The following is a 57671-nucleotide window of genomic DNA, read 5'->3' on the forward strand; positions in this document are numbered from 1 at the left end:
TCCCGATCCCTCGACACTCCCGGACGATCTCGACGAGCGCGGCCGATGGATGGAAGACACCATGGCCGCAAGCCGTGCCTGGCGCGTATCGCAGGCGGTAGGCGAATGGCATTCCACGATGCACGGCCTGATCGCACGTGAGGCTTTCGAGGAAGCCCTGCCCGACCTCGAACCCGTGATTGCCCGCTTCCAGACGGGCGGGCCGGCCACGCTCGAACCTGCCGCTCATGACGAGGCGCCGCCGTTCTACTGGCAAGGGGTGAACTTCCACCGCACCGCAGGCGGATGGGAAGACCATCCGTTGCAAGGTTACATCCATGGCGAAATCGTCCACCGCCGACTGGTCGAGGCGATGTACCCCGGCGGCATCTTCCTCCAGCGACGCGCGATCGCGGCGATGCCTCCGCGCGACAACTATGCGCGCATCCTCGACATGGGTGCGTCCACCGGACACTTCACCGCAGCGCTTCAGGAAACCTACCCGGCGGCACGGATCACCGGCGTGGATCTGTCCCTGCGTACACTCGAACATGCGCAGCGGGTGGCCAATGCCCGCGGCTGGGCGTGGCGACTCCATCAGCGCCCGGCGGAGCGCACCGGCTTCGCCGACGGCGCGTTCGATCTCGTTGCTTCCTACATTCTGCTCCACGAACTCCCGGCCAAGGTGATCCGCGCCGTCTTCGCCGAAGCGTTCCGCGTCCTGGAGCCCGGTGGCGACATGATCATGAGCGACGTCACCCGCTATGCCGACATGGATCGGCTCGGCGTATGGCGTACCGACAGCGGCGCCCGCTACGGCGGCGAGCCGTACTGGCGCGAATCCGCCAGCCTCGACCTTGCCGAAGTCGCCCGTGAGGCAGGCTTCGTCGATGTCAACGCCGCCGGCCTTGGCCCGCGCGCCTATCCTCACGTTGTCCAGGGCCGCAAGCCGCTATGATCGACGCCGACCCGAAGAGCTACAACCACCCCAGGCGCAGCACGCTCACCGAAGCGGACAGCGGGCACCTTGCCGCCGGGCTGATCGCGCTCACGCGCGAGGTATGGGTGCTGGCCGATCGCATGGCCGTGACCGAGGAGGTGCTCGCCCGACGCGGTATCGATATTCGCGCCGAGATCGACGCTTTCCAGCCGGACGCGGAATTCCAGGCGAGGCTCAACCGGATGGGAGAACGCCTTGTCGCTCAGGTCGTCAACGCCGTGGGCGGCATCGGCAACGACTGAGGCCAGGCCCGATCCATGACCGACAGTACGCTGGCCGCCGCCTCGCGGGGCCGCGCCCTTTTCACGATCACGCTGGTCAACTTCGTCTCGCTGGCGGGGTTCGGGCTGATGTTCCCGGTCTTTGCCGTCTACGGACGTCAGATCGGTGCGAGCGGTATCGAGATCGCGGGCACCGTCGCCGCCTTCTCCTTCGGCGGATTCCTGTCCAGCCCGATATGGGGCCGCCTATCCGACCGATACGGACGCCGCAATGTCATGTTCGCGGGGCTGGCGATCGGGGCACTGGTCTATGTCCTGCACATCTATGCGACCACGCCCGCCACGCTTCTGGTGGTGCGCTTCGTCAGCGGGCTGACCAACGGGTGCTTCTCGATCACCTTCGCCGTCGCATCGGACATATCGACGCGGCAGACGCGCACCCGCGACATGGGCATCGTCAGCTCCGGCTTCTCGCTGGGGTTCATCTTCGGCCCTGCGATCGGTGGGTTCGCATCAAGCATCACCGGGCAGGAGCACGCCTTCGTGTTCGTATCGCTGGTCGGCGCAGCAATGGGCCTGCTGGCGGCTGCGGTGACGTGGTTTCTCCTGCCGGAAACCGGGACGAGGCACGATCCCGTAACTGCATCCCAAGCGATCGGCAGCCTGACGCTGCTGCGCCTTCCCGCCTTCGCCACGCTGACGTTCATATCGTTTCTGGCGTCGGCGGCCTTCTCCAAGCTGGAGGCGATCCTCGGGCTGTTCGCCGACGACGTGCTGGGGTTCGATCCCTTGCGCATCGGCCTCATGTTCGGCGGCATGGGGATCGTCACCACCATCACCCAGCTGGCAGTGACCGGCCCGGCTTCGCGGCGACTCGGCGATCGGGGAACGATGCTGGTGGCACTCGGGACGATCGGCGTAGGAATGCTGGTGCTTGGCTGCGCGCACGAGGTGACCGTGGCCGGGATCGGGCTGACCTTCACTTCGCTCGGCTTCGGACTGCTCAATCCGGCGCTGTCCGGCTTGACCTCGCTCGCCACGCCTGCCAGCGCACAGGGGATGGGGCTGGGCCTCGTACAGGCGGCCAATTCGCTTGGAAGAGTGTTCGGGCCACTGATGGCGGGGCCGCTCTACGACCTGCTGGGGCCGCCCGCTCCGCTGCTGTGGGGCGCCGCGATGTTCGCTGGCACACTCGTCGCGGCCTGCCTGTTTCCGGTCGTCGCCACACAGGATCCGGCCGGGTAGGTCACCCTCGATCGAGGCTGCAATTTCAGCAGGTGAACAGCCCGCGAAACGCCGTTCGACTTCGTCCGCCATCGCCCGCCTAATCGGCGCCTGATCGATGGAGAAGCGAATGAGCGATGCGGCAGAACTTGTACTGGAGGTAACGCCGCCGCCCGTCGTGACCGAGCTTCCCCCACCTCGGAGCGACACCGGGCCGGTTCAGCTCAGCCGCGCCGACCTTGTCGCCTATGGCCTTGCTGCTTTCGGGCCAGGCCTGCTGCTCAATCCGATGACGCTCTATGTCCCGCAGATCTACGCCAAGGAGTTCGGCATCAGCCTCGCCGCGCTCGGCACGGCGCTGGTGGTGCTGCGCATCGTCAACGCCTTTACCGACCAGGTCATCGGCTATGTCTCCGACCGCACGCGCACTCGCTGGGGTGCGCGCAAGCCGGCGATCGCGGTCGGCGCGGCGCTGGTGCTGGTCGCGGCGTTCTTCCTGCTGCGCCCGCCGCCGATGGCCGGCCTTGCCTACCTCGTCGGATGGAAGATCCTCTACGACTTCGCCTATACCCTGGGGGACATTAACTACACATCGTGGGGCGCGGAGCTTTCCAGCAACTACGATACCCGCTCGCGCATCACGGGGATGCGGGGGCTGGTAAGCCAGATCGGCAACCTCTGCAACGACGCCCTGCCGATCATCCTGGCCTGGGCCGGACTGGTGGCGACATCGGCCTACTCGATCCCGGTGCTGGGATACTTCTTCGTCGTCGCGGTGATCGTCATTCCGCTGACCACCGCCATCAGCCTCGCACGGGCACCGCAGGGCACCGCACCGCCGGTCGAGCGCCCGGCCTTCTGGACCTTCCTGCACAGCGTTCGCGGCAATCGGCCGCTCTGGCTATACCTTGCCGCGTTCTGCCTCGGCGGGATGGGGCTCGGCACGCTGCAGATCATGTTCACGTTCTATGACGGCTACCTGCGGCTGGGCTCATGGTATCCCTACCTCATGACGGTCTTCGCGATCACGATGGCGGGCACGACGCCGCTGTGGTCGTGGATGGCCCGGCGCATCGGCAAGCATCGCGCCTACGTGGTGTCGGTCGTGATCGTCAGCCTGGCGACACAGGGCTACTGGTTCCTCGATCCCGACACGCTGACGCAGGAGTTCATCGTTTCGGTCAGCATGGTGATCGTGTTCTTCATCGGCATGGGGGCGAGCGCCGTCATGGTCCTGTCGCCGGCGATCCTGGCCGACGTGGTGGACTATGGCCGCCTGCGCACGCGCGAACAACGCACCGGCAGCTACTATGCGTTCTACATGCTGACCAGCAAGATCGCGACGGCCATCGGCGCAGGGATGGCCTTCCTGCTGCTGAGCGCATTCGGCTACGACGCCTCGGCCGGTGCGGTGAACACGGGGACCACCGCTTTCGGCATACTGTTCACGGTCGCGGTGGTGCCCGCGATCCTCAAGGTCGGCGGCGGCCTCATCATCTGGAACTTCCCGATCGATCGGCGCCGCCACGCGATCATCGAACGCCGCCTTCTCCAGCGCGCTGGGCGCTGTGCCTGATCATTTCGAACCAAAGGAATTTGCGCGATGGCGAACGTCTATCTTGATGAAACCAATGTCGACGATCTCGGCCGCATGGTCACGACCCTGCTGTCCGAAATGTGGGTCATGCGTGACCGCATGCTGGTGATGGAGGAACTGCTGTCCCGCCAGGGCATCCTCGACAGCGCTACCATCGACGCCTTCGACTGGCCGCCGGAACAGGCGGACCGGGTCGAGGCCCTGCGCGACCAGATGGTCGGCTCGGTCCTGGGAGCGCCGCTGGGCGCGCGCGAGCGCCACGTTGACCAGATGCTGGCCCGGGCCGGATACGCCCGCCCCGGCTGAGTACCACGCAAGAAAAAGGGGGCGGACCGTTCGCAGGTCCGCCCCCTTTTTTACATGCCCTGCCAACGCCTCAAGGCTTAACGGCGCGCGTCACCCAGGGATAGCCGTGATCGCCCAGCGCATAGCCTTCGACATCCACGAAGCCGATCTCCCGCAGTTCGTCTTCCCAGTTGGCCAGGCAGGTCTCGCGGAAATAGGGTTCCTCGCGGTGGTCGTTGTCCCACTCCAGCAGGACTGCGTCGAAGATGTCCACCCCCCGGAACGGTGGGGGGTCGGAGATCACGATCTCGCCGCCGGAACGCAGCACGCGGAACACCTCGCGAAACATCTCGCGATTGACCCCGACGGGCGCCTCATGATGCAGCGCATAGCTGAAGACGCCGTCGATGCTGCCGTCAGCCTCGCCCGTGTCACGCGCGTCGCGCTGGCGCAGCGTCACCTTCATCCCCATGCGCTCGGCGATCCTGAACCCTTCTTCCAGTGTCTGCCCGTTAAGGTCGCAGCCGATCAGTTCGGCCTCGGGGAAGACGCGGTGGATCGCCATCAGCGTGAAGACCCCGCCGCAGCCGATCTCGAGAATGCGCTTGAGGTCGCCCTGCCGAAACTGGCGCACCACATCGACCCGCTGCGCGCCGATGTTGGAACTCGGAGGCACCGCCGCAAAGCCGCCATAACGAAACACCCGCCCGATCCCGCCGCCCTTCGCGCCGAGATCGTAGTCCTCGGCGCCATGGGGGGAGAGATGGTAATGGACGCCCTCGTAGTAGGCGGGCAACGGCGCATCGCCGTCAAGTTCGAGCGTGCCGCCCGCACCCGCGACCGGAGCGGAATCCTGCATAACGTGAAAATCGCGCATCTCCTCGACGGAGACGACGTTACGGCTCATCATCTCCTCGGCGACGTAGCGCTGGACGAACCGCTCCATGCGATGCACCGGGAGAGCGGACGCCACCCTGATCGCGCTGTCGACGCGCGCGGCGACCTCGTCGGCGCCGATGCCTCCGCCCTCGTGCTCGCGGGCAAGTTGCGCGCCCTGCTCGGTGGCAAGGAAGTCTTCCCGCGCGACCGAGCGCAGGCTGGTGGAGGAATACTTCAGCATCGCCGCCAAGGCGTCGAGGCCAGCCCGGCTGCGCTGCGTGATGGTGCTGGAATTCAGGTTCGACGCGGTGTTCGTCGGCGTGGTCATCGCCCCGGCTCCGTCATTGGTGAAACAGGATCGGGCGATAGTATTGCGCCGTCCGGAACCCGTCGCTGCCGCCCGTTTCCGATTTTCATCAGGCGAGAGGCCACAGCCGCAGCGCCGTCGACATTTCGGCAGATGAAAAGGCCGTCGATCCCACGTTTCTTCGGATCGGAGCGTGCCCCATGATCCTGCCATTCCCATCAGAACGAGGTCCATAGTCCATGAAACGCACGATGATCGGGGTCATCCTTACCGCCGCTTTCACTCCGGCTACACTGCATGCCCAGAGCGCTGCAGAGATCGAGACCGCCCGCAACGAGATCTGGGCGTTGGAACGCTCGATCTACGCCGGTCGGGCCAAAGGCGACCTCAGCAGCTACGCCGACAATCTCGCCAAGGGCTACCTCGCATGGCCGCCGGTCTCGGCCAGACCACTGGGCATGACGACGCTCAAGGCGAGCGCGGCAGTGACGCATACCTCGCAGGAGAAGCTGGAGATGACGTTCGTGGACTTCTCGATGAACGGGAACACGGCGGTCATCTACTACAACACGCACCGCACGCGCCGGGCGGACGGCACGCCCTGCGATGACCACTTCGACACTACGCACACCTGGCTCCGCGAGGACGGCAAGTGGCACGTCTTTGCCGGAATGGCCCGGATCACGCCTGGATCGGCCGCTCCCTGAAGCCGTCCGCCGGTGCGTCGCGGCCGCGGATCAGGTCCGCGGCGCGCTCGGCAAGGGCGAGTACCGCCGCATTGGTCATGGCCTGAGGGATAGAGGGCATGATCGAGGCGTCAACGATCCGCAGTCCCTCGACGCCGCGCACCCGGCATTCAGGATCGGTCACCGCAAGATCGTCGCACCCCATGCGACAGGTCGAGACGGGGTGGAAGAACGGTGAAGCCGTGCGGCGTATGTGCTGCGCCAGCGCCTTGCGATCGCGCACATCGGGACCGGGGTGGATTTCCGCTGCCACCCATTCGCGCAGCGCCGGCTGGGAAAGGATGTCACGGCTGATCTCGAATGCATCGACCAGAGCCTCGACATCCTGCGCCTCGGCCAGATAGTTCGGATTGATCCGCAGTTCTCCTGCTTCGGCCAGCGTCAGCGAACCCACCGATCGCGGCGCCATCAGCGCGGGGACGAAGGAAAAACTATCCGGCGGCGGCGCGCCCAGCTCGGGGCTGAGGAACGGCACCGTCAGCCCCATAATCTGCAAGTCCGGCACCTCATCCATGAAGCGGCTGCCCGTGATCACCAGCGCTTCGCAATGGTTGAAGCGGGATGCCGGAACGGGCCGGCGTGCATGCAGGAGCAGCCCAGGCACCAGCGGGTGATCCTGCAGGTTGCGGCCAATTTCCGGGCTGTCAAGCACTACCGGGACGCCCCGAGCCGACAGCATCGCGGGATTGCCCAGGCCCGAGAGCATCAACAGGCGCGGTGTGTCGATCGCACCAGCGCTCAGGATCACCTCGCCAACCCGGCCGAGCGTGATCGCTCCGTCCGAAGTGCGCACCTCGACCCCGGTGCAGACCTGTCCGGCGAACACCAGCCGCCGCGCGGCCGCGCCGGTCGCGATGCACAGATTGGGGCGATCGCGAACAGGTTCCACGAAGGCCGTGGCGGCCGTGTCGCGGCAGCCGTCCCGGATGGTCAGCTGGGTCCAGACCGTGCCGTCGCAGCGCGCCGCGTTCCAGTCGGGATTGGCTTCATGACCAGCCGAAATGCCCGCCTCGTAAATGGCGATCGATAGGGGATTGCGCTTGCTCACATCACTAATGCGCAGCACGCTCAGCGGCCCGTCTTGTCCGCGATAGGCAGGATCGCCCGAGGACGCGGTTTCCAGCCGGCGAAAGTAGGGCAGCAGGCTCTTGCCGCTCCAGCCCGCGTCTCCCGTGGCCTGCGCCCACCGGTCGTAGGCCTGCAACGGTCCGCGCTGGAAGCCGAGGGCATTGATCAGCGTCGATCCGCCAAGCCCCTTTCCGCGCGGCTGCGCAACGCTCCGGCCTTGCAGGCCGGACTGCGGCGTCGAGGCGTAGTTCCAGTCACTAGCCCCACCTGCGAGACCGGGCCATGCGGGGGGCGACCTGATCGCGGGATCCATTGCGACCTCCCCGGCCTCCAGCAGCAAAACCCGGCGGCCGGCGTCCTCGGAAAGTCGCCGGGCCAGCACGCAACCCGCCGAGCCGCCGCCCACGATGACATGGTCCCAACTCGTAGCCGCAAGAAGGTCCGGATCAACCGGCTGACCGCCAATGGTGACGTGCATTCGTGGAAGCGCCATGATCCGTCTCATTCAAATGCGACACCGGCCCGAAGCCATTCCGCGCCGGTGTCGCCGATACTCAGAAGTTGAAGCGGCCGCGTAGGCCGAACTGGCGTTTGTCGGCAGCGAAGGCCGCCATCGACAGGCCGCCCGAAGGCAGCGCCTGCGTATCGCCGCCCGACTGCGCCGACTGGATGGAGCGGTTGTCGAACAGATTGGTGACGAAGAAAATGATCGAATAGCGATCGTTCTCCACGCCGGCGCGCAGATCGACATTGGCATAAGGCGCGTACCAGTAGCTGTTCGTGTTGTCCTGATAGCGACGGCTGCGATACTGGATGTCGCTCTCCAGCAGCAGGTCGAGATCGCCCGTCAGCGGCGCGCGATAGTTCAGGCTGCCCACCGCCGAGTGACGCGCCGAGGCTTCGAGCCGGTTGCCGTCGAGGTTGACGAAGCAGCCCTTGAGGTTGCCTTCGGTGCGGATGGTACAGCCGCCCGCCAGCGCGATCGTGATCGGGCTCGTCGAGGGCAAATCGTAATCGGTGTAGCGCGCATCAAGATAGGTATACCCGACCGAGAAGGTCAGGCCCGGCGCGATGACGCCCGCCAGTTCCACTTCGGCGCCGTCGATCCGCGCGCCGCCGACGTTCTGTACGAGGCTGACGTTGCCCTGCGGGTTGACGCTGAAGTCCACCGGCACCAGCGTCGATTCCTGCTTGTCCTTGTAGTCCATCCGGAAGATCGAGGCGTTGAACCGCAGCCGCCGGTTTAACAGGCTCGACTTGAAGCCGATCTCGTAGTTGTTGAGCTTTTCGGTGCCGAACGCCGCATCGTCCGGGTTCGGCGTCTGGACCTGCGACATGCCCGCCGGCTTGATCCCGCGCGAGAACGAGCCGTAGAACATGAGATCCGGATTGACCTTGTAGGTCAGTCCCACCTTTGGCGCGAAGTAGTTGGTCGAAGTGCTCGCCTCGAACACGCTGCCGGTCAGCGCGAAGGGATAAACCCCGTTCACCGCCGTCGTCGAGATGGCGATGCTGCGGGCGAAGAGATAGTCGTACTTCTCCTTGCCGTAGCGGCCTTCGGCAGAGATCGTCAGCTGATCGGTCAGGTCGTATTCGGCGAGGGCGTAGGCCGAATAGTGCTCGGTCGTGCGGCCCTGATCCTGCGCCGGACCATAGCCTCCCAGCAGCGCGAGGTTGGAATAGATGTTGACCGGCTGCCCGCCCGCACTGAACCCGGCGTTGGAGATGCTGCCCAGCTTCTGCTTCACGTCCTCCCACCAGTAGAGGCCGCCCACGGCCCAGCGGAAGCCGCTGCTGGTCTGGTCGCCGATGCGCACTTCCTGGCTGAACTGCTTGGTCAGCGTCGCGGCGTCGAAGAAGAAGAAGCCGGTCGCGATGCCGTCTTCGGGCACTTCGGCAAGCTGCGTCACGCCCGCCTGCGTATAGGACGTCAAGGGACGGCCGAAGAAGTCCGCATCCTGCCGCTGACGCGAACGCGAGCGGGTGAAACCGGTCCAGGTCGAGACCGTGATGTTGTCGCTCACCGCGAATTCGCCGCGCAGGCTGGAGAGGAACGTTTTGACATGCGTTCCGGGGAAGTCCTCGCCCGTCGCCGGATCGGCCGATAGCATGACGCGCCCGATGCCCTTGCCGATCTTGCCGCGCTGCGCGACGTAAGCGGTAGAACCGATCGTCGTCTGCGGTGCGCCGATGATGCCGACCTGCTGCCCCGCGACATCCGAAGGCAAGGCGATCGTCTCGCGCATGTCCACCTCGGGAGCGCCGCCGATGTAATACTGCGGGCGCACTTCGTAAGTGTCGTCGGAATAGCTTGCCCGGGCAACCAGCTTCACGTCGCTGGACGGCTGGAACTTGGCAGCCACCGCGCCGCCCTTGGATTCATAGCCGCCGATACGCTTGCCGGTGACGTCGTTGTCGTAGAACCCGTCGAAGTAGGAATAGGCCCCGTTGAAGCGGAACGACAGTGTATCCGTAGCCGGCAGGTTGATCGCGCCGCGCAGTTCGGCCTGGCTGTAGGTCGCGACTTCGCCGCTGACGTAGCCTTCGACCCGGTCGCTGGTCGGCTCCTTGCTGATGTAGTTGATCGCGCCGCCGAAGGCCACGCGGCCGTAAAGCGCCGATTGCGGCCCCTTCACCACCTCGATGCGCTCAAGATCGACCAGCTTCATGTTCGCCAGGTTGCCGCCGCCTGCCGACGCGATGGACTCCGAGGATATGTCGATCCCGTCGAGCAGGATGCCGACAGGCGGACGTCCGCGCGTGGCGGGGAGGCCGCGAATGTTCGGGCGCACGTCCTGCTGGACGAAACCCTTGTCCATGAAGATGCCGGGCGTCTGCTTCACGACATCGGCCATGTCGCGAATGCCCTTGTTCTCGATCGCGTCGGCGCCAAACGCCTGCACCGTCAACGGTACGGACTGCAGCGTCTCCTCGCGGCGGCGCGCGGTGACGGTGATCTCGGTCAGCTGGCCGCCCTCCTCTGCCCTTGGCGCAGAAGCGCTGTCCTGCGCAAGCGCAGTCCCGGCGTATGCATGAGCAAGGGCGATGACGCTCGCCGCGCGCATGATGGCGTACTTCTTCATGGATTCAGCCCCTTTGGATATGATTGTTCTGGACCGGAGTGTCGGTCGTCCCCGGCCAAGGCGCTTGCGCCGGCTGCGGAACACGAGGGCGAAGTTCGCCCGAGGGGCGCAAACCGCCAACTCGTTCGCATCGAGATATTCTTATCGTGGATACTTGCCGGGCAGATTTTGCGTCTCGGCATTCACCTGCCGAATATGACGAAACACCGGACCGCGTCGTACGCGGCCCGGTGTCGTCTTTTACGCTTGCCTAAAGTTCAGCTCAGCGGGCAGCCGTGCATCGGGCGGGACATGCTCGCCAGCACTTTCCACTCGCCATCGGTTTTCTGCCACACGTGGATATTGTCGTAAGTCTGGTCGACCACGGTGCCGTCAGGCATGCGCGTGCGGTGGTTCTGGTAGTAAATGATCGCGGTATCGCCCGAGAGGCTGAAGTCACGGAAGGTAGTCACGATCACTTCCTTGTCGCGCCCGCGCATCGCCTGCTTGCCCGCGCGCAGCTTGTCGATGCGGAATGGGGCGGGCGTCCCCGCCGTCCAGGCGAGGAAGTTGGGCGAGGCGTTGTCGACGTAGAAGTCCACCATGCCCTTGCTGCGGCCCTCGTAGATGGCCATTTCCTTCGCCCAGATGATGCGCTGGACTGCGGCGGCCTCGCTGGCCTTGCTGAAGCCGTGCGCGGCGAACAGCCCCGCCGATGCCGCCAGAACCCCCGTTGCGAGGGTCAGTTTACGATGGAAACGCATTGTCGATCCCCTGTCGAGAAAGGATTTCAGGCACCCGCGCGCGGTAGGCAAAGTAGCCCAGCAGGTAGAGCGCAGCCGCACAAGTCAGTGCGGGCAGGCAGATCTGCGTCAGGGCGAGCCCGAGCGCGTGGCCGTCCTCTGCTCCGCCACCCCGCACGGCGGCGACGAGATAGGGGCCGAGCGTCTGGCCGGTAATGGTGTTGAACAGGCCGAAAAGAGAGACGCAAATGCCCCGCATGTTGCCCGGCACCAGTTCCTGCACTCCGGTCACCATGCCGGTGCCGATCATCGGCATGAAGAAGCTCACGAGGCCCAGCGTCATGATCGCGGTCGCAGGCGTCGGCATGAAAACCATCAGCGTGGCCGGGAACAGCAGCGCCGAAACCGCGAAGAGATAGAGGAACTTGCCGCCGGGATGCCCCTTACGTGATACCGCATCGACGATCACTCCCGCCAGCAGCGCGCCAAGCGTGCCGAGCACCATGCCGACGGAGCCCTGCCACTGTCCGACCTCTGCCGGCTCCATCGCGAAACGGCGCATCAGGTACGTAGCGCCCCATGCGTTGATGCTGTAGGTCATCATGACAAGCATCGCGAAGCCGCCGTAGAACGGCACGAACACCGTCCAGTTGCGCCCGAGATAGCCCAGCACTTGCGGGAACGGCACCCTTGCGACGGCACTGGCGGAACCGCGCCGCACAGGCTCTCGAAAGGTGAGCAGCAGCAGGATCACCGGTATGCCCAGCAGTCCGGAGAACAGGAACGCGACACGCCATGCGCTCAGCCCGTCGAGCAGGCCGATCCATGCGAAGTGTCCCGCCGGAACCGCGCTGACGATCGCGCCCGTCAGCATGATCGACAGCCCGCCTGCAAAGGACTGCCCCAGCAGATAGATGCTGATGGGCTTGCCACGCTGCTCGGGCGGGAACATGTCCCCGATCATCGAGACCGCACAAGGCGCCAGCGCCGCCTCGCCCAGCCCCACCAGCAGGCGCGCGGTGAACAATTCTCCGAACGATCCTGCCAGGCCGCCAAGGAAAGTCGCCGCGCTCCATACCGCGATGCCCACGATCAACAGTCGCCGCCGCGAGAACCGGTCCGCCATCAGCCCCAGAGGAATGCCCGCGACCGCATAGAACAACCCGAATGCCAGCCCCAGCAGCAGGCTGATCTGCACGTCCGAGATGCCAAGGTCACGCCGCACCGGATCGACCACCAGCGTCAGGATGCCCCGGTCGATCACCGAAACGATCGACGCCGCGAACATCGTCACGACGACCCACCAGGCCGTGAACCGGCTCGGATAGGCTTCTTCGGCGGCCTGCATGTTCATGCCGGCAGAATGCGAAGCGAGGTGTCGGTTGAAGACAGGCCCTCCGCCCCGTCGGCGCGCACGACCATCATGTCCTCGACATGGGAAGTGCCGTAGCCGATCTCGTGATAAGGCATGTCCATGGTGAACACGGTCCCTTCCTCGAACACCATGACGTCTTCGAAGTAGGCGGGATCATGCTCATGGCCCACCGGCCATGGCTGGTCGGTGTGCTCCAGCCCGACCGGGTGCGCGCCGCCCAACCCGCGCTCGAAACCGTGCTGGCGCAGCACGTCGCGGATGATCTCCGAGCCGCGCGCATAGGTCATGCCCGGACGCACTTCGGCATAGAACACTGCAAGCGCGGCGCTATTCGCCTCGGCCCGACGCGCCACTTCATCGGGCGGCGTACCGACGACGATCGTGCGACCGACATCGCCTTTGTAGCCCAGGTATTCGCCGACACTGTCGATCTTCGTCGGCTCGTCCTTCTCGACCACGCCGGAGTTTAGCCCGCGCTGGTTGACGATCAGCCACAGCGACTTGCCGCCCAGTTCCCCCCACTTGCGCTGGTGACCGAAGTCGATCTCCTGCAGCGGCTGGCCGACATGCATGGTCGCGATCGCCGCATCCAGCGCCGCCTCGTTGCGGATCGCCGCCTGGCGCAGGATCGCGATCTCGGGCTCTGACTTCACCATGCGGATCTCTCGGAAGATGTTGAGCGCATCGACGGCCTTGCCAAGGAAGTCCGCCCCCAGCACGCCGGGAACGCGCATGTCGTCGAAGCCCAGCGTCCCGCGCGTCAGCCCGGCCTTGGTCAGCGCATTCGCCAGAGACCCGCCCGCCGACGCGCCGGTCCTGCCCTCGTATTCGGCATATAGCGCCATCAGCAGCCGATCGCGGTCGGTCATGCTGTCATCGCGGATGGCTCTGGCCCAGGGGCTCGGCAGCGGTTCGGGAATGGCTCGCCCTCCCGCATCGGTGCCGATAGGATAGCTGAACACCTCGATATTGGGCATCCAGGTCGGGCGATAGTCGAGGTGGTAGACCATCGATCCGTTCAAGATCAGCGATGCCGGAGCCTCGCGATTGCGCGGCAATACCGCAAAACTCGAATAATGGCGCCCCATCATCGCCGAGATGCCGAGATGGCTGGAGAGATAGTAGATATTGCTGGGCAGCGCCGCGACGAGGCCGTCGAGCCCGTACTTGTCCATGATTCTGTCCGCCCGGTCGCGATGCACCAGCATCTCCCCTTGGCGGGTGTGCTCGATCAGCCTGGGCGCCAGCCATTTTGCCAGCGTTCGTTCACACAGGTCCGCACCATCAATCATCACCTAAACTCCTGACGGGCAGGCACGCGGGTTGAATGGCGCGTCGCCCATTGCCTTCGTCCGGGATGATCGACGCAGGGCGCAGGCGGGTCACGAAGAACCGAACGACTTATTCGTTAGCCGAAAATCAGGGGACAAGTCCTTGCATGAAAAGGCTTATCACGGCGCGAAGGCCAGACCGGACCGGTGGCAATATGCCATCAACCGCCGAATATCCGACTGGCGACCAGATTTGAATTCGTCATGAGCAATTTCAAAAAACTGTCGTGTCATCGCTCACGGACAGTCACGCCATACCGTCGGCATGAGGGCTATAGCCGGTCGGATGGGCCTGATAAAGGGTCAAGGCAGATGATGGAAAGCGGCGTTCCCATTCGCTCCGTAAGCCGGACACTGGGTGTACTTCGAACAATCAACGAGTTCGGCAGCGTTTCCATGTCGGAAATCGCGCGCCACGAGAATCTGCCCTACCCCACTGCGTTCCGCATCATGCAGACCCTGCTTCACGAGGGCATGATCGAGCGGGAGGACCGCAGCAAGCGCTACCGCCCCACTGCGCTGGTACAGTCTCTTGCCAGCGGCTACGAAGGCCAGAAACTGCGCACCGCTGCGCAGCCGCTGATGAGCGACCTGACGCGCGAGATCGGCTGGCCGGTGTTCCTTTCGGAGCGCGTCGGACGCCGCTTCGTGATACGCGCATCGACCCATCACGAAACCACGCTGACGTTCTTCAACTGGAAGCCCGGCTGCACTTTCCCGGTGCTCGGCAGCGTCACCGGCATGGCCTGGCTGGCCTACCAGTCCGAGAACTGTGCGCATGACCTGCTGCGCGGAGAGATGGACCCCGATACCCGCAACGACATGTTCGACGTCGAGGAACTTCTCCGCTCGCTGGAGCAGGTCCGCACCAAAGGCTATGCATGGCGCCCCTCGGTCTACGAGAGGAACGGAAAAACCGCCTCGCTGGCGATACCGATCATGCGCGACGGCAGCGTGGAGAACGTGCTCACCATGACCTATTTCGCTTCGGCCATGAAGGAGAGCGTCGCGATCGGGCGTTATCTCGACATGCTGCGCAGTTCTGCCGAGACGATCGCCGCGACCGCGCCGCTGCACTGACCTCCCGGCAATGGCGGTGTCTCAAACCGGGCGCAGGGCCGCCAGATCGCGCGCCACGCGGCGCAGTGCCGGCAAGTAGCGCGAGCGCAGGTCCGCCATCGAAACCCGGTCCGCCTGGGTGCCGATGTTGACCGCCGCGATCACGCGACCATCGACGATCACCGGCACGGCGATCGAGCGTAGCCCGCGTTCCAGTTCCTGATCGATGATCGCGTAGCCTTCCTGTGCAACGTGATCGAGTATTTCGAGAAGCACGGCAGGCTCGGTCGCGGTCAGGTCCGTGCGTGCGAACAGTTCGGTGCGGCGCAGGTAAGCCTGCTGCGCGGGACGATCGAGCCCCGCCAGGATCACGCGCCCCATCGAGGTGCAGTACAGCGGCAGGCGACTGCCCACCCGCAGCGCGATCGACATGATCCGCGACACCTCGGCACGGGCTACGTAGTAGACTTCGTCCTCCTCTATCACGCCCAGTGAGCAGGATTCGTGCAAATCGTCGCGCAACTGGTCCAGCAGCGGCTGCGCCCGCATCGCCAGGCTGCTTGACGAAAGATACGCGAAACCGAGCGCCAGCACCTTGGGCCGCAGCTCGTAGAGCGTCCCGTCCTGCACCGCATATCCCAGCCTGACGAGCGTATGCAGGCAGCGCTTTACCGCCGGGCGACTCAGCCCCGTCAAGCGCGCCGCCTGTGCGATCGTCATCGACCGTTCGCTGTCCGCAAAACAGCGCAGAACCGCCAGTCCCCGCGCCAGCGAGGTCATGAATTCGGGATCGCCCTTCGCGTCCAGTTGGCCGAAATCCTGCATCATAACACCTAAACAACCGATTACCGGACAATATCACGTTTACCGATTGACGCAACCTGCATGGAGGCAGACACGCAGGACCAACGTTCAACATAAAGCCTTTGGAGAGTCGGATGATCGACAAGGCCATCGACGGCGCCGCTGCGGCCGTCGCGGATATTCATGACGGCGCATCGGTGATGATCGGCGGTTTCGGCACCGCCGGTATGCCCGACGAACTGATCGACGCGCTGATCGCGCGCGGGGTGGGCGACCTCACCATCATCAACAACAACGCCGGAAACGGCGAGCATGGCGTCGCCGCGCTGATCCGTGAAGGGCGGGTGCGCAAGATCGTCTGCTCGTTCCCGCGCCAGTCGGATTCGCACCATTTCGATGCCGCCTACCGCGCCGGAAAGATCGAGCTGGAGCTGGTTCCGCAAGGCAATCTGGCCGCGCGCATCCAGGCTGCGGGCTCTGGCCTCGGCGCGATCTTCACGCCCACCGGCTACGGCACGCTGCTGGCCGAAGGCAAGGAAGTGCGCGAGATCGACGGCAAGAACTACGTTCTGGAATACCCGATCCAGGCCGACTTCGCGCTGATCAAGGCGCACAAGGGCGACCGCTGGGGCAACCTCGTGTTCCGCAAGACCGCGCGCAATTTCGGGCCGATCATGGCGATGGCGGCAAAGACCACCATCGCGCAGGTTTCGCAGATCGTGCCGCTGGGCGACATCGACCCCGAAGTGGTGGTGACGCCGGGCATCTTCGTGCAGCGCGTGGTTGAGATCGCACCTGCGCATGTCGCCGTAGCTGCCTGAAAGGAGAGGATAATATGAACCGCCTCAACCGCGACCAGATGGCCGCCCGCGTCGCCCGCGACATTCCCGAGGGCGCTTACGTCAACCTCGGCATCGGCCTGCCCACCAAGGTCGCCAACTACCTTCCTGCGGAGCGCGAGATCTTCCTGCAGAGCGAGAACGGGCTGCTCGGAATGGGGCCTGCGCCCGCACCCGGTGAGGAAGACTGGGAGCTGATAAATGCTGGAAAACAAGCAGTTACCCTGCTCACTGGCGGCTGCTTCTTCCACCACGCCGACAGCTTCGCGATGATGCGCGGCGGCCATCTGGACATCTGCGTGCTCGGCGCTTTCCAGGTTTCGGTGCACGGCGACCTCGCCAACTGGCACACCGGCGAGCCCGATGCGATCCCGGCAGTCGGCGGAGCGATGGACCTTGCCATCGGTGCCAAGCAAACCTTTGTGATGATGGAACTTCTGACCAAGCAGGGCGAGAGCAAGCTGGTGCAGAACTGCACCTATCCGCTGACCGGCCTTGGCTGCGCGTCGCGGGTCTACACCGACCTTGCGGTGTTCGACCTCGGCCCCTCCGGCGCGCGCGTGGTGGAGATGGTCGAGGGCCTCGAGATCGGGGAACTGCGCCGGATCACCGGCCTCGCCCTGACTTTCGCCAAGGACGCCGAGCCCGCCTGAGCGGACGGCACACAGCGGCACCCAACGGCACCTACAAGGGTGCAAAGGACCACCACACGATGACCGAAGCCTTCATCTGCGACGCCATACGCACCCCCATCGGCCGCTACGCGGGCGGCCTCTCGAAGATCCGCGCCGATGACCTTGGGGCCGTGCCGATGCGCGCGCTGATCGCGCGCAACCCGTCGCTCGACCCGGCGGCGATCGAGGAGGTGTTCTACGGCTGCGCCAACCAGTCGGGCGAAGACAACCGCAACGTCGCGCGCATGAGCCTGCTGCTGGCGGGCCTGCCGCATACCGTGCCCGGCGTCACCCTCAATCGCCTGTGCGCATCGGGCCTCGAAGCCGTGGGCACGGCGGCGCGGGCGATCCGTAATGACGAGATGGCACTCGCCATCGCGGGCGGCGTCGAGAGCATGACGCGCGCGCCCTTCGTCATGGGCAAGTCCGACGGCGCCTTCGGCCGCGCGCAGACACTGGAGGACACGACGATGGGCTGGCGCTTCGTCAACCCGGCGCTCGATGCGCTCTACGGGACCGAGACGATGCCGCGCACCGGCGAGAACGTCGCCGGGGACTTCGGCGTCAGCCGCGCCGATCAGGACGCCTTCGCCCTGCGCAGCCAGCAGCGCGCCGCCGCTGCGCAAGCGAGCGGGTTCTTCACCGAGGAGATCGTCCCCGTCACCGTGCCGGGGAAGAAGCGCGGCGAGACGCTGGAAGTGTCGATCGACGAACACCCCCGGGCCGACACCACCATCGAGACGCTGGGCAAGCTCAAGCCCCTGTTCGGCCCCGAAGGCACCGTGACGGCGGGCAACGCCTCAGGCATCAACGACGGCGCTGCGGCGATGTTCGTCGCCAGCGAGGCGGCGGCCAAGGCCCATGGCCTGACGCCCCGCGCGCGCATCCTCGGCATGGCTTCGATCGGCGTCGAACCGCGCGTCATGGGCATCGGCCCGCTGCCCGCGACGCTCAAGCTGATAGAGCGCCTTGGCCTGACCATCGGCGACTTCGACGCGATCGAGCTCAACGAAGCCTTCGCCAGCCAGGGCCTTGCCGTGATGCGCGGGCTCGGCCTGCCGGACGATGCGCCGCATGTGAACCCAAACGGCGGCGCCATCGCGCTCGGCCATCCGCTCGGCATGTCGGGCGCGCGCATCGCGATGACGCTGGTGCATCAGTTGGAGAAGACCGGCGGCAGGCGCGGCATCGCCACCCTGTGCATCGGCGTCGGCATGGGCCTGGCCCTCGCCGTCGAGCGAGTCTGAAGCCGCCCGGACCCCGGCGGTCTGACGGCAGCTGCCGTCAGACCGTCAGGATCAACGCATCGTCGCTGCGCGGGGGCGAGCCGTCATAGGACGCCAGCGGTTCGAAATGCTCATCCATCAGTTCCAGCGCGGAAAGGCCCGCCAGCTTGAACTGACCAAGACCGGGTTCCTCGTCGCTGCGGCGGGCCTTTCCGGGATTCATGGCGCTGACGACGAGGTCGCCATGCCGCTCGAACAGCATGTGCGGCGCGAGCGTGATCGTATTGCCGTTGTAGCGCGCAGTCACGAACCGTCGCGTCGCGATGGCTTCCATCAGGGTGAGACGTGGATCATTCATCCCAACCACAGATCGCACGGGCCGCGCGCAATGGCAAAGCAAGGTTGCGCGGTAAAGATCACGAGGCGGCCTTCTTCGATTGCGCCTTACAGAAACTCGTCGGCCGCGTCGTGGCTGTCTCCGCCGCTGGTCGTGGCGGGCGCCGGCTTTTCCTTGGGAAGCGCGATCGCGGGCGCCTCTGCGAAAGGCTTCACGCCGAACGCGGGATAGATCTCGGACGGGAAGTAGATCGTCCCGTCCTTCACCACCATGGCGATGCGGTGCAGTTCGGTGAGGTCCGCCAGCGGATTGCCGGGCAGCAGCAGGAAGTCCGCCCGCTTGCCCCGCACGATCGAGCCGAGTTCCTGATCGTTGCCCATGTAGCGCTCCGGCCCGAGGGTGCCGATGCGCAGCACGTCGGCGGCGGGAATGCCCGCCTCTCCGTAGATCTCCAGTTCGCGGTGGACCGACAGGCCGGTGCCGTCGTCTGTGCCCGGCAGCAGCGTGACGCCCCGGTCGTGCAGGCGCTTTACCACGCGCTTCACCGCATCGAAGGCGCCCAGATAGGCGGCATCGTCGCCCGGCTCGCTCAGCGGCGCGATGGCCTGGCGGCGGCGGCGCTGCAGGCCGATCGGCAGGTGATCGATATAGCTCGCCACCGCCGGAGCGGGCTTGCCGTCGCGGCTGAGCATCAGCAGTTCCAGCGTCACCGCCGTTGGATCGAGCGCGATGTGCTTCGCCACCATCGTGTCCAGCGTCGTCTTCACGCGCGGGGTATCGAGGTCCAGCCCCGCCGTGCGCCGCATTGCCGTGAGGCGCAGCGGGGTGCGGGTGTCCTCCTTGATGTCGAGCACCCAGCCCAGCATCAGCTGGTTGACGTGGGTGATCTCGTCATAGCCCGCGGCGATCATCGCATCGGCATTGGTGAAGGCGGGGATGTGCCCGGTCAGCCCCATGCCCAGCCGCTTCGCCTCCTTCGCGATGGCGGGCACCCATGCCGGGTTCATGCTGTTGTAGATCTTGATCTGCCAGTAGCCGCGCGCGGCGTACCAGCGCACCGCGTCGAGCGCCGCCGCCTCGCTGTCCACGACGATGCCGTGGCGCGCCGAATACGGGCTGCGGCCTTCGAGGAAGCCGTTGGCGGTGATGCGCGGCCCGGCCACTTCGCCCTTGCCGATGCGGTCGATCAGGCCGGGCAGGAAGTCGTTGTGGTTGCCCATGTCGCGCACCGAGGTGACCCCGGCGGCGATGTAGAGCATCGCCGATTCCAGCCCGATATGCGCGTGCATGTCGTGCAGGCCCGCCAGCAGCGTGCCGCCCTTGCCGTCGATCAGCGCCTCGCCCGGCGTCGCCGGTTCGTCGAGCGGCTGGATGCCGGTGATGCGGCCCTGCGCGAAGACCACCGAAACCGGATCGCCCAGCGTGCCGCTGACAGGATCGAACACCCGCACGTTGCGGATGCGCACCGGCGCGTCGATGGTATGGGCGAAGCGCTTCTGCAGGGCGGCATAGCGCGCGGCGGTCAGCCGGGTGCCGAGTTCGTTGAGCGCGGGCACTTCGCCCTCATGCCCCTCACGCACGGTGGCGCCGCCGCTGTCCAGAGTGGCGAAAAGTTCGCCCTTGCCGTCGAGCAGGATCATCTCGGGCGAAAGGTCGATGCCGCTGATCGAATAGGCCTGATACCGGGCCTTGCCGATCGTCGCCGGGCCGAGCTTCTCGATGGCGAGTTCGCCGCCGGGGAAGGCCGCCATGCGCCCGTCCGCGTCCTTGAGCAGCGCGCGGGCGTAAAGCCCCAGCGCCCAGGGGCTGGCGTTCTGTCCGACATAGAGCGCGGGGCCGCTGGCGACCGCCTGCTTCTCGCCCATCGAGTCTGTCCAGCGCACCGTGCTGCCTTCGCGCGCGAAGCGTTCGTGGACGTCGCCGCCGAACGTTGCCTTGCCGTCCAGTTCCCAGCGCGTCGGCAGTCCGTCGCGGCCGAGTTCGACGGTTTCTCGCATGGTCGGGCCGCGGCCGTTGTTCTTGACGTCGTACTTGATGGCGACGCGGTTGCCCTGCACGTCGGCATCGACGAACCCCACTTTCTCGCCGTTGGAGACGACGCTGTAGCGCAGATGCTCGGCGTGGGCGGGAACCGTGACCAGCAAGGTCGAGACAAACAGCGCGGCGCGCAGGGGCATGCGGAACATCAGGTGAGCGAACTCCGGTAGAGGTGAGCGGCGGCGGCAAGATCCTGCACCGCATGGCCGAGCGACTTGTAGACGGTGATGTCCCATTCGGAGCGGCGCCCCTCCACGCGGCCGAGCAGCACTTCGCCGATCTCCGCGACGATGTGGGCGTCGTCGATCAGGCCCTTCTCCCGCGCGACGATGAATTCGGCCGCCGCATCGAGCGCGGAAGCGCGGCTGTCCGCCACGTAGCGGCTGTTGACGACGAGCGCGCTGTCGACCTCGACCGGACCGGGACCGCTGGAGCCGACGAGGTTCACATGGACGCCGGGCTTCAGCCACTCGCCCTTCAGCACCGGCTCGGAAGCAGTGGTCAGGGTGCAGATGACGTCCGCCTCGCCCGCCGCCGTGGGCAGGTCGGTCACGGCCTCTGCCCTTAGGTGGGCGTACTGCGCCGCCAGCGCCTCGGCCTTGTCCTGCGAGCGGCCCCAGATCAGCACCCGCTCGAAATCGCGTACCAGCGGCAGGGCCTTGAGATGCGTGTGCGCCTGCCCGCCGGTGCCGACGATCAGCAGCGTGCGCGCATCGGCCCGCGCCAGCGCGTCGGTCGCCACGGCAGTCGCGGCGGCGGTGCGGATATGCGTGATCTCCTCGGCATCGGCCACGCAGACCGGGCGGCCTTCCTCGGGCTCGAACAGCACGACCAGACCCCGGTGACGCCGGAGGCCCGGCGAACGCGGATCGGCGAAGACGCTGATCGTCTTGGTGCCGAACATGTCGCGCTCGCCAAGCGCTCCGGGCATCTGGGCGAAGGTGCGACCCGGGCCGAGCGACAGCATCGTGCGCAGCAGCTGGCGCGTCACGCCCGAAGACAGCGCCTTCATCGCCTCGCGCACGACACGGATGCAATCAGGGTAGGACAGCTTCTCGCGCACCGCCTCGCTGTCGAAGATCGTCAGCTCGTCGCGTTTCATCGGTGCCGTCCTTTCAATTCCCTGTGCGCACACGCTAGCCGCCGTTCCAGCGTAATGCTTGCCCGACTTCGCGCATTTGCCTAGGCTCGATGGCAATTCAATGCATCGATTACAGGGATGGCGCATAATCATGGCGGAAGCACTCGACCGGCTCGACCTCAAGATCCTCGACCGGCTGCAGATCGACGCCTCGGAATCGTCGAGCGAGATCGCCGAGCGCGTCGGCCTGTCGCAGTCGCCCTGCTGGCGGCGCATCCAGCGGCTGAAGGAGGAAGGCTACATCAAGGCGCAGGTCGCCGTGCTGGACCGCGAGAAGTTCGGCGAAAGCATGTACATCTTCGCCCAGCTCAAGATGGGCCGCCTCAGCGACGAGGCGCGCGAAAGCTTCATCCGCGCGGTCGAGGACATCCCCGAGATCACTGAAGCTTATACCCTGTTCGGCGAGATGGACGTGATGCTCAAGGTGCTGGCGCCGAGCATGGCGTGGTATCAGAACTTCACCTTCCGCCGCCTGCTGCGCCTGCCGGGGGTCGAGGACATCCGCTCCACCGCGACGCTGTCGGAGATGAAGTGCACGCACCGCCTGCCGCTGCCATCGGCGTCGTGACCGGCCTCCACGCATAAATGATGCTTGGTGAGGCGATCGGGCTGCCATCTACGCGAAACCTTTGCCGCCGCGCGCCGATAGACTGACCGGCAGGAGGAGCTCACCATGCCCGATCGCCGTATCGCCTTTTCCCTGCTGACCGCGCTGGCCTGTGCGCCTGCCGCCGAGGCCGCGAGCGAACCCGCGTTGCGCGTCACGCTCGCGCCCGCCAAGCCCGACGACGAGCAGCACGTGCCCTATGTCGACGTGACGGTGGTGGCCGAGGGCATGTCCCGCGCCGAGGGCGCACCGTTGCTGCGCCTGCCGCTCGTCGCCAACACCGTGGTCACCAGTGCCGCCGCGATCACCGGCCTGACCGTGCGCGACCGGCGCGGCACGCTGACGCCGAGGATCGAGGACGTCGAGGAGGACAGTTCCAACCGTACCCGCCTGTGGCGCGCGCCGCGCGGCATAGAAGGCGCGGTGACCGTGCATTACCGCGTGCAGATCGACGCCGCCGCACCGCCGCTCGCGCTGCCGCAGTACGAGATGCGCACCGAACTGGGCGGCTTCTCCGCAGCGGGCAACGCCTTCCTGATCCTGCCTGATGACGAGACGCCTCGCCGTGCGAGTGTGACGTGGAACTTCGTCGCCTACGGCCCGAACGGCAAGGGCGTCTCCAGCCTCGGCGTCGGCAACGCGGCGGCGCGCGAGGCGATGCCGGCGTCCGAACTGGCGCACATGTACTACATGGGCGGCCGCCCCGGCGTGTTCCCGCCCGCGAAGGACGGCTTCTACGCCGCGTGGCAGGGCGCCCCGCCCTTCCCGATGGCGCCGCTGATGACATGGGCGGGGAACCTGCACCGCCATTACGGCGCGTTCTTCGGATACACCCCGCCCAGCTTCGGCGTGTTCGGACGCACCAACCAGCGCAATCCGGGCAGCGGCATCGGCCTGAAGGACAGCTTCGCCTTCACCTTCAACCACACCTCCAAGCCCGCCGACTTGCGCTCTTTGCTGGCGCACGAGATGCTGCACGCCTGGGTGAACTCGCTGGATGCCTCGATGGATGCGGCGGGCGGGCTCGACCGCTCGTGGTTCGGCGAGGGGCTGGCGGTGCATTACCAGCGCCTGCTGCCCTACCGCGCCGGGCTGATCTCGGCCCACGACTTCCTCACCGACCTCAACGAGACGGCGGCGCGCTACTACACCAACATCAAGATCGGCGTGCCCAATGCCGAGATCCCGGCGGGCTTCTGGCGCGACACGCGCATCCGCGTGCTGCCCTACGATCGCGGCTCGCTCTACTTCGCGGCCACCGACGCAGCGATCCGCAAGGCGTCGGGCGGCAAGCGCGGCCTCGACGATCTGGTCCGCACGATGCTGGCCGAGCGCCGCGCCGGACGGCCGATGGACGAGGCGCTCTATCGCCGTCTCCTCAAGGCCGACCTCGGCGACGAGGGCATCGCCGCATTCGAGGCCATGCTCAAGGGCGGCGTCGTGCTGCCCCCCTCGGACGCCTTCGGCCCGCAGTTCCGCCGCATCGAAAAGCCGCTGCGCCGTTTCGACCTCGGCTTCGATCCCGCCTCGCTGCTGGCGCGGCCGAAGATCGTGAAGGGCCTCGTCCCCGGCTCGAATGCCGAGGCAGCCGGGCTGCGCGATGGCGACGAAGTCCTCAATACCTTCTCGCAGGACGGATTGCAGGGCGACCAGCAGGCGTTCCTGTCCCTCGACGTCAAGCGCGGAGCGGAGGAACTGCATCTGCGTTACCAGCCGCGCGGCGAAACGGTATCCGCCTACCAGTGGGAGGCGGCGCGCTGATCGCGGTCCGGCGCGCGTCCGGCGCGAACAGGTGCCGGGATCTGCCCCGCCCCTGCCCCCGATCGGGCCGGTCGCAACGCTTTCAGGTTTCCCTGCGCCGGAACAGGCCGCGCCGCACTGCGGGCGGAGTCCAGTCGTCCTTGAAGTGCTCCATGATGATCTTCCAGTCGGTTCGATCACCCGACCCCGGACGGCTCTTGAACACGGTCCCGCGCTCTCGCAGCGCCTTGAGGCCATCAACCGGGGAAGTGTAGTAGTAAGTCGCGATTGAACGGCGCGAGCGCTCGGGAGGGCAGGTCAAGGGCGTCGGATGACCGTGAAAGCTGTTGAGGTCGGTATTGAAGATCACCGCACGCCCCAGCACCGGGCTGATGCGGTGCTGACAGGCGGTCATCCCCCGGTCCCACAATTCCAGTTCGCCGCCGTAAGTCTCGTCCCAATCGTCGTTCAGATAGATGAGAAGGTTGAGGCGGCGGACCACCTTCATCTTGCTGTGGATGTTGAAGTCGGTGTGGACGCCGAGATGGCCCCCGCGCTTGGTTTCGTGCAGCCCACCGCCGAAGAAATAGGGATCTGCGATCAGTCCGTTGATGCCGGTCATCGCTGACAGAAACGAGAGGAATGCCTGGCTGTTCAGCTCGGCAAGGAAATTACGGACCCTCGGGCCGCAGTCCTGCGGATGGAACTGATACTTCAGCCGCTCCTGATTGCGATCGAAATACTGCTTCCCGGCGCTGTCCGGAAACTCTTCCAGCAGATCCCGCAGCACCCTCGCGGGTACGAAATCATCGATCGCGATATGGGGATAGGGCTCGGCGGACTGGTACTTCTGCGCGAAGCGATGGCCCGCCTCGGCGCACTTCTCCTCGTCGAACGCGAGCGCGCCATCATGGCCATTGAGTTCGAGAGTGTACATGATAGGCAAATCCCCCTGCTGCCACGCCCGAGCAGGGCTGCGCGAAGAGTTTTCGCCCAAAGTCCCCGGCTTGTATTTCGTAGAAAAAGCCTTGGGAGAAATACCGTGGCAGAAAGGCTACTGCGGAATTGCAGCATGCCCGCTCCGCCTATTGCGACCGATGCTTCAGGGCAGGATGCGAGCATCGATCTATATCCCATGTTCTCCCCATGCGACTTTCGGAATGCAACGACGAACGGGTCCGGGTTAGGCTTCGCAATCCGCGCGACAGGCTGCGGTCAAAAGGCCAGCCCACGACGTCTGGCGAACACCGGACGGAAGGTGACGATGAAGCGCACGACAAATCCGGAGCATTACCACTGGATCGACGCCCTGCGCGGACTGGCTGCAATCGTCATCGTCATCTACCACTACCATCATTTCTACCTTGCGGACGCACTGGACCGGCCCAATCTGCCGGACACTTCGACATTCCCCTACGCCTCCATCGTCGGCATGTTCTATCTGCCTTTCGCCGCGCACGCGGTCGAACTGTTCTGGATAATATCCGGCTTCATCTTCGCCCACGTCTACCTGCCGCTGCGCGTATCGCTCTGGGAGTTCGGCGTTGCGCGGTTTGCGCGGCTCTATCCCCTGCATGCCCTGACGCTGGTAACGGTGGCATTCTTCCAGACGATCAGCCTCAACCTTGCCGGGCACTGGCAAATCTATGCCAACAACGATCTCAGGCATTTCGGCCTGCAGTCGATCATGGCCTCGAACTGGTCCACGCTGTCACGAGGGCTTTCGTTCAACGGCCCGATCTGGTCGGTGTCGCTGGAGATCATCGTCTACGGGTTCTTTTTCGTCTCGCTCCCAGCCATGCGGCGCGCGCCCACGATAGCCTCGCTTCTCCTGTCCATGGGCTGCTGGGCGATCAGCGCAAGCGATCTCAACCTGCCGCTGGTCGGAAAAGGCGTGTTCGCTTGTGGCGCGTTCTTCTTCCTGGGCAGCGCGACATACGGGCTTTGCTTTCGCGCCAGGCCGGGGGCAAAGCGCATTGCCGGTTTCGCGGCCTGCCTTATCGCGGCGGCCGCCCTGAGCGCATGGCTCGACTTCGAGATCGGCACGGTCGCGGGCCTGGGCTGCGCGCTCATGCTGGCGATCGCCTGTCTTGACCTGTTTGGCGCCGAACCGGGCAGGAAACTGCGGCGTCTCGGGGACATCAGCTACAGCATTTACCTAGTGCACGTACCGCTTCAGATCATGGTGCTCCTGATCGCGGACCTCGCCTTCGGTGGCAGTCGCCGTTTTGCCGAAAGTCACTTCGTTCTGCCGCTCTATCTGGGTGCGACACTGATCCTTGCCCGCATCGTCCATTCGCACTACGAATTGCCGGCGAGAAAATTCCTGCGAAACCTGCTCCTTGCACGGCGAAAGCCCATGCAGGTCCAGCCTGCGGGAAGGCTCGAAACCGGTCATCGCACCCTGGAAAACTATGGTCAGCCGGGGGATGCTCTTCCCTGACGCAGGCCAGTCGCCGACAACTCCTGCCCCTGCCGAAAGATTTCGTCACACAAGGCCATGGCATGACGGCTGAGTTGCGCGAAATCGGGCGCACAGAGCAGCAAGTGACGCCGCGCCCACTGATCGGCCAACGGCACGATGCGCGACATGTCGGAACGAAGACCCTCCGCCGCCGCCAGCGGCAGGATGCCGACGCCGATACCCGCCTCCACCAGACGGGCCACGCTTTCGAAGCTGCGCAGCCGAACGCGGTAACCGATCCTGCGTCCAAGCCTGCCGGCCTGGACGGCGAGATGCGAATGCAGCGCCCCGTCGCTGAGCCCCACGAACGATTCGTCGAGCAGGTCGACGAACCGGGTCAAACTGCTGTCGGCCAACCGGTGCCGTGACGGCACGAGAACGACCAGCCGATCCTCGATCACGGCTTTCGACTGCAGATCCCCAAGGTCCGCCGAATCGGCGATCAGGCCGAATTCGGCCCTGCCTTCCGCAACGGCCGCGACGATGTCCGCGCTGGTGCGCTCCTCGATATTCACATCAACGTCCGGATGCGCGGTCAGGAACGCTCGCACGGCGGCAGGCAGCAATTCGACCAGCGCCGCCGTGTTCGATTGCATGCGGATATGTCCTTTGAGGCCCGATGCGAAAACCCCAAGGTCACCGCGCATGCGCTCGATCTGCGCGGTGACGATCCGCGCATGGCTCAGGAGCGTCCGACCCGCCGGAGTCGGCACGACACCGCGCCTGCCGCGTTCCAGCAAGGCAGTGCCGAGCACCGCTTCCATACCGTTGACCCGGGCGCTCGCCGAAGCCAGCGCCATGCAGGCATCCGTTGCCCCCCTGGAAATGCTGCCAGCCTCCACCACGGCGATGAACAGGCGCAGGTCGGTAAGATCGAAACGCATGCAGCCTTCGCTATCACCGAAGGCTGTCATCGCATATCCCGCATTGTCGCGCTGCCTCTGACGGCCCACACGATCGACAGGAAATCGGCAGGAGACGAGAGAAAGACCATGCGACACGAGCATAACGCCATTGTGGACCAGCAATTCGGTGGACAGGCCGAAGCCTATGTATCCAGCGCCGTGCACGCCCAAGGGCCTGATCTGGAACGGTTGGCGGGCATCGCAAAGGCATCCTGGGCCGATGCCGACGTGCTCGACCTCGGATGCGGAGGCGGCCATGCATCCTACACGATCGCGCCCCATGTCCGGAAAGTCGTCGCCAGCGACCTTTCCGCGCGAATGCTCGACGCCGTCGCTGCCGAAGCGATGCGACGCGGTATTGGCAACGTCGAAACCCGCCAGGCCGCCGCGGAAGCGCTGCCCTTCGTCGACAGCGCGTTCGACGCTGCCGTGTGCCGCATGAGCGCGCATCACTGGCAGGACCTCGATGCCGGGCTTCGCGAGACGAGACGGGTCCTGAAGACCGGATCGACCGCGATCTTCATCGACGTCGTCTCGTTTGACGATCCAACGCTCGACACACATCTGCAAGCCGTGGAACTGCTGCGCGATCGGAGCCATGTCCGGGACTACCGGGTCAGTGAATGGACGGCCGCGCTCGCCCGCGCGCATTTCGATCTCAAGCATGTATCGCTTCATGCGCTGCCGATGGATTTTGCAAGCTGGGTGCAGCGCATGAAGACTCCTGCCCCGCTCGTCGCCGCAATTCGATCCCTGCAGGCGGAAGCGTCCGATGCCGTACACGACGCCTTCGCCATTCTGGAGGACGGCAGCTTCACCATCCGCGTCGCGACCTTCGAGCTTACAGCCGCATAGCGTTGCTTCAGCCGTAGGACTTCACGAAGAATGCCGCGGTCACGAAGAACGCCAGACCCAGCGTGACCGCGCGTGACAGCCAGGGCGGCATACGCACGCCAAGGACGGCCCCCAGATAGCTGCCGACCATCGCTGACGGCGCAAGGATCAGCACCTGTCGCCAGCCGACCGCACCCATCGCGGCGAACAGGATCACCGCCGACGTATTCGCACAGGTGACGAGCAGGGTCCGCAGGCCTTGCAGTCGCTTGAGCTCCTCGCGGGTCGCAAGGCTCCAGTAGGCCATCATCATGATCCCCACCGCACCGCCGAAGTAGCCGCCGTAGACGCCGAGAACCAACTGTCCGCCAAGGATCGTGCCGCTTCCCGCCCCGCTCCATCCGTGAACTTTGGCGGTGATCCTGCGCCCGAACGCCAATGCCAGTGTCGCGACCAGCAGCAGCCAGGGCAAGGCGTGCAGAAACAACGCCTGCGGGGTCGCCAGCAGCATGACGCCCCCGACAAGCCCACCCACGAGGGACACCGCCGCCATAAGGGGCAGCGGGACGGCCGCAATCGGCGTCAGATCCTTGCGATAGACCCAGGTGCTGAGCGCACCGCCCGCATAGAGCGACAGGCTGCTGGAGGCATTGGCGGACACCGGCGAAAGCCCAACCGCCATCAACGCCGGCAACGATATGAACGATCCGCCTCCCGCCAGGGCGTTCATGGCACCTGCCAGCAGGCCCGATGCGACGAGAAGACAGTCCGCGTTCACCCCGGCACGTATGACGACGGCAAGAGGCCCTCACAATGCGGATGATGCGGAGCCATGCCTTCGGCTGGTCCGAAGGCTGGACCGGGCTACTCCGGCTATCCTCCTGATCAGGGAGCGGGCGGGGGACGGCGACATGTCCATGGGCCGATATTGCAGCGGATTTTCACGAAAACCGCTCCCTCAATTCGACCATGCCAATTGCCGGGACGCCCCGTGCTGGTCTATGCGCGAGGCCATGCACATTCATTCGCAACCGGCTGATGCGGCGTGCCGCGCGTAGTCGACCACGACGAGCGTCGCTTACAGATCGCGCAAGTGGTGGACCAGCTGGTCTACGAGCAGGGTGTGCAAGCCGTCACGATCCGCGAAGTCGCCTCGCGCGTGGGGTACAGCACCACGGTCGTTTCGCATTACTTCAGCAGCAAGCTGGAGATGCTGGTCTTCACTCACCAGGTCGCCCGACGCAAGGCAGAGGGGCTGATCGATGATGCGGTTCGCAAGAACCGCCCGCTGATCGAAACGCTGGAACAGCTCCTGCCCATGACCGAGGAGCGCTGGCGGGACTGGCACACGTGGTTTGCATTCTGGGGCATGGCACCCGCGGAACCGGACGTGACCCGGGAATGGCGCGAAGGCACCAGCAACGCCCACCACCTGTTCCTGCGCCTGATCGAGAACGCCCAGGCCGCCGGTCAATTTCCCGGCGCCATCGACAGCGTCCTGGCCGCGACCCGCATCCAGATTCTCGTGAACGGGATAGCCTCGCTCGTGTCGCAAGACCGGTCCGGATGGCCTGCAGAGCGGCAGAAGCAGACGCTGAAAGAGCTGCTCCAGAGCGTATTCCCGCTCCACTAGGCGGTTCTCGCCGACCTCCGGAACGAACGGCTGCCTCGGCGGCCTCCCCTGCGTGCGCCTCCTCGCAAAAATGCGAGGTGCCCGACTCCGCTCTTTATGCAATTTCGTTGTACAACAAGACGACATAAAACCTGCCGCCGCATGATGGAGGCAGGACGTGGAGAATCAAGGCGCGGCAAAAACGCCCGACAATCGGGAGCGCGCCCAGGGAGAGGGGAGAAAATGGTCAGTTCCTTGTACACCCGCACCGCAGTGTGCGCGATCGTCGGCTGTCTGGTTGCCGCTGCGCCGGTGCGCGCCCAGAACGACACTGCAGACGAAGCCCCCCAGGCGGGGCTCCAGGAAATCGTCGTGACCGCGCAGAAGCGGTCCGAGAACATGCAATCGGTGCCGATCGCGGTCACAGCGGTCACCGGCGAGGCCATCGAGAACCTCAAGGCGGTCGACCTCAAGGGCCTGCAGGGAACCATCCCCAACCTCCAGATCAACAACTTCACCAATACGCCCAACAGCGCGGTCTTCACCATCCGCGGCATCGGCGTGGTCGAGCCCGATCCATTCGCCGGCAACACCGTGTCGATCGTGCAGGACGGCGTTCCGCAGTACTTCTCCATGGGGGCGCTGCTGGACCTGTTCGACGTCGACCGGATCGAGGTGCTGCGCGGCCCGCAGGGCACGCTGTTCGGTGCGAACACGACCGGCGGCGTGGTCAACGTGATGACCCGCCAGCCCACCGGGCAGTTCGGCGTTCGCGGCGAAGTCACTTACGGCAACTGGAACCGCATGGACATCAAGGCTGCCGTGGATGCGCCCCTGATCGACGGCATTCTGGCGGGCAAGATTTCCGCGATGCACACGCAGCGCGACGGTTTCTACACGAACATCGTCGACGGCTCGGACATGGGGCACCGCAACGTGACCGTGCTGCGTGCCTACTTGCGCTACACGCCCACCAACGACGTCGACGTCACGCTCAGCGGCGAATACGGGCGCGCCCGCAACGGATCGCCGGTCATCGTCAACGGATCGACCGGGCCGGGCTACGCCATCTTCGTCCCCGCAGGGACGATGACGACCAACCAGGTCCTGCCGATGTACGTATCGCCCTGCGCCTCCGATGCGGCGCCGTGCAAGGCGCCCGACAAGTACTACAGCGCCCGGGACTTCGGCCCGGACCTCAGCAACATGGACAATTATCGCGCCACGCTGACCGCCAACATCAGCAACACGCCGCTGGGCGACATCACCGCGATCACCGGCTACAAGAGCTTCCATCTGGAGGAATTCACCGATAACGACGCCGTCGTCGGCCTCGGCATCGACACCTTCCGCGGTACGCGGGGCTGGCAGTTCAGCCAGGAATTGCGCACGGCAGCCGATCTTACCGACGCGATCAAGCTTCAGGCCGGCGGCTTCTACATGAAGACGCACTACGACCACTTCAACAGCGTCCGCCTCGAAGCCTTCGCGCCGGGGCTGCGCCAGAACCTGCCGCAGGATCAGGACAACTGGTCTGGCTCGCTGTTCGCACAGACTTACGTGGACCTGACCGACCAGCTGCGCGTGCAGTCAGGCATCCGCTACACGCACGAGACGACCGAGATGGTCGCCGGCACCGACAACTACTACAATCCCGACGGCATCGGGCTTTACTGCACCCATGAAGGCAGCTGCGGTGACGTTCTGCTCGGCGGCTTTCGCGCTCGCGGCAAGCAGTCGTGGTACAACATCGGCTGGAAGCTGGGCATCGACTACAAGGTCACGCCCGACACCCTGCTCTATGCTTCGTGGGCGCGCGGGTTCAAGTCCGGCGGGTTCGTCGGTCGCCTGGGGCAGGCGTCGGACATCGGGCCGTTCAACCCGGAAAAGGTCGATACGTTCGAAGCGGGCGTGAAGACTGATCTGTTCGATCGCCGCCTGCGGCTCAACCTCGCGGGCTTCTACACAAACTACCGCGATATGCAGGTGGCGCAGAACTACATTCTGCCCGACGGCACGACGATCGGCACATCGATCTTCAACGCCGCCAAGGCCGAGATCAAGGGCTTCGAACTGGAAGCCACGGCCTTGCCGGTCGACGGACTGACCCTTACCGGCTCGCTCGCCTACCTCGACGCCAAGTACAAGTCGTTCGACTTCCTCGATCCGAGCGGCGCGATCGTCGATCTCAGCGGACGGCCGCTGCAGAACTCGCCCAAGTGGTCCGCCTCGGCGGGGGCGACTTACGAAACCGCCGTTGGCGGCGGCAAGGCGCGCGCCAATGTGCTCTACACCTACACCGATACCAAGCTGTTGCAGGGACTGCAGGGACAGCCGCTCGTCCGCATCCAGCCCACGCACTTCGTCAATGCGACCATCGGCTGGTCGCCCGACGACGGCCGGTGGACGCTGGAGGCCTGGGTGCGCAACCTGGCGAACAACCACTACGTCGAAGCGGTGACGAACAACATCGGACTGTTCAACCAGGTCTCCTACACCTCGCCGCGCGAGTACGGCGTGACGTTCAAGTTCGACCTGTGATGGGCCATGCAAAGGGGCAGGGCCTGACATGACCGCGTCCGCGCAATGGGACTACGTCGTCATCGGTGCGGGGTCGGCAGGATCGGTGCTGTGCGAGCGCCTGTCCCGCAATCCCGCTTATCGGGTGCTTCTCGTGGAGGCCGGCGGCGAGAACAACTCGCTGCTGGTCGACATGCCCAAGGGCATCGCGAAACTGGTCAACAGCCCGGAGCACACCTGGGCCTACCAGATGGCTGACTTGCGCTATCCGGAAAGCCCGGTGCCCGAAGTGTGGATCCGGGGGCGCGGACTTGGCGGATCGTCCGCGATCAACGGCATGATCTGGAGCCGGGGCGAGCCGCACGATTACGAAGACTGGGCGGCCATGGGCTGCACCGGCTGGAATGCCGACAGCATGACCGATGCCTATCGGGCGCTGGAGGATCACGCCCAGGGTGGCAGCGAGCTGAGAGGGTCGGGCGGGCCGGTGCGGATCACGCCCGGCGACATCCGCTATCCCCTGACCGACGCGATCATTGCGGCGGGCAGGGCCATGGGGCTCAGGGAAACCGAAGACCTCAATGCGACAACCGGCGATCGCATAGGCTACTACAGCCACAATATCCGCAAGGGGCGGCGCGAAAGCGGTGGGCGCGTGTTCGTATCGCAGGCTCGCAAGCGCCCCAACTTCCGGCACATGCTGCATACGCTGGCGCGGCGCGTGATCTTCAGGAATGGCCGCGTAACCGGCGTTGAACTGCAGCAGCACGGCCGACCGGCGTGGGGGGAAGAGGTCCGGGGCGAAGTCATCGTATGCTGCGGCACGATCGAAAGCCCCCTGTTGCTGCAGCGATCGGGCATCGGCAGCGGCGCCCGCCTGCAGGCCGCCGGGATCGCTCCGGTGGTCGATAGCCCGGCGGTGGGCGAGAAGATGCGCGAGCACTTGTCCTACGCGATGCCCTATCGGATGACCAAGCCTGCGGGAATCAGCCAGCGATACCACGGTATCGGCCTGGTCGGCTCGGTGCTGCGCTACGTCTTCGATCGCAGCGGGGTCATGGCCAACGGCCCGTGGGAAGTGGGCGCCTTCTGCAATGTCGCGCATCCCCTGGGCCGTACCGACCTGCAGTTGTACCTCGGCGGTTATGCCTTCGCGCTCAGCGAGGACAACCACCCCGTCCCCCTGGGCAAGGTCGATCGCAAGCCGGGGATCTCGGTCTATGGGCAACTGCTGCAACTGACAAGCGAAGGCAGCGTCCATGTCACCTCGGCCGATCCGCAGGCGAAGCCGACGATCCACCCCAACTGGCTCGACACCGAATACGACCGCAAGGCTGCGATCGCGAGCGTGCGCTACATGCGCCGCTTCATGGCCCAGCCCGCCCTTTCCGCAGTGATGGGCGCCGAACTGCTGCCCGGCGACCATATCCAGAGCGACGACGAGATTCTCGACAGCTTCCGCCGCCTGTCCACCAGCGGCCTGCACGGCACCGGCACGTGCCACATGGGCGGCGATGCGCGCTCCGTGGTGGACCCGCAGCTACGGGTACGCGGCGTCGATGGGCTGCGCGTGGCGGACTGCTCGATCATGCCCGCGCTCGTATCGGGCAACACCAACGCGCCGGCCATGGCGGTGGGCTGGCGCGCCGCCGACATCCTGCTTGCACAATGACCCGGCGCCACGCCGGACAACGGAGAGACGACATGATTGATGGCATCGAATATCTTATCGAGAAGAACGCCCTGGAAGAGGTCGTCACGAACTATTGCGTGGCGGTCGACAAGCTCGACGACCTCGATTTCATGATGACCAATTTCACTGAGGATGCCGTGCTCGACCTCACCGGGCTGCACCTGCCGCGCTTCGAGGGCCATGAGCAGATCCGCGGCTTTTACGCGCAAGTCTTCGCGGACATGTCGCACCACATGCACGTCCTCTCCAACTTCCGCGTCGTGAAGCTGAACGGCGACGATGCGCAGGTCTATGCCTACATCAACGGCATGGGCCGTTCGAAGACGGGCATCGATGTGCAGGTCTACGTCTATTACGACCTCGACTTGCGCAAGGAGAACGGAACCTGGCGGATCAGCCGCTTCTACGAGGCCCCGCAACTGCTGATGCCGGAATCCGTCACGCAGGTTCACAAGAAGGACTGATCGGCACCACGCGAGGCGCCCTGACCCGCTGCCCCGGGCATGGCGCTTCGCAGGTCGATGGAGGAAGCCTGGAGAAGATCGATGGTGGATGTTTCGGAAGTAAAGACCAGCCTGGCCGAACGAAGCGGATTTGCGGAGCGCTTCTTCCGCGACGGCGTCCTGATCGTGGAGAACGCATTCTCGGAAGCGGATATGGCCCTGATCGAGGCTGCCTGGCAGGGCAACTTCGACAACCCCAGCCCGCTCGCACAGCATCTCTATGCCGAGAGCGGGGGCACGTTCATCCAGTCGGTCGAGGATTCCAGCACCAAGCCGACTTTCGCCGCCATGTTCCGCGATACGCCCGTAGTGGACATTGCGCGCGAGTTGTTCGGTTCGGGAGGGGTCTGGTACTTCCACGACCAGCTCTTTTTCAAGCAGGGCGCGATCGACAAGCCGGTGCGTCGCACGCCCTGGCACCAGGACACGCCGTATCACCCGATCGACGGCAGCAAGTTCGTCGTGTTCTGGATCCCCCTGCAGGACATTGCGCAGGAGTACGCGCTCGAGGTGGTGCGCGGCTCGCATAACGAGGTGCTCTACAACGGCTCCTACTTCGACCCCAGCGATGACACCCTGCCCGTCTATGACGAGAAGGAAATGCCGCGCCTTCCCGACGTCGAGGCCAATCGCGATGCCTGGGACATCGTGACCTGCGGAATGCGGCGCGGCGACGTGCTGATATTCCATCCCAGTTGCCTGCACGGCGGCGGTTCCACGGCGGCGGGCACTACACGCCGCAGCCTTTCACTGCGCATGCTGGGCGACGATGTCGTACATGTGGCCCGGCCGGCCCCGGCTGCGGACTCCCCGACCGCGAACAACATCGGCGACGATGAGGAAGAACTCGTCGCCCGCATCAAGAAACTGCCGCTGGGGGCACCGGCCCATACGTTCGGCCTGACCCAGTTGGCCTGATCGCGAGATTTCGGGCGTTACGCTCCTGAAGAAAGGTTCCGTCAGCGACCACGCAGCGACAATCTTCCTGAAAAGCGGCCTCCATACCAGCGTCGTGAAGGCCCTGCCAAAAACGTCGGTTGGTTGCCGCCCCGAATGTATTGCCGCCCGGCCTGAGGCGCCAGGGTGATATCGTTGAAGTCGGTGCCGGGGTCGATACCAAGGCGGAGATAGCCTTGGTATCGACCCCGGCATATCCGATCGCGTGCCCCGGCCATGTCGCGAAGCATCGCCTGCATCCACCAGTTCCGGCCCACCCGCACAGCACCGGGCTTGTCGTCGAGGATGCGGCGGAATTGGAGCGCGGCGTCTCCGGCCGGGACCTCTGCGCAGCCTCGGTTCTTCCGACACAGCGCAGAGGTCGATTACTGCTTCAGCGAAAGAAAATGCCTGGCCGCCACTGCCCGGTCAGTGAAGCGCACGGCCCTTACCGCACCATGAAAGTAGTTCACGCGATTGTAGCGCACCCCGATTGACGTATTCCCGGGCATCTGCGGCGAGAAGTTCTCCAGCCTCGCCTCACATTCGAGAACGCCATCGACATAGCTGCGATAGGTAGTGCCATCGAAGGTCTGGGCGACGTGATACCAGCGGCCGACGGGATGCAGCCTGGCAGGGTCGATCAGCACCTGCGAATAGCCCTTCCCCTTCACGAAGCTGTCTAGATACCAGGAATCGCCAACCACGCGGATCTCGAACAGCATTCGGGTCTGGTTGGCAGAATCGTCGGACGCGAGATGGAGCCAACGCTGTTCGAACGCCCCTCCATCCGGCCGGAAAATGGCCTCTATCGTGAACTTTTCAGCACCTGCCAGCGGATGACGGCCAAGGTAGAGGGCATCGTCCACACCATCGAACGACACGGCCTTGCCGACCGGAGTGCCCTCGACCTTCGGGTTTCCGACAACCTGCGGGCGCAACTCGCCGATACGTTCGAGATTGTCGAAAGTCCAGGTAACCCGATGGTCCTTCGCCGGTGCTGTCACCGGCACAAGGGCGAGGGCGAGCCCCAGGAACAGCGCAGCGCAGGCTTTCATCGGGCCGCCTCTCCATCCAGCACGACCAGGTTATTGCGCCGGGTCACTTCGGGCATCCCCGTCGAAACGCGGACATGCAGGATTGACGGCGCGCCCTTGGGCACGACCAGCGAAACCCGGGCTAGACGCGGTGTCAGGTCGCTCGGGGCCGCAAGCGCCGCGACCGGCGCCGAGGCAAGCACCGCGCCATCCGGCGCTTCCAACGTCACCGTTCCGGCCGGAGCATCGACCGAGCCGAGACTGTGGACGATCACGCTGATCCGGTCGCCCTTGCGCGTCACGTCGTCAGGCCCGATGCCGAGATCGGGTCGATGCTCCGGCTGGATCGCAGCTCTTTCCCGCAAGCGGAAGGTCATGACTGTCGTGGTGCCGGGCGCGAAGGTTACCGGCAGCGAGCCGCCTCGCTCCAGTTCCACAGTTTGCGTTTCGATACCGTCGCGCGCCGTATCGCCTCCGTCCGGAGCGAGGCCGCGCGTCATGTCCCAGGTACCGGCAATGACATTCCACGTACCCATGTCGGCGTGCTGTTCGGTGTCTGTCGTGTTCCAGGCCACAACGGTGAAGCCTTCCGGCGTGGCGTCCCGCACCAGCACGGCCACCTTCACCGCCGCCTCGGGATCCGCAAAGCGCCAGCTCACCGCGTTGCCGGGGTATGTCTGGTTACGCTTGAGCGCAATGCCGCCCAGCCGTTCGCGCTGGAGCAGCTCGTTAGGTGCATCGACGCGGTCGCTCCACCAGTGCCCCTCGGTATACATGTACATATGCTGCGCCTTGTCGGCGATGCCCGCTGCGTTGAGCGCCTCCAGCCACGATCGGTCACCCGTCGTGTTCCACGCCTCGAAGCGTGCGAAGTCATTCCCGCCCGCCGCCGCCTTGAGCACCGCATCCCGCCATGCGCCACGCCTGTCGAGCACCGTGATGGCGTTCTCGTTGATCTCGGAAAGCGGACCGAAGCTGCCTTTGCCGAGGCGGCCCAGCACCGGGCGCAGATACTTGTCATCGCCGGTGAAGCGCCACGCTGCCCAGGCCGACTGCATCGGCAGGGAGGCGCCGCCGCCGTCGCCTGCACGTTCAGTATCGTGATCGAAACTGATGTCGTTGGGAAAGCTCCAGAGGCCGTCCGCCCCCTGCTTGCCATGCGCCAGCAGCCCGTCGATCAGGCCGGTGACCATGCCCCGGGCGGTAGGATCGGCATTGAACGTGCCCAGCAGTACCGGCGTGTGCATGATCACGAAGCCATAGGGCTTCTGCCAGGCCCACGGCTCGTCGCGATAGATCTTGCGTCCACCGTACCAGCTCGACGAGATGTGCATGTGACCGGCAGGGTTCACGCGGATCACGTCCTTCAGGCCCCGCACGGTCGCCATCATCCGTTCGACCGCCTTGGGTTCGCCCCAGTTGAGGTAGAGCCTTTCGGCATCCGAATTGATGCCTTCCTCGTAGACGTGCAATTCGTCCGTACTGATATAGCTCAGCCCGTTGACGATCATGCCGTTCTTGTAGACCGCATCCGACAGGGCCTTCAGCGAGGCATTGATCTTGTCCGGATCCACGCCCATCAGCGCAAGGCCCGGCCATTGCTGCGTCAGGTCGGTATCGTCCGAGATGCCGCCGCCAAAGTCGCCGTAGGGCACCTGCCGGTTGTCGATCCACCAGTTGACGAACTGGCGCGTGAGCTTGAGATCTTCCAGCTGGCGGAAGGCCCAGAGCGGCATGCCTGCAGGCGGCTCTGGCTGGACGAAGGGCGGCAACTGGTCCTGTGAATATCCGATGTCAGCCCAGTACCGCCGCGCCTCCAGATTGTCCGGATCGACGCGCAGCAGATCGGTAATGTCGCCATACAGGCGGCGGTAGAGGCCTGCGCGCTTGGAGGCGGTATGTTCCTCCACCAGAAAGGCCCAGTTATCCTTCACCTGGTTGAAGCGATCCGCGACGTGTTCGTCCATGGCCGCCTTGCGGTCCTTGAACACCATGCGCACCTTCATCCCGTCGAGCGACTTCGCGCCGAAATCCGGCGCCGCAGAGGCGATGGTGAGGTAGAGGCTGTCGGCCGTCAGGATGCGGTCGCGCAAGTCCAGCCAGAGCGTGCGTGGCTGACCGGGACGGACCGAAACCTGAACGTCGATCATGTCCCGCTCGGGCCAGATCGGGTCCTTTATACGAATGTCGAGAGGGATCATCCCACGTGCATCGGGCTTTGCTTCGATCGCCGGCAAGTCTATCGCCACGCCGTCCAGCCCGTCATGCACGTTTTCCCAGCCGTAATTCCACGCCCGCGCCAGTGGACGGTTCGCCGGGGCATCGCCGAAGTTCGAGGGAATCAGCACGTGGACCAGCGGCAGGTCATCTGCGCGGCGGTCGGCCGTGCCCGATGCCCCCGCGCTGCCCGCGCCGACCGCCGCCTTCACGCCGCTCGTCGGCAACGCCACCACGGTGGCCCGCTCACGAACGGGATAGCGCCCGGCGATGAAGCGGTTCAGTCGGTCCAGTGCGCCAAGGTCCGACGCCGCCTCGACGTTGACGGTATAGCTCAACTGGAAGGTGCCTGCAGGCACTTGCCCGGGATGCATGTCGTAGGCCCAGATCTCCTGGATCGGCTGCTCCTGCATCACATTGGTGAAGCGCAGCACGCCGCCGGTTCTGGTCGGCGTGTCGGTAACCGAGCGGACCACCCCCTTGGCTCGCACCGCCAGCTTGTCCCATGAAGACTTTCCGTCCGGCGACCACTCCAGAGCGCCATAAGCCGCGCCGCGGATTTCCACGCGGTTGAACGCGGTGTCCTGCGGCAAAGTCAGTTCGTAGGTCTTGCCACCCTCCACATAGACATTCCAGTCAGGCAGTTCGAAGTAATCGTCACGACCCGGCAGGCGAGAACGGTTATAGACGCCCGGCCAGGTCGTCTCGGCGATGCCGTCCACACCTTTCCACATCCACTCCTTGAAATCCTTGGCGTCGGCGAACTCCACCTTGCGCACGACGGTGGTGCCTTCACCGAGCACGGGCGGGGCCGAGGTATCCCAACCGAAACGGTGGAGCCACGCCTTGCGGGTGTCGGCTGCAGGCGGTGTCGCAGGTTTGCCAGGCTCCTGCCGCGTGGCAAGTCGGATCACGTCGGCTTGGTCGAGCATGTGATCATAGACCCGGATGTCGTCGAGATCGGACCCGCGCATGAAGTTGTAGCGGCTCTGCACCTGATGCGGGGCGATGACGCGACCCGCCAACCCGAACTGGTCCAGTTCCATGTCGAGATCCGCCGTCTGCCTCTTGGATGCAACCAGCTTGCCGTCCCAGAAAAGGCTGACGCCCTGGGCCTCATCCCAGCCGAAAGCGACGTGGTGCCAGGCCTCAGGTGTTGGCGGTGTGGGAATCGTCCAACTCACGCGCACGCGCGACAGGCTCGCATCCGTTACGAAGGCGTCGAAGCCATGACCATTCCAGTCAATTCGCAGGAACGCCATGTCCCAGCTCGAATGATCGCCAGCGCTCGCGCGGAAGATAACGAAAGGCGCCTCGCCCACGGGGGTATGACTGCGCCAGAAGAAGGAGAGCGTGCCGCGCTGCGCGTAGATGTTCCCGGGCGCTTCCCATGCCACGTAGCCGCCGTCGGACCAACGCCCCGCCCCCTTGATCGCACCGTCAGCCACGATCGAGACGTCGCTCTTGAAATTCGGGATTGCCGCGCCGCCCGAAACAACGGCATCGAAACCTTCATCCAGCGGCGCCCGAAACAACAGCCCGTCCGCATTCTGCGCCTTGGCTGAAGGGAGGCCGACGCAGATACCCGCGACGGCCAAAGCTATCGATGAGCAGGCTCGATTGGTCGCGAAACGCCGAAAGGTATGCAGCACGCCGATATCTCTCCCATACGGGATCGGACCGGAGCCCGTCCCATTCACCGTTGTACGCCTCTCTATGACACCGGTATCAATCGCTTTTCAAGGAAGATATGCGACAAAACTGTCGGGATCGAACCATCGGCATGTCATCAAAGGTAAGCAAGGCGCCGGCGTATGCGGCGGCGGACTGCACTGGTTGATCGCTAACCTGCGTCGGGCCACCCTAATCCGCGGGAAATGTCGTGCGCCGCCAGACCAAGGGCTTCGCGCGTTTCCTCCAAACCGGTCTTCTGCGATCCGTCGATGGTGACGAGGAATGGAATGGTCAGCGCCGCACAGACGTGACCATCAAAGCCGAACACCGGAAAACTGATGTCGGTCACACCGGCAGTGCGTGCGCTGGGCTGCATTTCATACCCTTGCAATCGCACGGCATCGAGGCGCCGCTCCAGCCGCGTGTGCACTTCGGGCGCGAGCGCAAGGCCGCCAAGCACTTTCGCCCGGCGATCCTGCGCAGCGAAGGCAAGCAGCACATGTCCGGAGCAGCTGGTCACCAGATCGACCACAGTGCCAAGACGAATACCAAAGCCGACCGGCCCCATGTTCTCCTGCCGGTGGATCACCGTGGCACCCCCGCCGGTTTCGACGACAAGATGGCACGACTGATTGGTGGCGCTCGACAATTCGTACATCACCGGGGCCGCAACGTCGCTGAGCGTCTGTGCGGGCGTGGCGCGGAACGCCACGTCGAGCACGCGATAGGTTACGGCATAGCGGTCGTTCCCGGGATGCTTGGCCAGCCAGCCCAGACGTTCCATCACGATGATGATGCGGAAGACCTCGCTTATCGAGCGTCCCAGTTTCTGCGCGATCTCGCTGATCGTCAGTCCGCGCGGCTCGGCGGCGAACAGTTCAAGTATCTGGATGCCCTTCTCGAGGGCCGGCGCTGAATAAGCCCGCTTTCCGCCGGAATTGCCTTCGTCGCCGTCTTCGTCTGTCTGGGCCATGTCATTGCGGATAATGGAGCGCGCAGGCGCGCGCAACTCGCTTGAAGAACACACACGTCTTCACCCCCGGGAGAGAAAACGATCGGCCGCAGCGAGGATAGGCTGCGGCCGACAGGGGGAGTAGCCGGATCAGAACTTGATGCGCGCACCTGCGGTAAAGCGACGGCCGAAATCATACTCGCTGAGCAACACGCCCTGCAGCGTCTCGCGCTTGAGCGTGGCGCCGGTGACATTGCTGGCGTTGAAGGTGAGCGACAGGAACTCGGTCACGTCGTAGTTCGCCGAGATGTCGAGCTGGCCATAGGGCTTCTGCCGGTCGCCGTCGCCGAAAGTGCCCGCCACGCTGTTCACCGCCGCGCTGCGATACGAGTAGTTGGCGCGGATGCCGAAGCCTGCCTTCTCGTAATAGGCGCCGAGGTTGTAGCTGCGCTTGGAGACGCCCGGGATCGGCACTTTGGGTCCGCCGGCCGTCGTCGCCACGTCGCTGACGTCGAGCAGCGTCAGGTTCGAAGTCACGCCGAAGCCGTCGAACGGCGAGGGCAACATGTCGAGCGGCACTTGCGCGTTAAGCTCGACGCCCTTGATCTTGCCGCCCTCGCCGTTGTCCGGGCGGAAGGTGCGGAAGTCCATCGTCACGGTGCCCGTCAGCGTGGACCTGATCGTGCGCGTCTCCACCGAAGTGGTATCGACGATGAAGTTCTTCACATCCTTGTAGAACACCGCGGCCGAGAGCAGGCCTGTCTTGCCGAAGTAGTACTCGAGCGAAAGGTCAGCCTGATCGGCGAGATAAGGCTTGAGGAACGGGTTCTGCGTGGTGATCGTGCGCACGTTGGCGTTTATCGCCACCGAGGGTGACAGGCGGTTGAGATCGGGCCGCGTCATCGCCCGGGCAAGGCCCACGCGCACGATCAGGTTCTCGGTCGCATTGAAGCGCAGGTTGAAGCTGGGCAACCAGTTCGAATACGCATTCTTGAACGCAATCGGCCCGCTGTCCGGCACGATGAGGGTGATACTGTCGTTCTGGAGTTCGGCGTTGGCAATGTCTGCGCCGAAGCCGTCAGAAGTCACCCGCGTGCGCACGTAGCGCAGGCCGATGTTGCCCGAGAGGCGGTCGTCGGCGGTGGCGAAGTCGGCGCGGGCGTAACCGGCCAGCACTTTCTCGCCCACCGTGAACTGGTTGGTGCGATCGATGGTGAGCGTGCCCCGCGCCAGCACGTCGTCGAGGCTGACATTGGCGAACAGCTTGGAATAATCGGGCACCAGGAAGACCCCGAGGCCGTCGCCGATGAAGCGCGAATAATCGACCACCTTGAGCAGGTCCGCCGCCGAGATCGCCCCGCCCTCGACGCCGGAGAGGTAAGGCGTGCCGTAGATCTCGGACAGGACCTGCGGGCTTACGAAGTAGCGCGGGCGGGCGCCGAACTCGATCTCGTCCTCGCCGTAGTATCCGCCCACCCTGATTGAGCGAATGAAGCCGCCGTCGAAATCGTACTTCAGGTCGAGACGGCCGCTCTTGTTCGTCTCGGTCGTCTTCTGGCCGCGGATGGCGGAGAAGCTGCGGAAGTAGAACGTGCTCGGATCGAGCGGATCGTAGCCGCGCGTGTACTCGATGTCGGGAACGCCGCCGAGGTCGCTGCCAATGTCATAGGAGGCCGAAGCGCGCGAAATCGGAGCGAAGGAATTGCGATCGGAGACATTGCGCACCGAACGGCCATAAGTCGCTTCGCCCGAGACGGTCAGCCGGTCGAAAGTGGCGTCGCCCCCCACCGCGAAGTTGAGCGTGCGGTCCTTCGTCACCCAGTCGAGGTTGTTGGACTGGTGATCCACCCCGTCCGCATCGAGAAAGGTGAGCAGGTTGTTCTCGCCCACGGTGCTGCCACGCACGGCGCCGGTCGGCCCGCCGATGTTGGTCCAGCGCAACTGATGCTCGAAGCGGTTGAAGCCATCGGTGAACCAGGTGGCGAGGCCGTCAGCGTAGAGGTTCACGTTGTCGGCAGGCTTCCACTGCAACCCGCCAACCACCGCCTTGCGCTCGAAATCGCCCTCGTCGGAAACGAAGGTCGTCGCATGGTCGAAACCATAGGCAGTGTCGGAGCGCGTACCATCGAGGTTGTAGTCGTAACCCCCGGTCGCATTCTCCTTGCGCTGCTCGATGCCGTAGCCGGTGAAGCCCGCCTGGATGACCTTGCGCTTCTCATAGTTCACGCCAAGGTTCACGCCGAAGCTGCCATCGCCGAACACCCGGTTGACGAAGGCCGACACGTGCGGCGTCACCTTCTTCGGGTTCGTTTCATAGAGCCCCTCGGCCACCACCGTGACGATGTTCTTGCCGACGTCCGCCGGACGGTTGATCTTGACATTGACCGTCGCCGACAGGCCGCCGTCGATCATGTCGGCAGTGGGGGTCTTGCTGACTTCCACCGTACTGACGAAATCGGTGGGCATCGAGGTAAACGAGAACCCGCGCGTGCCGTTGGGCGATGTCAGCACGCGGCCGTTGTAAAGCGTGCGCGTGAAGTTCTCGGACAGGCCGCGGACGCTGACGCCGCTGCCCTCGCCCTTGTTGCGGGTGATCTGCACGCCGGTGACGCGCTGGAGCGATTCCGCCAGATTGCGATCGGGGAACTTGCCGATGTCCTCGGCCGAGATCGCTTCCACCAGGTTGGGTGCGGCGCGCTTGATGTTCGCGGCGTCCTCCAGGCTGCGGCGGATGCCGGTGACGATGATCTCCTGATCGGTAGCGCTATCATTTTTAGGCGCAGCAACGCTCTCCGGCTGTGCAGCATCCTGCGCGAAAGCAGGAGCGCCGGCGCCTGCCACCAATAGCGCGATCAACGATACGGTTGGGTGCAGATACCTCATTGTCGTCTTCCTCTCCTCTGCCGCCCCCGATCTTCGCAGGAGCCGGCCACTCATACGTGTTACCTCGGGGCCACGATGCGCTGGCGCTGTTCGCCCAGCCCGTCGATGCCAAGGCGAACCTCTTTACCCGGCTGCAAATAGCGCGGCGGCTTCAGGCCAAGGCCGACCCCGGCGGGCGTGCCGGTGGAGATCACGTCGCCCGGCTGCAGGCTCATGAACTGCGACAAGTGCGCGATGATCTGCGGCACGGTGAAGATCATGTCCGCGGCGGTGCCGTCCTGGTGCCGTTCGCCATCGACTTCCAGCCACAGGCGGGCGCTGGCGATATCGGGCACCTCGTCGGCGGTGACGAGCCAGGGGCCGGTGGGGCCGAACGTGTCGCAGCCCTTGCCCTTGTCCCAGGTGCCGCCGCGATCGAACTGGAAGCTGCGTTCGCTGACGTCGTGGACAACGCAGTAGCCCGCGACGTGATCGAGCGCGTCGGCTTCCTCGATATAGGCGCCGGCCTTGCCGATCACCACGCCCAGTTCCACTTCCCAGTCGAGCCGATCTGAGCCGCGCGGCTGCACCACATCGTCGTTGGGGCCGCAGACCGCGCTGGTCCACTTGTTGAACACCACCGGCTCGGCGGGGATCGCCATGCCGCTTTCAGCCGCATGGTCGCGGTAGTTGAGGCCGATGCACACGAACTTGCCGATCCGGCCGACGCAGGCGCCAAGGCGCACATCGCCCTCGACCACCGGCAGGCTGGCGATATCGAGCGCGCGCAGCCGGGCAAGGCCCTCGGCGGTGAGCGCCGCGCCCGCGATATCGTCGACATGAGCGGAAAGGTCGCGGATGCGGCCTTGCGCGTCGAGCACGCCGGGGCGTTCCTGGCCTGCTTCGCCGAACCTGAGCAACTTCACGTCCTGTTCTCCTTCATAGAACCACCAGCGCCTTGATAACGTCGGCATCCGGCTCCATCAGTCGGCCGATCGCCACGGGAACCTCGGCGAAGGACAGCGTATGGCTGACCACCGCGCCCAGCGGAAAGGCCCCCGCACGCAAGACTTCGATCACGTCCGCGAAATCCTGGTGCGTCGCGTTGCGGCTGCCCATCAGGTTCATTTCACGCTTGTGGAATTCGGGGTCGCTGAAGCGGATGTCGGCGGTGACGATCGACACCAGCACATAGCGCCCGCCATGCGCGACATAGGCGAAGCCGGTCTCGATCGCCCGGGCATTGCCGGTTGCGTCGAATACGCAGTCGAAGAATTCGCCGTCGGTCAGGTCCGCGAGGCGTTCCGCCGTGTCCGCGCCCAGCACTTCCCCATGATGCGCGCCGAGTTTCTCCACGCAGAGCGCCACACGCACGGCATTGCCATCCAGCACGGTCACTTGCGCCCCGGAGCGCGCGGCGAAAAAGGCCGTCGCCATGCCGATCGGCCCCGCGCCCACCACCAGCACCCGCTCGCCTTCCTGCATCGCCGCGCGGCGCACGGCATGACGGCCGATCGAGAGGAATTCGACCATCGCGATCTCGTCGAGCGAAAGCCCCTCGGCGGCGATCAGATAGCGCTCGTCTATGGCGAGGTATTCGGCAAGGCCGCCGTCCTTGTGAACGCCCAGCACGCTGATCGCAGTGCAACAGTTAGCCTTGTCTGCCCGACAGGCGATGCAGGTGCCGCAGGAATGGTACGGCATGATGCACACGCGCATGCCGGCCTGCCACACGCTGCCCTCCCCCGCCGCGACGATCTCTCCGGCCAGTTCGTGGCCCGGCACGCGCGGATACGAGAGGTAGGGCTGGGTGCCGCGCACGATATGATAGTCGGTGCCGCAGATGCCCACACGGCGAATGCGTACCAGCGCTTCGCCAACGGCGGGGACCGGCATGGCGCACGTATCAAGCGTCAACCGACCCGGCTCGACGCAACTGATCCTCGCCATGCTCTGCAAAGGGTCTCTCCGATTCCGTGCCGAGTCCCGCTCGGCTGTTGAGGGTGATATATCGCTAACATTACCATATGTGCAATTTGTTTTTGCATATGGAATATCGCGATGATGGATAAGTCGCGTCGTCCCGGACTTGATCCGGGACCGGTGGCTGTCTTTAGGAGCGGTTCCGCGACAAGGCGCCCAGCCGTGGGTTGGGTGCGTCGCGGCCAGCGGTCCTGGATCAGGTCCGGGACGACGTGGGAATATTTCCCTCAGCCCAACAGGCGATCCAGGTGCGTATAGCCGCCATCGGGGAATATCCATTGCCCCGTAGTGTGGCTCGACCGCGCGGAAAGCAGGAACAGCACCGTGTCCGCAATCTCCCGGTCGGTCGTCATCCGCCGACCCAGCGGGATGCGGCGGTTGATCTCCGCCAGCTTGGCCTGCGGATCATCGAAGCTCTCGATCCACCGCGCATAAAGCGGCGTCATAACTTCCGCCGGTAAAACCGCGTTGACGCGAACGCCGTCTTCCGCCAGCGCCGCCGCCCATTCGCGCGTCAGCCCCAGCTGCGCCGCTTTGGATGCGACATAACCGCTGGTGTTGCCCTGCCCCGTCACCGCCGTCTTGGACGAGATGTTGACGATCGCGCCTCTGCTCGCGCGCAGATGGGGCAGGCAGTGGTGCGCCATGCCATAATAATGCGCGAGGTTGGACTGGACCGAGGCCATGAACGCCGCCGTCCCCGCCTCCAGATCGACGCCGTCGTTGGTGCCGGCATTGTTGACGAGACCGTAAATGCCGCCGCCCTCGTCCGCGATCCGCGCCACTGCATCGCGGCAGGCAGCGTCGTCGGTCACGTCAACCTGTGCGAAGATCGTCGCAGGTTGAAGTGCGCGGATCTCCGCCTCGAAATCGTCCTTCAACGCGCTGCGACCTAGGATCGCCGGGATGGCGCCTTCCCGCGCCAGCCCCACCGACACAGCGCCGCCGATCCCCGCGCCGCCGCCGGTCACGACGACGACTTTTCCGGTAAGTTCCAGGTCCATCAGGCCACCCGATACTGTGCTATGGATTGCGGCTTCATCTCGATCGAGAAGCCGGGGCGCGTGGGCGGAATATAGGCCGCGTCGCGGATCACGCAGGGGTCCACGAAATGCTCGTGCAGATGGTCGACGTACTCGATCACGCGGTCCTCCATCGTGCCAGAGAAGCACAGGTAATCGATCATCGACAAGTGCTGCACGTATTCGCACAGGCCCACCCCGCCGGCATGGGGGCACACCGGCAAGTCGTGCTTCGCCGCCATCAGCAGCACCGCCAGAATCTCGTTCACGCCGCCGACGCGGCAGCTGTCGATCTGTACCACATCGATCGCGCCGCGCATGATGAACTGCTTGAACAGCACCCGGTTCTGGCACATCTCGCCGGTGGCGACGCGGATCGGGTGGATCGCCTTGCGGATGGCGCGGTGCGCCTCCACGTCGTCGGGGCTGGTGGGCTCCTCGATGAACCACGGCTCGGCAAAGGCCAGTGCCTTCACCCAATCGATCGCCTGCCCGGTTTCCCAGATCTGGTTGGCGTCGATCATCAGGCGGCAGTCCGGCCCCACCGCTTCGCGCGCGATGCGCAGGCGGCGGATGTCGTCTTCCAGATCGCGGCCGACCTTGAGCTTGACGTGGCGGAACCCCGCCTCCACCGCCTCGGCGGCCAGACGGCGCAGCTTGTCGTCCGAATAGCCGAGCCAGCCGGCGGAGGTGGTGTAGCAGGGGTAGCCGGCGGCACGCAGGCGCTCCTCGCGCTGGGCCTTGCCGGCGGCGCGGGCGGTGAGCAGGTCCAGCGCCTCTTCAGGGGTAATGCAATCGGTGATGTAGCGAAAATCGATGCAGCGCACGATCTCCTCGGGGCTCATGTCGGCGACGAGCTGCCACACCGGCTTGCCCTCGGCCCTCGCCCACAGGTCCCACACCGCGTTGACGACGGCGCCCGTCGCCAGATGCATCGCGCCCTTGTCCGGTCCGATCCAGCGCAACTGGCTGTCGCCGGTGACGTGGCGCCAGAAGCGGCCGGGGTCCGCGCGCACCCAGTCGAGGTCTAGGCCCACCACCAGGGGGCGCAGCGCCTCGATCGCGGCGACACAGATCTCGTTGCCGCGCCCGATGGTGAAGGTCAGGCCGTGGCCCTCCAGCCCGTCGTCGGTATCGAGGATCACATAGGCGGCGGAATAGTCCGGGTCGGGATTCATCGCGTCCGAACCGTCCAGCGCCTGACTGGTGGGAAAGCGGATGTCCGCCGTGCGAAGGCCAGTGATGCGCGTCATTCGACCGTCCAACCCCCGTCGATCACCGCCGTAGTTCCGGTGGTGAAGGCGCTGTCATCCGACGCGAGATAGAGCGCGAGCGCCGCGATCTCGCCCGGCTGGCCGAGCCGGCCGAGCGGCTGGCGCGTGCAGAACGCGGCGTGGGTTGCCTCGAAACTCTCGCCGGTCGCCTCGGCCTGCGCCTGCATCCGCGCGCGCAGCGAGGGGCTTTCGACGGTGCCCGGACAGATGGCGTTGCAGCGCACGCCGTCCGCCACGAAGTCCGCCGCGACCGACTTGGTGATGCCGATCACCGCCGCCTTGCTGGCGCCATAGGCGAAGCGATTGCGCACGCCGATGATCGAGGAAGCGACCGAGGACACGTTGACGATCGAGCCCGCCCGCCGCTCCACCATCGCCGGCAGGTACGCCTTGATGAGCCGGAACATCGCGGTTGCGTTAAGATCGAGCGAGGCGGACCACTGCGCCTCGGTACAATCGAGCAAGGTGCCGGGAAAGACGATGCCGGCGCAGTTCACCAGCACGTCCGCCTCCCCGGTCGTCCCGGCCAGCGCGGCGGCGGCCTGCGGGTTGGTCAGGTCTGCCACGTGCGGGGTCACGCCCGCCAGCGTGGCGAGCCCGTCCGCGTCGCGGTCTACGGCGTGGACGCTCGCGCCTTCGGCGGAGAAGCGCTCGGCGATGGCGCGGCCGATCCCGGCGGCAGCGGCTGTCACCACTGCCTTCTTTCCGGCAAGTCTCATGTTGGCTCCTTTACGCGGTGCGCAAGTCAGGGCCGGTCAGCACGACCGCCTTGCCCGGCTTGAAATCGATGGTGCGGCGCACGTCCCCGCAGCGAATTTCATGGCTGCCGCCGATCGCCGAGACGATGCGCGCCTGGGCCAGTGCGCTGCCTTTCCACGAAAGGTCGATCATGCAGGCGCCGCGCGCGCGCAGCCCCCGGATCGCGCCGGTCGGCCACGCCGAAGGCAGCGCGGGCAGCAGGTGGATGCTGGAGCCGATGCTTTGCATCAGCATTTCGGTGACGCCCGAGGTGCCGCCGAAATTGCCGTCGATCTGGAATGGCGGATGCGCGTCGAACATGTTGGGATAGGTGCGCTCCGGCCCCAGCAGGAAGCGCAGGATGGCGTGCGCATGGTCGCCATCGCGCAGACGAGCCCACAGGTTGATGCGCCAGGCGGTAGCCCAGCCGGTAGCCTTGTCGCCGCGGATTTCCAGCGACTTCTTCACCGCCGCAGCAAGTTCAGGGGTGTCGTCCGGGTTGATCTGCGCATCGGGGAACAGGCCGAAAAGGTGCGAGACGTGGCGGTGGTGCAGGTCCTTCGCGCCTGCGTCCCAATCGTCCTTCCACTCCATCAGCTGGCCCTGCGATCCCACGCGGTTGGGGATCAGGCGGCCCTTCATCGCGTTAACCTCGGCCACAAAGGCCGCGTCGGTCTTCAGCACGCCCGCCCCCTGCGCCGTCACCGTGAACAGCGCGCGCAGGATCTGCATGTCCATCGTGGGACCGGCGCAGAGCGAGCCTTCGCCATGCCCGTGGTTGTTCTCGGGCGAGAGCGAGGGGTTGGTGACCATCCAGCCGGTCTTCGGGTCCTTCACCAGCGTATCGAGGAAGAATTCGCACGAACCCTTCAGAATCGGATAGACGCTGGCGAGGAACTGCGCATCGCGGCCATAGTCGTAGCGGTCCCACAAGTGCAGGCACAGCCACGCGCCGCCCATCGGCCACAGGCCGAACTGCGGGCCGTCGATCGGGCCGGTGGCGCGCCACAGGTCGGTGTTGTGATGGCACACCCAGCCCCGCGCGCCGTACATGTCGCGCGCCATCCGTGCGCCGGTCTGCGCGATGTCGCGCACCAGCGCGATCAGCGGCTCGACCATCTCGGGCATGGCAGTCGGCTCGGCTGGCCAGTAGTTCATCTGGGTGTTGATGTTGATCGTGTACTTCGATCCCCAGGGCGGATTGACGCTGTCGTTCCAGATGCCCTGCAGGTTCGCCGGCTGCGATCCCGGCCGCGAAGAGGTGATGAGCAGGTAGCGCCCATAGCGGAAATAGAGCGCGGCCAGCGCCGGGTCACTGGCGCTTTCGGACTGGCGGATGCGCTCGTCGGTGGGCTTGTCCGCCTCGGCATTGCGGCCAAGGTCGATCGAGACGCGGCGGTAGATCGCGCGGTGATCCTCGGCCGTCTTGTCGGCGATGGCGCGGAAGGTCCTGCGCGCCGCGGCGGCGATCTGGGCGCTGGTGATCGCCTCGGGATCGCCGCTGACATCGGCATAGTTGCGATAGCTGGTGGCCATGGCGATCAGGATCGTCGCCTCGGTGCCGCCGCGTATCGAGAGGCTGTCGGCCCCGGCGGAGACGGTGACGCCGCTGGCGATCACCTTGACCCGGCCCTGGAATTTCAGCGCGCCTGCGATGCCGTGCTGGGTGTTGTTGGTGCCTTCCAGCAGCAGCACGTCCCCCGGCAGCGCGCGCACGGTATGTTTCGTCTGCGGCACGTCCATCTTCAGGTCGAACGCCAGCCTGCCCGGCTTCGACGCCTTCAGCTGCACCGCGATCACCTGCTCGGAGGGGGAGGCGACGACGGTGCGCTCATACTCCACCCCGTCCACCGTGAAGCGGGTGGTGTGGCGCGCGGCGTCGATATCCAGCTGGCGGCGGTAACTGCCGCTGGCAGGCGCGCCCAGACCGGGGAAGGAGAGCAGCAGGTTGCCCAGCACCTGATAAGACATCTGCCGCATCGGCACCGCCATCAGCTTTTCCTTTGCGATCGCCTGAGCCTCGTCATAGCGGCCCTCGAAGATCAGCTTCTGCACTTGCGGCAGCGCGGCCCGAGCCTCGGGGTTGGCGGGGTGATAGGGGCCACCGCCCCACAGCGTATCCTCGTTCAACTGCAACCGCTCCTCGGCCACGCCGCCGAAGACCATCGCGCCGATGCGCCCGTTGCCCACCGGCAGCGCCTCGGTCCATTCCCTCGCGGGTTGCCGATACCACAGAACATCGTCGCTGCCGGATGGCCGCACGGTAGCTGCCTCCACCTCGGGCGAGCCCAAAAGCGACAGCGCTGCGACGGCGGAACTGCCCGCAACGAGTTCGCGCCGCGAAACGGCAAAATCTTCAACGCTCACTGTACTGCCTCTCCCTGTGCCTTGATGCGTGCGTAGGCGCGCCGCGCGTTGCCACCCATGATCGCTTCGCGCTCATCCGGAGAGAGCGGGGCGAGCAAGTCTTCGACCAACCCATGCACGTGCGCGTAAGGCCCTGCGAGCAGGCACACCGGCCAGTCTGAACCATAGATGAGCCGCTGCGGCCCGAAGCATTCGAGCAGGTGCGCCATATAGCGCATTATCTGTTCCTCCCTCCATGCCGCCGGGTTCGCCTCGGTCACGAGGCCGGACAGCTTGCAATGGACAGGGTAATCGCGCGCAATAGCAGCCATTCGCCCTGCCCAAGGCTCCCACTCGCCCTCGGCGATGGCGGGCTTGGCGCCATGGTCGATCACGATCGAGCCGCCAATACTGCCGCGCGCGCCCACTGCATCGAGGAACGCTGGCACATGCTCCAGCTGCGGTGCCCGGATGAGCAGATCGTAGGCGAACCCACGCAGGAGCACTTCGCGTACCCCTCGCTGGAATGCCGGATCCAGAAGAAAGCGTGGATCGGCCTCGTCCTGCACGACATGGCGAAAGCCGATCAGACGCGCATCGGCTGACCAGGCATCGATACGGGCGGCGACGTCGTCGGCACGCAAGTCCGTCCAGCCGATGACCCCGGCGACCCACAGATTACGTCTTGCAAGATCAAGCAGCCAGCGCGTCTCGGCCTCGGTCTGCCGCGCCTGCACCGCTATGCTATAGGCAATTCCGGTCGAATCCAGCTCCACACGCAAGTCGGCGGGACGATGGTCCCGTGCGAGCACTGAACCCGGCTCGATCCAGCCGTATTGCGCTGCATCGTAGGACCAGAAATGTTGGTGCGCATCGATCCGGCCTCCCATTTTCCCCCGCTCCCGCTTAATTGCCGTATTTGACAGTTCATTCTATATGTGAAAGTTAGCGCTATATCAAAGCGGGTGCAAGGCGGAAAAGTCACTGTCGTCTCAACCGCCATTGTCTTCACAATTGCACCGCGACAGGATGCGCACGGGACGGAGAGGAAGCTTATGGGTATCAGCATGCCGCCCGCTGCGGCGACGAACCTGCCGGACGGAGCAATTGATACCGGCGCTCACAGAAATGCCGCAGCCCGGTTCGTCACCCCGGGCTTCCGCACAGGCTTCGCACTCGTCACCGCCATGTTCTTCACCTGGGCGCTGGCGAACAATCTCAACGACATCCTGATCCGGCAATTCCAGAAGGCGCTTGCGCTTTCCCGTGCAGAGGCGGGATTCATCCAGTTCGTATTCTACCTGGCCTATTTCCTGTGGGCGATCCCGGCGGGGCTGCTCCTTCGCCGCTTCGGCTATCGCACTGGCTTGCTGATCGGCCTCGCACTCTATGCGGTCGGCGCGGTCCTGTTCTATCCGGCGGCGGAGATCCATCGTTACTGGGCGTTCCTTATCGCCCTGTTCGTACTGGCGTCGGGCGCGGCATTTCTGGAAACGGCAGCGAACCCCTTCATCGCCCGCTTTGGCGACCCGTCGCGCGCATCGCAGCGCCTGACACTGGCACAAGCGTTCAATGGGCTCGGTGCCGTCGTCGCGCCCACGATCGGCGGACTGTTCATCTTTTCCGGCATAGAGCACAGCTCCAGCGACATCGCTGCGATGTCATCCGCCCAACTGCAGACTTACCGCGCTTCGGAAGCGGCCATGGTGCAGGGGCCGTATCTCGCACTCGCCGCGTTCGTCGTCGTGCTTGCGGTTGCAATCGCCAAAGTGCGGCTACCCGCGATCCCGCGCACCGCAGATGCAGCGACCGGCACCCTGGGTTCGGTTCTGGGTGACCGGCAGTTGGTCAGTGCAGTGATCGCGCAGTTCTTCTACGTAGGCGCCCAAGTCTGCGTTTGGAGTTATTTCGTGGACTTCGTGAAGCACCAGATGCCCACAACGCCCGAGAAGACAGCCGCTTACCTTCTGTCCGGCAGCCTGCTGCTGTTCATGACCGGACGCTTCATCGGCGCTGCACTCATGCACCGCATCCGGCCGACCCGTCTGCTGGCGATCTTCGCTTCTGCCAATGTCGTACTCGTCGCGCTGGCCATGACGCTACCTGGTTATGCGGCAGTGACGATGCTGGCGCTCACCAGTTTCTTCATGTCGATCATGTTTCCGACCATCTTCGCACTGGGCATCCGTGACCTCGGCGAAGGGACAGCGCTGGGTTCCTCGCTTATCATCATGGCCATCATCGGCGGCGCGGTATTCCCGCCGCTGATGGGCCTGTTAAGCGAACGGATGGACTTGCAAGCAGCGCTCTTCCTGCCTCTTGCCTGCTTTGCGATCGTCGGCGTGTTCGCCAGGATCGCGAAAGGCTAGGTCGTTCGACATGTCCATCTCCAAGGCCCCCGCATGATCACCGCCTCGATCCCGGACTTTCGCGAAGCGGCGCGGCGCAAGCTGCCGCGCTTCCTGTTCGAGTACATCGACGGCGGCTCCTATGCCGAGGCTACGCTGCGCCGCAATGTCTCCGATCTTGCCGACCTCGCCCTGCGCCAGCGCGTGCTGCGCGACGTCTCCGCGCTCGACCTGTCGACCGAGCTGTTCGGCCAGAAACTCGCGCTGCCCCTCGCGCTCGCCCCCATCGGGCTGGCCGGGCTCAATGCCCGGCGCGGCGAGACGCAGGCGGTGCGAGCGGCGAATGCCGCCGGCGTGCCCTTCACGCTCTCGACCGTGGGTGCCTGCACCATCGGCGAAGTCGCGAAGGCGGCCGAGCAGCCGTTCTGGTTCCAGCTCTACATGATCCGCGACCGCGCCTTCATGAAGGACCTGCTGGCGCAGGCGGCCGAGGCGGGCTGCTCCACCCTCGTCTTCACCGTCGACATGCCGGTGCCCGGCAGCCGCTATCGCGATTACCACACCGGCCTTGCCGGCTCGGGCGGGACCAAGGGCGCGCTGTGGCGCTTCGCGCAGGCCGCCGTTCGGCCGGGCTGGGCATGGGACGTCGGCATCAACGGACGCCCGCACACGCTGGGCAACGTCGCCCCGGTGCTGCAGGGCAGGACCGGGATCGAGGATTTCTTCGCCTGGATGCGGAACAACTTCGACCCCTCGATCAACTGGCGCGACCTCGACTTCATCCGCTCCGAATGGACGGGGCCGCTCGTCATCAAGGGCATCCTTGACCCGGAAGACGCGCGAGAAGCCGCGGAACTGGGGGCGGACGGCATCGTCGTCTCCAACCACGGCGGGCGGCAGCTCGATGGCGTGCTGTCCAGCGCCCGCGCTTTGCCTCCGATCGTGGACGCGGTGGGCGAGCGGCTGACGGTTCTGGCGGACGGCGGCATCCGCTCCGGCCTCGACGTCGTGCGGATGCTGGCGCTGGGCGCCAAAGGCGTGCTGCTCGGCCGTGCATGGGCCTGGGCGCTCGCGGCCGGGGGCGAGGCGGGCGTTGCGAAGATGCTCGGGCTGGTAGAGGCCGAAATGCGCGTCGCCATGGCCCTCACCGGCACGACCCGCATCGACGACATAAACCGCAACTGCCTGGCTTGATTCTGCGAACAGGTTACGGACGGAAATCCGATGCCATTTCACGCGATCACCAGCACCGAGCGATGAATGAATCGGACGAGATCGGCCTGCCCCCTCGCACCAGTCTTGGCGTAGATCCGCTTGGAATATGTGCGCGCTGATTCCACCGTCAGTCCCAGTTCCGGAGCGGCCTCGCTGATCGACATGCCCCGGCTCAGCGCCAGTGCCAGCCGCGCCTCGCTGGGTGCGAGGTCGAAAAGCTGCGCCAGTTGTTCGCAACGGTCAGCGGAGGACCAGTTGTCGGCATGCAGGTAGCACACGATCGCCGGCGCCGCCTGGGTCGTCCCCATGCGTTGACCAGAAGGCACCAGCAGCAGATCGAGCCAGGGCTCCCGCGCCAACACGATGGCCCTTGGACGCGCCTGCGGGTCCAGCACCAGTTCGCGCACCGCGGCAAGCAGTTGCCGACGCAGCGCTGCATCTCGGGCCGTAAGCTTCCCGTCCTTTGCCTGCGCTATATTGTCGCCAGCCTGCAACATGCGCGAACCCTGCGCATCCGCATCGAGCACGCGCCCCTCGCCATCGAGGGTAAGCCAGCCGAAGTTCAACCGCCGCACCGCTTCGCGTGCAACGGCGGCGGTCATACGTTCGCGCTCCAGCGCCACGAACCCCCCGAGTGCCGTCCGCATGTAGGGCGCCAGAGCTTCGAGCAGGCCGTCGATCTCCGGCCCGAACTCCCCTTCGCATCGGGTGACGGTTATCCATCCGCTTGTGCCCGTTTTCTCGGCGAAGCGGATCATGCGCATATGGTTCATGCCCGAAGGGGCCAGAAGCTGCGCAAGATAGGCGTCGTGGGCCGGCTTTCCATAATGGAGCAGCTCATCGAGGCGGTAGGCCCGCCCCTCCGCCATCTCGTGATAGGGCATCGGATCACGCAGGTAGAGATTCTCGCGGTAATGTCGCGAGACCGGCGGCGGGGACGGTGCGCCCGAATAAAGGTGGATCACCCGCGCCTCCGGCGTGCCAAGCGGCAGCGGTCGGAACACCAGGCTTGCGTAGTCACCCGCGACCGCCGAACGCAAGGCATCGAGGAATCCCCGCCAGGGCGGATCTTCCACCAGCCCCCCGATCAGCTGCGCGATCAGGCCTTCGATTGGCACACTCTCACCGGACATTGCCTCATCCCCAAATGGGAATTTGCTTTGCCCGACGCCTAGACCACCCATGGTGCCCGAACAACGAGGCACAAGCCACGCATCGTGTCCGCGATGCACCGCGAGGGGATGAGCCGATGACAGTCACCAGGCCTACGAAGGTCCAGCCCGCCGCGTTCCTGCGCACGACCCTCCCTCTCGGCATCGACATGGTGGGTGAGTACGATTCTGGGCGCTACCATTCGATCTGGCTACCCGATCACATGGTCAGCTTCTGGCCGGACTCGATCTGGACGCCGGAATTCACGGATCTTGCGGTGTCCTCGCCCAGCCCGCACCGGCACCTGGACGGCATGGCGGTCAGCGCCGCCGCGGCCGTACTGACGACGAAAACGCCGCTCGCCACTACAGTGGTTGATACCGTTCGACGGCATCCATCATTGCTGGCGCAGTCGGCGCTGACCATCAGCCATCTCTCCAAAGGGCGCTTCATCCTCGGCCTCGGCTCGGGCGAGCTTGAAAACACGGTGCCTTACGGCTTCGACTTCGCGAAACCGGTGGGCAGGCTGGAAGAGGCGATCAAGGTCATCAAGCTGTTGTGGCACGCCGATGGCCCGGTCGATTTCGAAGGCGAATTCTTCCACCTCCATCATGCCCGCATGGATACCGAACTCTACGAAGGCACGCCGCCGCCGATCTGGCTCGGCGCGGCGGGGCCGAGGATGCTGGGCATCACCGGGCGCGAGGCCGACGGATGGTGGCCGGCGGGCTCCTGGACGCCCGATGACTACGCAGCCAAGCTCAGGACGATCCTCGATGCAGGCGATGCTGCGGGCCGGGACATGAGCCATTTCACTCCCGCGATCACCCAGATGGCCTTGATTGGCGAGCCCGATGAAATCGACGAGATGTTGCGGGCGCCGATGGTGAAATCTATCGTGCTGATGATCACCGCCAAAGATCTCGCCCAGTTCGGCCACGATCATCCGATGGGGCCTGACTGGCGCGGCATCATGGACTTTGATCCGGTCAAGCTCAGTCGCGAGGCGATGCTGAAGTTCTGCGACGAGATGGATTCTCAAGCGATCCGCGATATCCTGCCCGTCGGCACGCCGAAGGAGGTCGCCTTGAAGATCAAGGGTT

Annotated in this window: 47 protein-coding genes and 1 pseudogene (2 of these 48 cut by a window edge); 23 read left to right on the forward strand and 25 right to left on the reverse strand. The window is 65.2% G+C overall.

Annotated features, from left to right (window positions below; translation table 11 throughout):
• The 5 genes from ACODRZ_RS07745 to ACODRZ_RS07765 form a co-directional block, all read left to right on the forward strand.
• Window positions 1-937 carry the 3' portion of a class I SAM-dependent methyltransferase gene (locus ACODRZ_RS07745; RefSeq protein WP_488969285.1) on the forward strand. It extends 125 nt beyond the left edge of the window, so only the last 937 of its 1062 coding nucleotides appear in the window; its start codon lies beyond the left edge, outside the window; its stop codon occupies window positions 935-937.
• On the forward strand, window positions 934-1221 hold the full coding sequence (locus tag ACODRZ_RS07750; RefSeq protein WP_488969286.1) for a hypothetical protein: 288 nt from the start codon (window positions 934-936) through the stop codon (window positions 1219-1221). Before ACODRZ_RS07745 ends, ACODRZ_RS07750 begins: the two co-directional genes overlap by 4 nt.
• 15 nt (window positions 1222-1236) lie before the next feature.
• On the forward strand, window positions 1237-2445 hold the full coding sequence (locus tag ACODRZ_RS07755) for an MFS transporter (RefSeq protein WP_488969287.1): 1209 nt from the start codon (window positions 1237-1239) through the stop codon (window positions 2443-2445).
• A 109-nt stretch (window positions 2446-2554) separates the two neighbouring features.
• Window positions 2555-4000, forward strand: a complete 1446-nt coding sequence (locus ACODRZ_RS07760; RefSeq protein ID WP_488969288.1) for an MFS transporter — start codon at window positions 2555-2557, stop codon at window positions 3998-4000.
• A gap of 27 nt (window positions 4001-4027) precedes the next feature.
• On the forward strand, window positions 4028-4327 hold the full coding sequence (locus tag ACODRZ_RS07765; protein WP_488969289.1) for a hypothetical protein: 300 nt from the start codon (window positions 4028-4030) through the stop codon (window positions 4325-4327).
• Window positions 4328-4397: 70 nt separating this feature from the next.
• Here the strand turns inward: ACODRZ_RS07765 and ACODRZ_RS07770 are convergent, their stop codons facing one another.
• A complete protein-coding gene (locus ACODRZ_RS07770; protein ID WP_488969290.1) occupies window positions 4398-5513 on the reverse strand; it encodes a class I SAM-dependent methyltransferase in 1116 nt (371 codons plus the stop codon).
• A 230-nt stretch (window positions 5514-5743) separates the two neighbouring features.
• On the opposite strand from ACODRZ_RS07770, the gene ACODRZ_RS07775 reads away from it, so the two are divergent.
• A complete protein-coding gene (locus ACODRZ_RS07775) occupies window positions 5744-6199 on the forward strand; it encodes a nuclear transport factor 2 family protein (protein WP_488969291.1) in 456 nt (151 codons plus the stop codon).
• On the opposite strand, the gene ACODRZ_RS07780 is transcribed toward ACODRZ_RS07775, so the two are convergent.
• The 5 genes from ACODRZ_RS07780 to ACODRZ_RS07800 all read right to left on the reverse strand — a co-directional run bounded on the left by ACODRZ_RS07780 (window position 6174) and on the right by ACODRZ_RS07800 (window position 13778).
• Window positions 6174-7799, reverse strand: coding sequence for a GMC family oxidoreductase (locus tag ACODRZ_RS07780; RefSeq protein WP_488969292.1), 1626 nt, complete (start codon window positions 7797-7799; stop codon window positions 6174-6176). The two genes, ACODRZ_RS07775 and ACODRZ_RS07780, sit on opposite strands and share 26 nt — an antisense overlap.
• A 61-nt stretch (window positions 7800-7860) precedes the next feature.
• A complete protein-coding gene (locus ACODRZ_RS07785; protein ID WP_488969293.1) occupies window positions 7861-10389 on the reverse strand; it encodes a TonB-dependent receptor in 2529 nt (842 codons plus the stop codon).
• Window positions 10390-10646: 257 nt separating this feature from the next.
• Window positions 10647-11132 (reverse strand): nuclear transport factor 2 family protein, encoded by a 486-nt coding sequence (locus ACODRZ_RS07790; protein WP_488969294.1) that lies wholly within the window; start codon window positions 11130-11132, stop codon window positions 10647-10649.
• Window positions 11116-12465 carry an MFS transporter gene (locus ACODRZ_RS07795; RefSeq protein ID WP_488969295.1) on the reverse strand — a complete coding sequence of 450 codons (1350 nt, stop codon included), beginning with the start codon at window positions 12463-12465 and terminating at the stop codon, window positions 11116-11118. Before ACODRZ_RS07795 ends, ACODRZ_RS07790 begins: the two co-directional genes overlap by 17 nt.
• Window positions 12462-13778 carry a M24 family metallopeptidase gene (locus tag ACODRZ_RS07800; protein ID WP_488969296.1) on the reverse strand — a complete coding sequence of 439 codons (1317 nt, stop codon included), beginning with the start codon at window positions 13776-13778 and terminating at the stop codon, window positions 12462-12464. Before ACODRZ_RS07800 ends, ACODRZ_RS07795 begins: the two co-directional genes overlap by 4 nt.
• Before the next feature lie 354 nt (window positions 13779-14132).
• On the opposite strand from ACODRZ_RS07800, the gene ACODRZ_RS07805 reads away from it, so the two are divergent.
• Window positions 14133-14897, forward strand: a complete 765-nt coding sequence (locus ACODRZ_RS07805) for an IclR family transcriptional regulator domain-containing protein (RefSeq protein ID WP_488969402.1) — start codon at window positions 14133-14135, stop codon at window positions 14895-14897.
• A 21-nt stretch (window positions 14898-14918) separates the two neighbouring features.
• Here ACODRZ_RS07805 and ACODRZ_RS07810 read toward each other — a convergent pair whose 3' ends face one another.
• Window positions 14919-15701, reverse strand: a complete 783-nt coding sequence (locus tag ACODRZ_RS07810; RefSeq protein ID WP_488969297.1) for an IclR family transcriptional regulator domain-containing protein — start codon at window positions 15699-15701, stop codon at window positions 14919-14921.
• Between the two features lie 113 nt (window positions 15702-15814).
• On the opposite strand from ACODRZ_RS07810, the gene ACODRZ_RS07815 reads away from it, so the two are divergent.
• From ACODRZ_RS07815 to pcaF, 3 genes are read left to right on the forward strand one after another with little or no spacing between them, the layout of a single operon-like run.
• Window positions 15815-16501: a 3-oxoacid CoA-transferase subunit A gene (locus tag ACODRZ_RS07815; protein WP_488969298.1), complete on the forward strand. Its 687-nt coding sequence runs from the start codon at window positions 15815-15817 to the stop codon at window positions 16499-16501.
• Between the two features lie 14 nt (window positions 16502-16515).
• Complete coding sequence (locus ACODRZ_RS07820) at window positions 16516-17172, forward strand: 3-oxoacid CoA-transferase subunit B (protein ID WP_488969299.1); 657 nt, start codon at window positions 16516-16518, stop codon at window positions 17170-17172.
• A 59-nt stretch (window positions 17173-17231) separates the two neighbouring features.
• Window positions 17232-18440, forward strand: a complete 1209-nt coding sequence (pcaF, locus tag ACODRZ_RS07825; protein WP_488969300.1) for a 3-oxoadipyl-CoA thiolase — start codon at window positions 17232-17234, stop codon at window positions 18438-18440.
• A gap of 37 nt (window positions 18441-18477) precedes the next feature.
• On the opposite strand, the gene ACODRZ_RS07830 is transcribed toward pcaF, so the two are convergent.
• From ACODRZ_RS07830 to ACODRZ_RS07840, 3 genes are all read right to left on the reverse strand, one after another.
• Window positions 18478-18777 (reverse strand): hypothetical protein, encoded by a 300-nt coding sequence (locus tag ACODRZ_RS07830; RefSeq protein ID WP_488969301.1) that lies wholly within the window; start codon window positions 18775-18777, stop codon window positions 18478-18480.
• Window positions 18778-18863: 86 nt separating this feature from the next.
• Window positions 18864-20942: an amidohydrolase family protein gene (locus tag ACODRZ_RS07835; protein WP_488969302.1), complete on the reverse strand. Its 2079-nt coding sequence runs from the start codon at window positions 20940-20942 to the stop codon at window positions 18864-18866.
• Window positions 20942-21895, reverse strand: coding sequence for an ornithine cyclodeaminase family protein (locus tag ACODRZ_RS07840; RefSeq protein WP_488969303.1), 954 nt, complete (start codon window positions 21893-21895; stop codon window positions 20942-20944). Before ACODRZ_RS07840 ends, ACODRZ_RS07835 begins: the two co-directional genes overlap by 1 nt.
• A 130-nt stretch (window positions 21896-22025) precedes the next feature.
• Here ACODRZ_RS07840 and ACODRZ_RS07845 point away from each other — a divergent pair, with 130 nt between their 5' ends.
• Entirely contained in the window at window positions 22026-22502 is a 477-nt protein-coding gene (locus ACODRZ_RS07845) for an Lrp/AsnC family transcriptional regulator (RefSeq protein ID WP_271182969.1), read from the forward strand.
• 105 nt (window positions 22503-22607) lie between these two features.
• Entirely contained in the window at window positions 22608-24302 is a 1695-nt protein-coding gene (locus ACODRZ_RS07850) for a M61 family metallopeptidase (protein ID WP_488969304.1), read from the forward strand.
• An 82-nt stretch (window positions 24303-24384) separates the two neighbouring features.
• Here the strand turns inward: ACODRZ_RS07850 and ACODRZ_RS07855 are convergent, their stop codons facing one another.
• Entirely contained in the window at window positions 24385-25218 is an 834-nt protein-coding gene (locus tag ACODRZ_RS07855) for a 2OG-Fe(II) oxygenase (RefSeq protein ID WP_488969305.1), read from the reverse strand.
• Window positions 25219-25545: 327 nt separating this feature from the next.
• Between ACODRZ_RS07855 and ACODRZ_RS07860 the strand changes: the two genes are divergently transcribed.
• Complete coding sequence (locus ACODRZ_RS07860; RefSeq protein WP_488969306.1) at window positions 25546-26724, forward strand: acyltransferase family protein; 1179 nt, start codon at window positions 25546-25548, stop codon at window positions 26722-26724.
• On the opposite strand, the gene ACODRZ_RS07865 is transcribed toward ACODRZ_RS07860, so the two are convergent.
• Complete coding sequence (locus tag ACODRZ_RS07865) at window positions 26700-27752, reverse strand: LysR family transcriptional regulator (protein ID WP_488969307.1); 1053 nt, start codon at window positions 27750-27752, stop codon at window positions 26700-26702. The genes ACODRZ_RS07860 and ACODRZ_RS07865 overlap by 25 nt on opposite strands.
• On the opposite strand from ACODRZ_RS07865, the pseudogene ACODRZ_RS07870 reads away from it, so the two are divergent.
• Window positions 27738-28253 (forward strand): annotated as a pseudogene (locus tag ACODRZ_RS07870) (class I SAM-dependent methyltransferase); the annotation flags it as partial. The gene ACODRZ_RS07865 and the pseudogene ACODRZ_RS07870 overlap by 15 nt on opposite strands.
• 111 nt (window positions 28254-28364) lie before the next feature.
• Entirely contained in the window at window positions 28365-28505 is a 141-nt protein-coding gene (locus ACODRZ_RS07875; protein ID WP_488969405.1) for a hypothetical protein, read from the forward strand.
• Between the two features lie 7 nt (window positions 28506-28512).
• On the opposite strand, the gene ACODRZ_RS07880 is transcribed toward ACODRZ_RS07875, so the two are convergent.
• Window positions 28513-29262: a sulfite exporter TauE/SafE family protein gene (locus ACODRZ_RS07880; protein ID WP_488969308.1), complete on the reverse strand. Its 750-nt coding sequence runs from the start codon at window positions 29260-29262 to the stop codon at window positions 28513-28515.
• 267 nt (window positions 29263-29529) lie between these two features.
• Between ACODRZ_RS07880 and ACODRZ_RS07885 the strand changes: the two genes are divergently transcribed.
• The 5 genes from ACODRZ_RS07885 (at window position 29530) to ACODRZ_RS07905 (ending at window position 35730) form a co-directional block, all read left to right on the forward strand.
• Window positions 29530-30117, forward strand: a complete 588-nt coding sequence (locus tag ACODRZ_RS07885; protein WP_488969309.1) for a TetR/AcrR family transcriptional regulator — start codon at window positions 29530-29532, stop codon at window positions 30115-30117.
• A gap of 222 nt (window positions 30118-30339) precedes the next feature.
• The gene (locus ACODRZ_RS07890) at window positions 30340-32637 is read left to right on the forward strand and encodes a TonB-dependent receptor (RefSeq protein ID WP_488969310.1); all 2298 of its coding nucleotides are present in this window, start codon (window positions 30340-30342) and stop codon (window positions 32635-32637) included.
• A 28-nt stretch (window positions 32638-32665) separates the two neighbouring features.
• Window positions 32666-34288, forward strand: coding sequence for a GMC family oxidoreductase (locus ACODRZ_RS07895; RefSeq protein WP_488969311.1), 1623 nt, complete (start codon window positions 32666-32668; stop codon window positions 34286-34288).
• 32 nt (window positions 34289-34320) lie between these two features.
• Window positions 34321-34773 carry a nuclear transport factor 2 family protein gene (locus tag ACODRZ_RS07900; protein ID WP_488969312.1) on the forward strand — a complete coding sequence of 151 codons (453 nt, stop codon included), beginning with the start codon at window positions 34321-34323 and terminating at the stop codon, window positions 34771-34773.
• Between the two features lie 81 nt (window positions 34774-34854).
• Window positions 34855-35730: a phytanoyl-CoA dioxygenase family protein gene (locus ACODRZ_RS07905; RefSeq protein ID WP_488969313.1), complete on the forward strand. Its 876-nt coding sequence runs from the start codon at window positions 34855-34857 to the stop codon at window positions 35728-35730.
• 404 nt (window positions 35731-36134) lie between these two features.
• Here the strand turns inward: ACODRZ_RS07905 and ACODRZ_RS07910 are convergent, their stop codons facing one another.
• The 11 genes from ACODRZ_RS07910 to ACODRZ_RS07960 all read right to left on the reverse strand — a co-directional run bounded on the left by ACODRZ_RS07910 (window position 36135) and on the right by ACODRZ_RS07960 (window position 52743).
• Window positions 36135-36806, reverse strand: a complete 672-nt coding sequence (locus tag ACODRZ_RS07910) for a LamG domain-containing protein (RefSeq protein ID WP_488969314.1) — start codon at window positions 36804-36806, stop codon at window positions 36135-36137.
• A complete protein-coding gene (locus ACODRZ_RS07915) occupies window positions 36803-40654 on the reverse strand; it encodes a LamG-like jellyroll fold domain-containing protein (protein ID WP_488969315.1) in 3852 nt (1283 codons plus the stop codon). Before ACODRZ_RS07915 ends, ACODRZ_RS07910 begins: the two co-directional genes overlap by 4 nt.
• A 191-nt stretch (window positions 40655-40845) precedes the next feature.
• Complete coding sequence (locus ACODRZ_RS07920; protein ID WP_488969316.1) at window positions 40846-41649, reverse strand: IclR family transcriptional regulator; 804 nt, start codon at window positions 41647-41649, stop codon at window positions 40846-40848.
• A gap of 129 nt (window positions 41650-41778) precedes the next feature.
• On the reverse strand, window positions 41779-44511 hold the full coding sequence (locus tag ACODRZ_RS07925; RefSeq protein WP_488969317.1) for a TonB-dependent receptor: 2733 nt from the start codon (window positions 44509-44511) through the stop codon (window positions 41779-41781).
• Window positions 44512-44570: 59 nt separating this feature from the next.
• The gene (locus tag ACODRZ_RS07930) at window positions 44571-45416 is read right to left on the reverse strand and encodes a fumarylacetoacetate hydrolase family protein (RefSeq protein WP_488969318.1); all 846 of its coding nucleotides are present in this window, start codon (window positions 45414-45416) and stop codon (window positions 44571-44573) included.
• Between the two features lie 13 nt (window positions 45417-45429).
• Window positions 45430-46386, reverse strand: coding sequence for a zinc-binding alcohol dehydrogenase family protein (locus tag ACODRZ_RS07935; protein ID WP_488969319.1), 957 nt, complete (start codon window positions 46384-46386; stop codon window positions 45430-45432).
• Between the two features lie 314 nt (window positions 46387-46700).
• On the reverse strand, window positions 46701-47477 hold the full coding sequence (locus tag ACODRZ_RS07940) for an L-fucose dehydrogenase (RefSeq protein ID WP_488969320.1): 777 nt from the start codon (window positions 47475-47477) through the stop codon (window positions 46701-46703).
• Window positions 47477-48748, reverse strand: a complete 1272-nt coding sequence (locus ACODRZ_RS07945) for an L-fuconate dehydratase (protein ID WP_488969321.1) — start codon at window positions 48746-48748, stop codon at window positions 47477-47479. Before ACODRZ_RS07945 ends, ACODRZ_RS07940 begins: the two co-directional genes overlap by 1 nt.
• The gene (locus tag ACODRZ_RS07950; RefSeq protein WP_488969322.1) at window positions 48745-49488 is read right to left on the reverse strand and encodes an SDR family oxidoreductase; all 744 of its coding nucleotides are present in this window, start codon (window positions 49486-49488) and stop codon (window positions 48745-48747) included. Before ACODRZ_RS07950 ends, ACODRZ_RS07945 begins: the two co-directional genes overlap by 4 nt.
• A 10-nt stretch (window positions 49489-49498) precedes the next feature.
• Window positions 49499-51874 carry a glycoside hydrolase family 95 protein gene (locus ACODRZ_RS07955; protein ID WP_488969323.1) on the reverse strand — a complete coding sequence of 792 codons (2376 nt, stop codon included), beginning with the start codon at window positions 51872-51874 and terminating at the stop codon, window positions 49499-49501.
• Window positions 51871-52743, reverse strand: a complete 873-nt coding sequence (locus ACODRZ_RS07960) for an amidohydrolase family protein (RefSeq protein ID WP_488969324.1) — start codon at window positions 52741-52743, stop codon at window positions 51871-51873. The genes ACODRZ_RS07955 and ACODRZ_RS07960 overlap by 4 nt, the downstream gene beginning before the upstream one ends.
• 165 nt (window positions 52744-52908) lie before the next feature.
• On the opposite strand from ACODRZ_RS07960, the gene fucP reads away from it, so the two are divergent.
• Both fucP and lldD read left to right on the forward strand, forming a co-directional pair.
• Window positions 52909-54222, forward strand: a complete 1314-nt coding sequence (gene fucP, locus ACODRZ_RS07965; RefSeq protein WP_488969325.1) for an L-fucose:H+ symporter permease — start codon at window positions 52909-52911, stop codon at window positions 54220-54222.
• Window positions 54223-54255: 33 nt separating this feature from the next.
• A complete protein-coding gene (gene lldD / locus ACODRZ_RS07970; protein WP_488969326.1) occupies window positions 54256-55395 on the forward strand; it encodes an FMN-dependent L-lactate dehydrogenase LldD in 1140 nt (379 codons plus the stop codon).
• Window positions 55396-55433: 38 nt separating this feature from the next.
• Here lldD and ACODRZ_RS07975 read toward each other — a convergent pair whose 3' ends face one another.
• The gene (locus ACODRZ_RS07975) at window positions 55434-56549 is read right to left on the reverse strand and encodes a helix-turn-helix transcriptional regulator (protein ID WP_488969327.1); all 1116 of its coding nucleotides are present in this window, start codon (window positions 56547-56549) and stop codon (window positions 55434-55436) included.
• A 116-nt stretch (window positions 56550-56665) separates the two neighbouring features.
• On the opposite strand from ACODRZ_RS07975, the gene ACODRZ_RS07980 reads away from it, so the two are divergent.
• Window positions 56666-57671, forward strand: the 5' portion of a protein-coding gene (locus ACODRZ_RS07980; protein ID WP_488969328.1) for an LLM class flavin-dependent oxidoreductase. The gene runs 131 nt beyond the window's last position; 1006 of the gene's 1137 nt are visible here — the first part of the coding sequence; its start codon is at window positions 56666-56668; its stop codon lies off the right edge, out of view.

The sequence above is a fragment of the Novosphingobium sp. FG90 genome (assembly GCF_057808725.1).

What these genes read in the sequence shown, in the direction of transcription:
- ACODRZ_RS07750 (WP_488969286.1), top strand. Translation starts at nt 934, where the DNA reads ATGATCGACGCCGACCCGAAGAGCTACAACCACCCCAGGCGCAGCACG.
- ACODRZ_RS07755 (WP_488969287.1), top strand. Translation starts at nt 1,237, where the DNA reads ATGACCGACAGTACGCTGGCCGCCGCCTCGCGGGGCCGCGCCCTTTTC.
- ACODRZ_RS07760 (WP_488969288.1), top strand. Translation starts at nt 2,555, where the DNA reads ATGAGCGATGCGGCAGAACTTGTACTGGAGGTAACGCCGCCGCCCGTC.
- ACODRZ_RS07765 (WP_488969289.1), top strand. Translation starts at nt 4,028, where the DNA reads ATGGCGAACGTCTATCTTGATGAAACCAATGTCGACGATCTCGGCCGC.
- ACODRZ_RS07770 (WP_488969290.1), bottom strand. Translation starts at nt 5,513, where the DNA reads ATGACCACGCCGACGAACACCGCGTCGAACCTGAATTCCAGCACCATC.
- ACODRZ_RS07775 (WP_488969291.1), top strand. Translation starts at nt 5,744, where the DNA reads ATGATCGGGGTCATCCTTACCGCCGCTTTCACTCCGGCTACACTGCAT.
- ACODRZ_RS07780 (WP_488969292.1), bottom strand. Translation starts at nt 7,799, where the DNA reads ATGGCGCTTCCACGAATGCACGTCACCATTGGCGGTCAGCCGGTTGAT.
- ACODRZ_RS07785 (WP_488969293.1), bottom strand. Translation starts at nt 10,389, where the DNA reads ATGAAGAAGTACGCCATCATGCGCGCGGCGAGCGTCATCGCCCTTGCT.
- ACODRZ_RS07790 (WP_488969294.1), bottom strand. Translation starts at nt 11,132, where the DNA reads ATGCGTTTCCATCGTAAACTGACCCTCGCAACGGGGGTTCTGGCGGCA.
- ACODRZ_RS07795 (WP_488969295.1), bottom strand. Translation starts at nt 12,465, where the DNA reads ATGAACATGCAGGCCGCCGAAGAAGCCTATCCGAGCCGGTTCACGGCC.
- ACODRZ_RS07800 (WP_488969296.1), bottom strand. Translation starts at nt 13,778, where the DNA reads ATGATTGATGGTGCGGACCTGTGTGAACGAACGCTGGCAAAATGGCTG.
- ACODRZ_RS07805 (WP_488969402.1), top strand. Translation starts at nt 14,133, where the DNA reads ATGGAAAGCGGCGTTCCCATTCGCTCCGTAAGCCGGACACTGGGTGTA.
- ACODRZ_RS07810 (WP_488969297.1), bottom strand. Translation starts at nt 15,701, where the DNA reads ATGCAGGATTTCGGCCAACTGGACGCGAAGGGCGATCCCGAATTCATG.
- ACODRZ_RS07815 (WP_488969298.1), top strand. Translation starts at nt 15,815, where the DNA reads ATGATCGACAAGGCCATCGACGGCGCCGCTGCGGCCGTCGCGGATATT.
- ACODRZ_RS07820 (WP_488969299.1), top strand. Translation starts at nt 16,516, where the DNA reads ATGAACCGCCTCAACCGCGACCAGATGGCCGCCCGCGTCGCCCGCGAC.
- pcaF (WP_488969300.1), top strand. Translation starts at nt 17,232, where the DNA reads ATGACCGAAGCCTTCATCTGCGACGCCATACGCACCCCCATCGGCCGC.
- ACODRZ_RS07830 (WP_488969301.1), bottom strand. Translation starts at nt 18,777, where the DNA reads ATGAATGATCCACGTCTCACCCTGATGGAAGCCATCGCGACGCGACGG.
- ACODRZ_RS07835 (WP_488969302.1), bottom strand. Translation starts at nt 20,942, where the DNA reads ATGTTCCGCATGCCCCTGCGCGCCGCGCTGTTTGTCTCGACCTTGCTG.
- ACODRZ_RS07840 (WP_488969303.1), bottom strand. Translation starts at nt 21,895, where the DNA reads ATGAAACGCGACGAGCTGACGATCTTCGACAGCGAGGCGGTGCGCGAG.
- ACODRZ_RS07845 (WP_271182969.1), top strand. Translation starts at nt 22,026, where the DNA reads ATGGCGGAAGCACTCGACCGGCTCGACCTCAAGATCCTCGACCGGCTG.
- ACODRZ_RS07850 (WP_488969304.1), top strand. Translation starts at nt 22,608, where the DNA reads ATGCCCGATCGCCGTATCGCCTTTTCCCTGCTGACCGCGCTGGCCTGT.
- ACODRZ_RS07855 (WP_488969305.1), bottom strand. Translation starts at nt 25,218, where the DNA reads ATGTACACTCTCGAACTCAATGGCCATGATGGCGCGCTCGCGTTCGAC.
- ACODRZ_RS07860 (WP_488969306.1), top strand. Translation starts at nt 25,546, where the DNA reads ATGAAGCGCACGACAAATCCGGAGCATTACCACTGGATCGACGCCCTG.
- ACODRZ_RS07865 (WP_488969307.1), bottom strand. Translation starts at nt 27,752, where the DNA reads ATGCTCGTGTCGCATGGTCTTTCTCTCGTCTCCTGCCGATTTCCTGTC.
- ACODRZ_RS07875 (WP_488969405.1), top strand. Translation starts at nt 28,365, where the DNA reads ATGAAGACTCCTGCCCCGCTCGTCGCCGCAATTCGATCCCTGCAGGCG.
- ACODRZ_RS07890 (WP_488969310.1), top strand. Translation starts at nt 30,340, where the DNA reads ATGGTCAGTTCCTTGTACACCCGCACCGCAGTGTGCGCGATCGTCGGC.
- ACODRZ_RS07895 (WP_488969311.1), top strand. Translation starts at nt 32,666, where the DNA reads ATGACCGCGTCCGCGCAATGGGACTACGTCGTCATCGGTGCGGGGTCG.
- ACODRZ_RS07900 (WP_488969312.1), top strand. Translation starts at nt 34,321, where the DNA reads ATGATTGATGGCATCGAATATCTTATCGAGAAGAACGCCCTGGAAGAG.
- ACODRZ_RS07905 (WP_488969313.1), top strand. Translation starts at nt 34,855, where the DNA reads ATGGTGGATGTTTCGGAAGTAAAGACCAGCCTGGCCGAACGAAGCGGA.
- ACODRZ_RS07910 (WP_488969314.1), bottom strand. Translation starts at nt 36,806, where the DNA reads ATGAAAGCCTGCGCTGCGCTGTTCCTGGGGCTCGCCCTCGCCCTTGTG.
- ACODRZ_RS07920 (WP_488969316.1), bottom strand. Translation starts at nt 41,649, where the DNA reads ATGGCCCAGACAGACGAAGACGGCGACGAAGGCAATTCCGGCGGAAAG.
- ACODRZ_RS07925 (WP_488969317.1), bottom strand. Translation starts at nt 44,511, where the DNA reads ATGAGGTATCTGCACCCAACCGTATCGTTGATCGCGCTATTGGTGGCA.
- ACODRZ_RS07935 (WP_488969319.1), bottom strand. Translation starts at nt 46,386, where the DNA reads ATGCCGGTCCCCGCCGTTGGCGAAGCGCTGGTACGCATTCGCCGTGTG.
- ACODRZ_RS07940 (WP_488969320.1), bottom strand. Translation starts at nt 47,477, where the DNA reads ATGGACCTGGAACTTACCGGAAAAGTCGTCGTCGTGACCGGCGGCGGC.
- ACODRZ_RS07945 (WP_488969321.1), bottom strand. Translation starts at nt 48,748, where the DNA reads ATGACGCGCATCACTGGCCTTCGCACGGCGGACATCCGCTTTCCCACC.
- ACODRZ_RS07950 (WP_488969322.1), bottom strand. Translation starts at nt 49,488, where the DNA reads ATGAGACTTGCCGGAAAGAAGGCAGTGGTGACAGCCGCTGCCGCCGGG.
- ACODRZ_RS07960 (WP_488969324.1), bottom strand. Translation starts at nt 52,743, where the DNA reads ATGGGAGGCCGGATCGATGCGCACCAACATTTCTGGTCCTACGATGCA.
- fucP (WP_488969325.1), top strand. Translation starts at nt 52,909, where the DNA reads ATGGGTATCAGCATGCCGCCCGCTGCGGCGACGAACCTGCCGGACGGA.
- lldD (WP_488969326.1), top strand. Translation starts at nt 54,256, where the DNA reads ATGATCACCGCCTCGATCCCGGACTTTCGCGAAGCGGCGCGGCGCAAG.
- ACODRZ_RS07975 (WP_488969327.1), bottom strand. Translation starts at nt 56,549, where the DNA reads ATGTCCGGTGAGAGTGTGCCAATCGAAGGCCTGATCGCGCAGCTGATC.